We start from the raw sequence: 54,329 nt of genomic DNA on the forward strand, positions 1-54,329 counted from the left end.
GAGAACCCCCGTACCGTTTATTCGGTACGGGGGTTTTCTGCGTTTGGGCTACCGTATTCGGCATGAACTACAAGGTCCGTTCCATACACGCCGACGAGTGGCCGCGGGCCAAGGCTCTGCGGCTGGCCGCCCTTCGGGATCCCGTGGCGCATCTCGCCTTCCTGGAGAGCTACGAGGAAGCCGCGGCCCGCCCCGACTCCTTCTGGCAGGACCGTGCCGTGGGCAGCGCCGAAGGAGCGTCCGACGCGCAGCAGATCATCGCCGAGGGGCCGGACGGGGAGTGGGTCGGGACGCTGACCGTGCTGATCGAGGAGGCAGGGACGACCGACTGGGCCGGATTCCCCGTGGAGCGGAAGCAGGGGCATCTCGTCGGGGTCTTCGTACAGCCCGAGCACCGGGGCATCGGGCTCACCGAGGTGCTCTTCGACGCCGGCCTGGAGTGGGCGTGGGCGCAGGGCGCCGAGCGGGTGCGGCTCATCGTGCACGAGGAGAACAGCCGGGCGCAGCGGCTGTACCGGAAGGTGGGGTTCGAGCCGACCGGGGTCACCGTGCCGCTGTCGCAGGAGGCGGGCGGGGCCGAGCTGGAGTTCGCGATCGAGCCGGTCGAGGCCGAGTAGGGCTGCTACACGGGCAGTTCGTCGTGCGGCCAGCGGGCGCGGGCCTGCTCCCGGGAGCGCAGCAGGGCCAGGGTCGGCAGGCCCCGGTCCGCCCCGGTGGCCAGCAGCTCGGGGAGCTGGGGCAGCGGGGCGACGGCCGCGACGTCGTCCAGGACGAGCGTGAGTGGTGGGTCGAGGCGACCGGAGGATGACCGTTCGGCCATGTGCCGGCCGCGCTCGACCACGCTGGAGGCCAGGGCGGTCAGCAGCGGCATCGCGCCCGGGTTCGTGCGGGGATCCTCGATGGATTCACCCACCACATAAAGCGTGCCCCCCTCGTTCACGAAGGAATCCAATGCGAGCGCATCAGTTCGGTTCGGAGTGCACGCCTCGCGGATGTTCACCGTGAACAGGGCGGACAGTGCCCGGGTCGTCAACTGCTGAGCCATGTCCCGGCGTTCGGGGTGGGCGGTCAGCGCGGCTTCCAGTTCGCCGGCGGCGCCCGGGGCGGCCTTCGGGCTGGTGCGGAGGATGCGGACCGCGTCCTGCAGCTGGGTGCCCTGGGACCAGCGGTGGACGTGCCGGATCGTACGGCCGTCTATGGCGGCGGCGTGCAGGGCGCTGCGCAGGAGTGTCTCGGCGGTGTCCGCCACGGCCTGGTCGATCTTCGCGGTGGGCCGGACCGGGGCGAGGAGCGCGGCGGCTCTCGCCACCGCCGTCTGCTTGTCCTCGCAGCCCGTCGTCGGTGACCAGTGGAGGCGGGACGGGGTGTCGCAGAGGTGGGCGGGGTCGTAGAGGTGGACCGGGCCCAGTTTGGCCCGGGCGTCCTTGGTGTCCTGCCAGACCTGCGGGTTGGAGGTGATGACCAGGGCCGGGCCCTCGGCGTCGCGTACGGCCTGGATGGCGGTGGCGTGCCGGGTCTCCCTGGGTGCCACGAAGACCTTCTCCCAGCCGGGGAGCGGAGTCGGAGTCGGAGTCGGGGGCGCGGGGGCGGCGGGCTGCTGGACGGGCTCGGGTCTCGGTGCCGGGACCTCGTGCTGGACGGGTGTCTGAAGCGGTACCTGTAGCGGCACCGGCTCCGGAACGGGCTGCGGGACCGGCTCCGGCCGGGGCCGTGCCAGGCTTTCCTCCCGCCGTCGTGCCCTGACCGCACGCCACCGGGTCACCGTCCCCATCACGAACACGGTGAGCACGATCAGCACCATCAGCTGCCCGATGAACAGCCCCCAGAACAATCCGTATCCGGAGAGCTCCGCCTCCGGTGTCTCCGGCCAGGCGCCGGTGATGTCGTGCGGGGCGCCGAAGAGGTGGCGCAGGGCGAGCGGCGTGCGGGCGAAGGTGACGCCGGAGGGCCAGGCGCCGTGGGCGAACAGACCGGCCAGCCCGGTCGCCGTCCACACCATCGAGGTCAGGCCGAGCAGGAACGCGAGCAGGCCGAGCAGCAGCCCGTCGGGGATGCCGCCCGCTGTCTCCTGCCGTCGGTCGTCTGCGCGCACGCCGTCGCCCCCTTTACGCCACCGTCGACTCGGAGTCGCCGAGGTGTTGTTCCACGAAGGCCGCTGCCCGCTCCTCGGCCTCCAGCTCGGCGGCGCGCAGGGCGTCGTCGTGCTGGTGGTCGATGGAGGACTCGGTCATCGCGCGGTCGGTGAAGACCAGCGGCCGCTCGGTCTCCGTGACCAGGTGTTTGACCACCTGGACATTGCCGTTGACGTCCCAGACGGCGATGCCCGGGGTGAGGCTGGGGATGATCTCCACCGCCCATCTGGGCAGCCCGAGCACCCGGCCGGTGGCCCTCGCCTCGTCCGCCTTCTGGGCGTAGATCGTCCTGGTCGAGGCCATCTTCAGGATGGCCGCGGCCTCCTTGGCCGCCGCCCCGTCCACGACGTCGGACAAGTGGTGGACGACCGCCACGAAGGACAGACCCAGCCGCCGCCCGAACTTCAGCAGCCGCTGGAAGAGCTGGGCCACGAAGGGGCTGTTGATGATGTGCCAGGCCTCCTCGACCAGGAAGATGCGCTTCTTCCGGTCGGGGCGGATCCAGGTGTGCTCCAGCCAGACGCCGACGATCGCCATGAGGATCGGCATCGCGATGGAGTTGCGGTCGATGTGGGACAGGTCGAAGACGATCAGCGGCGCGTCCAGGTCGATGCCGACGGTCGTCGGGCCGTCGAACATGCCGCGCAGGTCACCGTCGACCAGTCGGTCCAGGACGAGGGCGACATCGAGTCCCCAGGCGCGTACATCGTCTATGTCCACGTTCATCGCCTCGGCCGACTCCGGCTCGGGGTGCCGTAGCTGCTCGACGATGTCGGTCAGGACCGGCTGGCGGTCCACGATGGTCTCGTTGACGTAGGCGTGGGCGACCTTGAGCGCGAAGCCGGAGCGCTCGTCCAGGCCGTGGCCCATCGCGACCTCGATGATGGTCCGCAGCAGCGCGAGCTGCCCGGTCGTCGTGATCGCCGGGTCGAGCGGGTTGAGGCGGATGCCCTGGTCGAGCGCCGCCATCGGGTCCAGCCGGATGGGAGTTATCCCCAGCTCCTGCGCGATGAGGTTCCACTCGCCGGCGCCGTCCTCGCCCTGCGCGTCCAGCACGACGACCTGGCGGTCGCGGAAGCGCAGCTGGCGCAGGACGTACGTCTTCTCCAGCGCCGACTTGCCGTTGCCGGACTCGCCGAGGACGAGCCAGTGCGGCGCGGGGAGCTGCTGGCCGTACAGCTGGAAGGGGTCGTAGATGTACCCCTTCCCGGAGTAGACCTCGCGGCCGATGATCACGCCCGAGTCGCCGAGGCCGGGCGCGGCGGTCGGCAGGTAGACGGCCTGCGCCTGGCCGGTCGAGGTGCGCACGGGCGGGCGGGTCGTCTCGACCTTGCCGAAGAGGAACGAGGTGAAGGCGTCGGTGAGGATGGACATCGGATCCCGCATGCGGCGGCCCTACCTTCGAATGCCGGTGGCGAACGGGAGCGTGTTCACAAAGGCGCGGTGGTGCTCGCGGTCGCACCACTCCAGCTTCAGGTACGACTTGCCGGCCGAGGCCCGGATGGTCCGCTTGTCGCGGGCCAGGGCTTCGGGGTTGCGGGAGGAGACGGTGATGTAGCCGACCAGGTTCACCCCGGCCGCGCCGCTCGCCAGATCCTCTCCCCGCTGGTCGAGGCGAGTGTGGGCGGCGACGTCGCGGGGGTCGATGGTCCGGTTCATCTTGGCGGCGCGGGACGCCTCCGCCTCGTCGTTGGTCTTCTCCGTCAGCATGCGCTCGATGGCGATCTCGGTGGGTTCGAGGTCCATCGTGACGGCGACCGTACGGATGACGTCCGGGGTGTGGACCAGCAGCGGGGCGAGGAAGTTCACGCCGACCGGGGTCATCGGCCACTCCTTCACCCAGGCCGTGGCGTGGCACCAGGGGGCGCGGGTGGAGGACTCGCGGGTCTTGGCCTGGAGGTAGGTGGGCTCCATGGCGTCGAGCTCGGCCGGCCAGGCGTTGCGCTTGGTCATCGCCTGGATGTGGTCGATCGGGTGGTCCGGGTCGTACATGGAGTGGATCAGCGAAGCCAGCCGCCCCTGACCGAGCGGCTGCCGTACGCGGATGTCGGCCTCCTGCAGCCGTGAGCAGATGTCGGTGAGCTCACGGGCCATGACGACGGCGAGCCCGGCGTCCTTGTCGACCTTGCGGCCGTGCTGCGGTCGCGCGGCCCGCGCCATGGCGTGCGCCTCGGCGGCCAGTTCGCGCGTGTAGTGCATGCACGCGACGAGGTAGGCGCGGTGCTGCTCGCTGCTGGTGGACACCATCGACTGCAACTGGTCGTACGACTGCTGGAGCCACGGCAGTGACTTCTCGTCCCCGCGTACGGCGACGTCCTTGGCGTGGGCGTCGGGGTCGGCGGGGAGGGTGCGGGCGAGCATCTGGATCCGCGTGACGAAGCCGTCGCCGTTGGCCACGTGCTTGAGGAGCGTGCCGAAGCGGTCGACGAGGGCTTCCTGGTCCTCGGAGTCGCGCAGGCCGACGCCCGGTCCCTCGATCTCGATGGCGGCGGTGACGGTTCTGCGGTCCGCGTGCAGCAGTACGGCGATCTCGTCGGGCCCGAACGGGGCGGCGAGCCAGGTGATCCGGCCGATGCCGGGCGGCGGGCCGATCTCCACCTCGCGCCCGTCGATCCTGATGCCGGCCTCCATCACCGCCGAGCGGTAGACGGTGCCCCGGCGCACGGTGCGCTTGAAGCTGCGGTTGATCTCGAACCACTTGTAGAACGTCCGGCGCTTGTACGGCACGTAGACGGCGGCCAGCGCGAGCAGCGGGAAGCCCATGAGCAGCACGATGCGCAGGGAGAGGACGGGGACGAGGAGCCCGCACATCATGCCGAGGAACGCGCCGCCGATGATCAACGCGATCTCGCCGGTCTCCCGATTGCGGCCGACGATCGCGTTCGGCCGGGCGCGGCCGATCAGATATGTACGGCGGGGCGTGACCGGATGGGACACGTGGGACTCGGTCGTCAACGCCCTTCACCTCCCGTGCGGTTGGTACTGCTGTTGCGGGTGTTGCTGGCGTGAGGCGTGTTCACCGCGCTGCTGCCGGAGCGGGGCACGGGTGCGGCGGAGGGGACAGATCCGCCGCCTCCGTTCGCGGTGCGGGAGCTGTGCGCGGCGACTCCGCCGGCCGCCTGGTTGGCGGGGCGGGCGCCTCCGGCGGACTGGCCGCTGTCGGCCCGGGTGCTGTGGGTCTTGATGCCCTGGGCGACGAGGGTCGCGGGGGAGCTCATGACGGCCGCGGCCTTGCTCTCGGCGCCCTGCATGATGCGGTTGCTGCGGGAGCCGGCGATCTCGTCGCCGAAGCCCGGGACGAAGCGGTAGATCATCGCCGAGGCGAAGATGGCGAGCAGGATGATGGCGAGGCCGGAGACGACGGCGGAGAAGGCGTCGGGGCCGTCATCGGCGGAGAGTGCTCCGGCGAGGCCGAGGACGATCACGATGACCGGCTTCACGAGGATGACGGCGATCATGATGCCCGCCCAGCGGCGGACGTGGCCCCACAGGTTCTTGTCGACCAGGCCCGCGTAGACGACGGTGCCGAGCAGGGCGCCGACGTACAGCAGGGCGGCGCGGATGACGAGCTCCAGCCAGAGGACTCCGGCGGCGAGGATGCTGACGAGGGAGACGACGATCAGCATGATCGGTCCGCCGCCGATGTCCTCGCCCTTCTCCAGGGCGCCGGAGAAGGTGCCGAAGAAGGTGTCGGTCTGGTCGCCGGTGGTCTTCGCGAGGACCTCGGAGATGCCGTCGGTGGCGGAGACGACGGTGTAGAGGATCAGGGGGGTGAAGGCGGACGCGAGGACGGTGAGCCAGAGGAACCCGATCGCTTCGCTGATGGCGGTGGTCATGGGCACGCCGCGCACGGCTCGCTTGGCGACCGCCAGCAGCCACAGCAGGAGGGTGAGGATGGTCGAGGCCGCGAACACGACGGCGTACTGCTGGAGGAACTTGGGGTTCGTGAAGTCGACGTTCGCGGTGTCCTTGACGGCCTCGCTGAGCTTGCCGACGGTCCATGCGGCGGCGTCGGCGCAGCCCCTGGCCAGGGAGGAGAGGGGGTCGAGGGTGGAGGTGGGATCGAGCGTCTTGCTGGGGCCGCTCCCGTCGTCCGAGTCGCTTTCGCAGAACTCCCTCGCCTGACCCGACAGCAGGTCGCAGTTGTCGGCGGAGGGGGTGGGAGACGGTGTGGGCGCGGCCGCGGCGCGGGACGCCAGCAGCACGACGGTGGTCTGTACGGCGGCGACCGCGGCGGCGGCCTTGAGCGCGACACGCGGCTTACCGGGCATAGGTGAAGCCTCCGTACTCCTCGACGGCCTTGGCCATCTCGTCGGCGCTGGACGCCTTGTCATCGCTGGGAACGGGGGCGGGCCCGTCCTTCTGGGAGTAGCTGTCGACCTTCCATCCGCCGTCCGCCCAACGCAACTGGAACGTCAGGGTGAACCAGTCGCTGGTGACGGGCGTGGTCGAGCGTTCCCCAGCGGTGCCGAACACTCCGGTGCACCAGACCTCGACCGTGGCCGCGGTGTCCGAGCGGCTGGTGACCTTGGTGCCGATCGGCATGGTGCGAGAGACGTAGGTGTTGCCACCCGTGGCGTTGCCGTTCTCGTCGAGACCGAGATTGGTCAGGAACTCCTTGGAGTACGTGGCGTCGAACTTCGTCTCCAGTTCGGTCTGCTTCTCCGCCAGGAAGACCTGCCGCACGATCTCGGCACGCCGGTCGGGCTTGAGCATGTCGGCCGAGACCAGCGTCACCGCATAGTTCGCCGCCGCGCTCTGCGCTCCCTGCTCGTCCTGAGCGAACCCTGACGGGATCCCCTCCGCAGAGGACTCCACCGGCCGCTCCCCGCTCGCCGCCGTGGCCCCCGCCTGGGGCTTGTTCCCCGGGTCCGGGTCGGATGATGAATCGTCTCCTCCGCGGTTCGCGAAAGCGATGGCCGCGATGAGGAGGACCACGACGCCGACCACCGTGACCAGGCTCCGGGACGACGAGCGGCCGGCTCGTCGTGGGGTGCCGTACGTGTCGCCGCCGCCCTCGGGCAGCCGTGTGCGGGTCTGCCCCGTGCCTCCGTAACCGCCGGAGGCCTCCCGCTCGTCTCCGAGACTCATGCCGCGTACGCCCCCTCACCGTCGTACCCCAGGCCGTGGAGGCCGTTGGAGTACGACGGTAGCCGTGCTGGTTCCCGCGCGGGCGCGGTGTGGTGACTCGACATCAGGGAAACGCAACCTCAGCCGGTGGGCACGACAGGGGGGTGGGAGGGGAGGGGTGATCGTGGCTACACGGCCATGCCGTACACGATGGTGAAGAGCGTGCCGAGGGAGCCGATGATGAAGACTCCCGTCAGGCCCGCGATGATGAGGCCCTTGCCCTGCTCGGCGCTGAAGGTGTCCCGGAGGGCGGTGGCGCCGATGCGCTGTTTGGCCGCCCCCCAGATGGCGATGCCGAGGCACAGCAGGATGGCCACCGCCATCACCACCTCGATCATCACCTTGGCTTCGTTGCCCAGGCTGCCGAAGGGGCCCCAGTCCGGAGCGATCCCCCCGATGATGGTGTTGATGTCTCCCTCGTCGGCCGCAAAGAGCATGTAAGTCACCGCCCCTGGTGGGTAGTTCCGTATCCCCTGCGTGGGCGCAGAGGTCAGGCCTCATTCTCGCTGACGATGACGCCGTCGTATGTCGACTTGGCGTCATTGATTGGCGGGTTTCGTACGAATACCTTGTGAGGAGTCGTATCGTCACTCTGTGTATCACGGCTGGTCACGCCGGGCAATGAAGTGGGAGCGGAACCTGCTGTGTGGTTCCGTCGTTGACCCCTCTTGCGTCTACTCGACCAATTCGTAAGCTTCCTGACGGCCGGTCGGGTGATGGGCCGGGGAGATGTTCCCCGGGTGAAGGCTATCCCTGGGCAGGACCCGGCTAGTCGCCCCCGCCCCCTCCGCCGCCGCCGTCTCCTCCCCCGCTTCCGCCGTCGCCCCCGCTGTCCCCGCCGTCTCCGCCGTCCGAGCCCCAGCCGTCGCTGCCGCCGGGCTCGTTGTCGTCGCGGCTCCAGCCGAGGTTGCTGAACCAGGGGCGGTCCCATGCCGCGTCGTGGGCGAAGGGCTCGCCCCCGTAGGGCCGGCGGCGCTCCGAGCGGAACCGGGCCGAGCCGGTCGTGTCCCCGAGTCCGAAGGTGACGGCGAAGGCGTGCGCCATGACGGCGTCCAGCGGGTCGGCGCTCTCGTGGTGGACCGGGGAGAGGGGCACCAGGAGGGTGTGCGGGTCGGGGGTCCGCCCGCGCGGGGGGCGGCTCAGCAGGGCGACGCGCCGCTCGTCGCGCAGCAGCCAGGAGGCGGTCGCGTTCTCCCGGCGCAGCGCCCAGTGCTGTCCGGGCAGCCGCAGTTCCACGTAGTTCTTGGACTTGCGGAGCTTCCTCCTGAGAACCGGTTCCGCGGTGACCGTGCCGACGGTCACGCGCAGGCCCTCGGAGGGGTCGGTGGTCTTCGCGCTGAAGCCGTGGGGGGCCCGGACGCGTACGACGGGCGCGTGCGGGCCCCATGCGTCCACGCGGACCAGCTTCCGGTCCACGGCGACGGCGATCGGTCCGGCCGGTCCCGGCGCGTACCGCCGCGCGATCCACAGGGGTACGCCCTCGGCCCGGGCCCGGTCCGCCAGCGCCGCCACCTGCTCGGGCCCGCCGCACAGCCGTACCGCCAGCTCGCCCAGCTCGCGGGCGAAGGGGGCGGCCTGACGGAGCTTCAGCGGGGTGCAGGTGCCGGTGAGCCGGGTGACGGGGACGGCCCCGGGGCCGTCCGGCAGCCGGTTCAGCGGGCGTTCGGTCCCGCCGCCGCCGAGCCAGTGCCCGCGCCGGTAGGCGTCGGCCATGGCGGCGAGGTTCAGCTCGCCGAGCGGTGTGGTCCGGCCGCCCCGGCGCAGGGCCGCTTCGGTCAGTGCCACGGTCCGCGCCAGCGGATTCCATGACTGCTCGTCGTAGAGCACCTGGTTCATGCCGTCCCCCGTTCCTCGCTGCCGCGCGGCGCCGGTCTGCCCCGCCTACGGAGGGACTGCCGACCGGGCGCGTTCAGTTCCCGGCGTCGCCGTCAGCGGGGCCTGAGGCCGTGCAGGAGGGTGTGGACGAGGTCCTCCAGGCCGGCCAGGGCCGCCTCGGGCGTGAGCATGCCGCCGGCGGCGAAGGCGGCGAGGCCGTGCAGGCTCGCGCCGGCGATGAGGGTGAGCTGGGCGGGGTCGCCCTCGATGAGCTCGCCCCGCCGCTGGGCGTCGGCCAGGACCCGCTCCAGGGTGCCGACCGAGCGGTCGATCGCCGACGCCATCTGCTCGGAGGCGTCGGGGTCGTGCTTGCGGGCGTACATCAGCTCCAGCAGCTCGGCGTTGTCGAGGGCGAAGCGCAGGTAGGCGCGGGCCAGGGAGGTGATCCGCGGTTCGAGGGGGAGGGCGGGGTCGTCGGCGGCCCGGAGGGTCTGCTCGAGGCGGTCGTAGCCGGCGAGGGCGAGCGCGTTGAGCAGGGCCTGCTTGTCCTTGAAGTGGCGGCCGGGCGCGGCATGGCTGACGCCGGCCTCGCGGGCCAGTTCGCGCAGGGAGAGCGCGGTGACGCCCTTGGTCCGCAGGGTGCGCTCGGCACCGGCGAGCAGGGTGGAGCGCAGGTCTCCGTGGTGGTAGGGGCGGCTTTCGGGCATGGGCCCATCGTAGCCGGATGTTGTCACCGTCATCTTTGTTGGCGTCGCCATCATTGTTGTCATTGACAGCATTGTTGGCGGCGTCTACATTCGAGGGTATGACCCAGACGCAGCAGTGGAACGTGACCGACCTGCCCGATCTCAGCGGCCGTACGGCCGTCGTCACCGGTGCCAACAGCGGCATCGGCCTCACCGCCGCCCGGGCGCTGGCCGGGGCGGGCGCGCATGTCGTCCTCGCCGTACGGGACCCCGAGCGCGGCCGGGCCGCCGCCGCGACCGTGTCCGGCAGCACCGAGGTGCGGCGGCTCGATCTGGCCGATCTGGCGTCCGTGCGGGAGTTCGCCGCGGACTGGGCGGGCCCGCTGCACATGCTGATCAACAACGCGGGCGTGATGATGATCCCGCGACAGCGGACCAAGGACGGCTTCGAGATGCAGTTCGGCACCAACCATCTCGGGCACTTCGCCCTGACGAACCTCCTCCTGCCGTACCTCACCGACCGCGTCGTCACCGTCTCCTCCGCCGCCCACCGCTGGGGCGACGAGGCGATCCACTTCGACGACCAGAACAGCGACGCGGCCTACGACCCCCGGGGCGCCTACGGTCAGTCCAAGCTGGCGAACCTGCTGTTCACGCTGGAGCTGCAGCGCCGGCTGACCGAGTCCGGCTCCCGCGTCCGCGCCCTGGCGGCCCACCCCGGGTACTCGGCCACCAACCTGCAGAGCCACGCCGCGAGCCGGGTGGCCCGGGTGGGGATGCGGTTCTCCAACAGGTTCCTGGCCCAGAGCGACCGTGCGGGCGCCCTGCCGACCCTGTACGCGGCCACCCAGGACCTGCCCGGCGCCTCCTACGTCGGCCCCGACGGCTGGGCCGAGTGGCGCGGCGGCCCCACCCTGGTGAGCCGGTCCCGGGCGGCGAGCGACCCGGCGACGGCCCGGCGGCTGTGGACGGTCTCCGAGGAACTCACCGGGGTGGTCTGTCCGTTGGAGGTGCAGATGGCCTGAGTCCTGGGGAGGTGGTCGAGCGATGCCGCGTCTGCTCGCCGTGTTCGGGCACCCTGACGACGAGTCACTGTTCGCGGGCGGAGTCCTGGCCGCGAACGCCGCGGCGGGCTCTCCTACGGCGGTGGTGACGGCGACCTGGGCCGAGCACACCCACCGGGGCGCCGAACTCGCCGAAGCGCTGCGCCTCCTCGGCACCCCCGAGAAGCCCCGGATGCTCGGTTACGCCGACTCCCGGGTGCCCGGGTCCGCCCCCGGCAGCCTCCGGCTGTGCGACGCACCGCTGGACGAGGCGGTCGGCCGGCTCGTCGCCCACCTGCGGGAGTTCCGCCCGGACATCGTCCTCACCCATGACGCGTACGGCGGCATCACCGGCCACGAGGACCATGTGCACACCCACCGCCTGACCGTGCTGGCCGTCCAGGCCGCGGGACTCGAGCGGCTGTACCCGGAGGCCGGCGCCCCCTGGCGGCCGCGGGCCCTGTATCTGGCCACCCATCCGCACTCGGCGGTCGGGGTGCTGGGCGACTTCGCCGAGGCCGGCAAGGGCATGCGGACGGTGCCGGACGAGTGGGTCACGACCACCGTCGACGTCCGCCCCTGGCTGGAGCGGAAGTGGGCGGCCGTACAGGCCCACCGCAGCGAGGCCGAGCGAGGGGCCGCACCGGGCCTGCTCGCCGCACTCCCGCGGGAGGCCCGGGAAGCCGTCCTCGGCACGGAGTGGTTCATCCGCCAGGAGCTCATGACCGGCGCGCGCACCGGCGAGACGGCACTGACCGAATAGAGACGGCACAGGACCACTCAGGACGGCAGCGAGTCGCGCAGGGCCTTCGCGGTGGTGGCCGGGTCGTAGCCCTCGGCGACGCCTTGGACCAGGATGATGTTGCCCTCGATGTGCCGGGCGCGCAACGGGGCGATCTCCTGATAGGCGGGCGAGTCCCACCACTGCCGTGCCTCGGCCATCCCCGGGAAGCCGATCATCACGACGTCCCCGGCCCAGTCGCCCTCCACCGTCTCGTGCCGCTGCCCGTGGACGAGGAAGCGGCCGCCGTACGGCTCGAAGGTGGCGCTGATGCGCTCGATGTACTCGGCGATCTCCGGGTGCGGGGTGATCTTCCGGAGATGGGCGATGGCGTACGCGGTCATGGCGGGCGTCCTTCCGGTCGGGCGGTCGGGCTCCTTACGTCCGTGATCGTGTCAGCCGGGTGTGGCCGGGGTCGATGACCTGTCAGGTAATGCGCCGGGGAGGGCTGTCCGGGCGGGCTGCCCGGGTGGGCCCTGGTTGCGCCGGAATTCCCGTGGGAAGCTCCTAGACTGACGCGGGCGGACTCCCGGCGGGCGAGGGGCGGTTGACGGTGCGTAAGGCATGGATCGTGGCGGGTGCCGCTCTCGCGGCGGGGCTCAGCTTCGTGATGCTGCTCGTCGTCGGGGTGTACATCGTCGCCGGGAACCTCGCCAACGGCATCGGCGGCGGGGCCAAGGCGCTCGCCAAGGGCGCGGTGCCCGCCGCCTACCAGGCGCTCGTGCAGAAGTGGGGCAACCTGTGCCCCGCCATCAACCCGGCGCTGCTCGCCGCCCAGCTCTACCAGGAGAGCGGCTTCAACCCCAGGGCGCAGAGCCCGGCCGCCGCGCAGGGGATAGCTCAGTTCATCCCCGGGACCTGGGCCACGCACGGCATCGACGGCGACGGCGACGGCGACCGGGACGTCTGGGACCCGCGGGACGCGATCCCGTCGGCCGCGTCCTACGACTGCGAACTCGCCTCTTACGTCAAGGACGTGCCGGGCGACGCGACGAAGAACATGCTCGCCGCCTACAACGCCGGGGCGTACGCGGTCATCAAGTACGGGGGAGTGCCGCCGTACCGCGAGACCCAGAACTACGTGAAGACCATCACGACCCTCCAGGACAGCTTCGCCGCGCCCGTCGGACGGGTCGACCCCTCCAAGCAGGCCGCGGGCGCCATCTCCTACGCGCAGAAGAAGCTCGGGACGCTCTATCTGTGGGGCGGGGACGGCACTCTGGAGGACGGCGGCCGGTTCGACTGCTCCGGTCTGACCAAGGCCGCGTACGAAAGTGTCGGGATCTCGCTGCCCCGCGTGGCCAACGATCAGTACAACGCGGGACCGCATCCGGCCAGGGACGAGCTGCTCCCCGGGGACCTGGTGTTCTTCTCCGACGACCTCACCAACTCGCGGGCCATCCGCCATGTGGGGATTTATGTCGGCGGCGGGTACATGATCGACGCCCCGAGAACAGGTGCTGTGATCCGGTTCGACCCGATCGACACCCCCGACTACTTCGGGGCCACCCGGGTCACCGAAGATGGCGCGAAAGCGCTCCCCACCCAGGTGTAGACGCAGCGTGAACCCACCCCCTGAGCTGCGGTGATGTGTCTCTCTTCGATAACGTCTGAGTGATCATTCAGTGGAGCGTGGAACGTATCAACAGGAGCCGTGCGTTCCTGATGACGTAGCGGGAGAGACGACGAAGGGGCCGCAGCACCATGGCTGGACTCGCAGCATCCGGGTCGAACCCCGACGTCGACCTGCTTTATGACATCAATGGCCTGGCCAAGGACGCGCCGGGCTGGTTCGACCGGGTCATGGCGAACGTCGGCGAGTACGGGCTGCTCATCGCCATGGTGCTGCTGGTGCTGTGGTGCTGGTGGTCCGTGCGCAGGCGCGGCGGGGAGGACGCCGCCCCGTCCGTCGCCGCGCTGGTGTGGGCGCCGCTCGCGGCCGGGATCGCGGTGCTGGTGAACGTCCCGATACGGGGCTTCGTCGAACGGCCCCGGCCCTTCCTCGACCACCAGGGCCTGGAGGTCCTGGTCTCCGGGAAGACGGACTTCTCCTTCGTGAGCGACCACGCGACCATCACCATGGCCATGGGGGTCGGGCTCTTCGTCGCCAACCGCCGGTTCGGGCTGTTCGGCCTCGGGCTCGCGCTGCTCGAAGGTTTCTGCCGGGTCTACATGGGCGTGCACTATCCGACCGACGTCATCGGCGGGTTCGCGCTCGGCACGGCCGTGACGCTGCTGCTGTCCCCGGTCGCCTCGGCGCTGCTGACCCCGGTGACCAAGGCGATCGAGCGGTCGCCCCGGGCCGGATGGCTGATCCGCTCCCGCAAGGAGTCGTCCTACGGCGGCCAGGACGCCGTCCTCCCGGGGGCGCGCGAGAGCGCCGACGCCGCGGAGCGGGACCTGGCCGCCTGAGGCCGCCGCCTCACAGCGCCTGGGGGTAGGTGAAGAAGCCCTCCGGGTCGTACCGCCCCTTCAGCCGGGCCAGGCGGGGGGCCGCGTCCCCGTAGTACGCCGTGCGCCAGTTCTTCAGGTCCGGGTCCGGGTAGTTCTGGTAGGCCGCGCCCGACGCGTACGGCCGCATCGCGGTGTGCGCCTCGGTGAGCCAGGACCGGGCCGTGGCACCGCCGGTGCCCGCCCGCCAGGCGGCGATGTACTGGGCGAGCATCCGGGAGCGGCGGTGGACGAACGCCGTGGCGGTGGGCGGGACGCGGTTGACCGCGCCGCCGAGGGCCGTGAGGGCGACGCTGCCGGAGCCGCCCCGGACCGACTTCATCCCGGCGAGCAGGGCCTGGATGCCGGCCGGGGAGAGCGAGCGGTCGAAGAAGTCGGACTTCGCGGCGTACGTCTCACGGTTCAGGGCGCCCTGCGGGGAGCGGCCCGGAGTGGTGCCGGGGAGGTGGCACTGGGCGTCGGTGGCGAAGGAGGAGCAGCCTGCGTACACCTCCATCGACTCCTCGTAGGAGCGGCGGCGCAGGGAGACGCTGGTGGCGGAGGCGCCGACGCGGTCGGCCAGGCGGTCGACCGCGTTCTGGAGTTCGCCGTGGGTGCCGAGGGAGAAGGCGGCGACGGAGACGGTCGGGGTGCCTCCGGTGGCGTTCGCCAGATGGAAGGACGACCAGATCTCGTCGGGCTGGGCGGGGCCCCACTCCTGCCAGGCCTTCAGCACGGCGGCGGCCCTCGACCACGGCCAGGACAGGTACGCGGTGACGGCCTGGGGCGCGGGGTGGGTCTTGAACTGGAGTTCCGTGACGATCCCGAAGTTTCCGTTGCCGGCGCCCCGCAGGGCCCAGAAGAGGTCCTTGTTCGTGGTGGCGTCGGCGGTGAGCTGCTTGCCGTCCGCGGTGACGAGCGTGGCGCGGGTGAGGCTGTCGCAGGTCAGGCCGTACGCGCGGGAGACGACGCCGTGGCCGCCGCCGAGGGTGAGGCCGGAGATGCCGACGGTGGGGCAGGAGCCGGCGGGGAGGGTGACGCCCTGGGCGGCGAGGGCTCGGTAGACGTCGATGAGCTTGGCGCCGGCGCCGATCACGGCGGTGCCGGCGGAGGTGCGGATCCTGTCGAGCCGGGAGACGTCTATGACCAGGCGGCCGTTGCCGGAGGACCAGCCGGCGTAGGAGTGGCCGCCGTTGCGGATCGCCGTGCGGAGGTTGTGGGCGTGGGCGTAGGCGAGGGCGGTGCGGATGTCGGCCTGGTGGGCGACGTAGGCGATGGCTGCGGGCTTCAGGGTGTCGAAGCGGGTGTTGTAGAGCTGGCGGGCGGTGGTCCAGGTGCGGTCGCCGGGGCGGATGAGGGTGCCGTCAAGGTCCCTGGCGAGGGCGGACCAGGTGGGGGTGGTGGCGGTGGCGGTGGTGCGCAGCGGGGGGCGGGTGCCGGTGTTCGTCTTCGTGCCGGTGCCTGTGCAGGCGGCGGTTGCTGTTGCTGTGAGAGCGGCTGCGCCGCCGGCGATGAAGGTGCGCCGTTCCATGTCGCCTCCCGGGGTTACGTGGAACGAGACGGGGTGGTGGGGGTGGGGGTTCCATGCCGGGCGCGGCGCCGGGTGTTTCTCGCCCCCGCCGCCCCTACCCGTCCCTCCCTGGGGGCTGCGCCCCCAGACCCCCGCTGTCGGCCCTGAAGGGGCCTCGTCCTCAAACGCCGGACGGGCTGGTAGCGCCGGGCGGTGTTCAGCCGGCTGTATGGGCCTCTGCGTCTCTTCTGGCCTGGCTTCTGGCTCTTCTTGCCGGGCCTTTCCAGCCGCAGGTGCACTGGGCCGTGCAGAACGGGCCCTGTTCGATCGTGGCTGTGCGGTGGGTCGGGGGCGGGGGCGCGGGCGGGGCTTGGTCGTGTGCCACGGGGACAACCGTACCGAGGGGAGGTAAAGGGTTTCTATGGGCGTCGGGGTGCGTTACGGGGGGCTCCTGGTCGTCGTTATGACGACGACGAGGAGCCCGTGACGGACGTACCCGCTGGGGGGTAGGCAGGCGATGGCGGAGCGGCGGTTCAGGCGGAGCGGAGCCGTGGTCGTGGCGGGGGTCGTGGCCTGTGCGGGGGGTTGTGGGACCGCCCCTGACGACGGGCGGGGCGGGGAGCCCGCGGCAGCCGTGCGGCGAGCCGCCTCCGCGCTGGTCGACGCCCGGAGCTCCAAGGCCCGTACGTCCATGGAGATGGCCACCGGCGGGACCCGGGTCACCATCCGCGGCGAGGGCGTCTACGACTTCCGCCGCCAGGTCGGGCGGCTCAAGGTGCTGCTCCCGCAGGATCCCGCCGGGGACCCCGCCCACCGCCCCATCACCGAACTCCTCGCGCCCGGCGCCCTCTTCATGAAGAACCGCGGCGCCGGCGTGCCCGCCGACAAGTGGGTCCGGGTGGAGACCGCTTCCATGACGGACGGAAATCTGGTCACCGGCGGGGCCACCGACCCCTTCGCCGCCGCCGAACTCCTCCTCGGCGTGCAGTCCGTCACCCTCGTCGGCCAGGAGCGGCTCGGCGGGGCCGAGGTCACCCACTACCGCGGTACCGCCGACCTGCGGCGCGCCGCCGACCTCGCCTCCGACGGATCCCGGGGTGCGCTCGCCGCCGCGGCGAAAGGGTTCGCCACCGCCCGGGTGCCGTTCGACGTGTACCTGGACGACCAGGGGCGCATCCGGAAGATCCGGCACCGGTTCAGCTTCGTCAACGGGCAGCAAAAGAACGCCGTCGCCGTGGCCTCGACGACCCTGCTCTTCGACTTCGGCGTACCCGTCGACGTACGGCTTCCTGCCCGCGACGACATCTACGCCGGGCGCATCGCCGAGGAGTGAGGATCCCCGACGGTCGTCAAGGACTAGCCCGTCCGTGCCATGCGCGGTGTGTAGGCCGCTCCCTACTCTAGGAAGTCGGTAACGGCAGAGAAGAGGTGATGCGCGTGGCTCCGGTCGGCGGTACGGCAGTTCAGGACCACGTGGCCCTCGCCGAGATCGAGTTGTGCGGGGAGCTCATCATCGCGGCCTCGGCCGCCGAGGACCGGCTCAGCCTGGAGAGCATCGACGAGGTGCTCCGGGTCGCGGAGGAGCGGGACGCCCGTCGGTCCGGCTCCTCCGACCGATGATTTTCGGCCTCAGGTGCGCAGCAGACGGCCGATCGCCTTCGTCGCCTCTTCCACCTTCGCGTCGATCTCCTCGCCGCCCTTCACGGCCGCGTCCGCGACGCAGTGGCGCAGGTGCTCCTCCAGCAGCTGGAGGGCGAAGGACTGCAGCGCCTTCGTCGACGCCGACACCTGGGTGAGTATGTCGATGCAGTAGACGTCCTCGTCGACCATCCGCTGCAGGCCCCGGATCTGGCCCTCGATCCGGCGCAGACGCTTGAGGTGCTCGTCCTTCTGCTTGTGGTAGCCGTGCGTGGCGTGCTCCTGCTCGGAGGGCGCCGTGGCGCCGGCCTCGGTCGTCGTCATGGCGTCCTCCAGACATATACCCCTACTGGGTATATCGTACCGAACTTTGCTGGGTATAGGGCCCTTGGTACGCCCCCGTGCTGATCTCTGTGCCTGATGGGCGACACTGGGGGACGGCCCATTAGCCGTGGCCGGATGATGCGCCTAGCATCAGCCTGACCGAAACCGAAGCACCCCGAGGACCCCACGTGCGCTTTCGTCTGACCCCCAGGGAGACGAGCTTCTACGACATGTTCGCCGCGTCCGCGGACAACATCGTCACGGGCTCCAAACTCCTCATGGAACTGCTCGGGGCGGACACCGCCGGCCGGGCCGAGATCGCAGAGCGTATGCGGGCCGCGGAACACGCCGGTGACGATGCCACGCACGCGATCTTCCACCAGCTGAACTCCTCGTTCATCACGCCCTTCGACCGCGAGGACATCTACAACCTCGCGTCGTCCCTCGACGACATCATGGACTTCATGGAGGAGGCCGTCGACCTGGTCGTCCTCTACAACGTCGAGGAACTGCCCAAGGGCGTCGAGCAGCAGATCGAGGTGCTGGCCCGGGCCGCCGAGCTCACCGCCGAGGCCATGCCGAACCTGCGGACCATGGACAACCTCACCGAGTACTGGATCGAGGTCAACCGGCTGGAGAACCAGGCCGACCAGATCCACCGCAAGCTGCTCGCCATGCTCTTCAACGGCAAGTACGAGGCCATCGAGGTGCTCAAGCTCAAGCAGATCGTGGATGTCCTGGAGGAAGCGGCCGACGCGTTCGAGCACGTGGCGAACACGGTGGAGACGATCGCCGTGAAGGAGTCCTGAGGCCTCCATGGAGACCTTCGCTCTGGTCGTGACCATCGGGGTCGCGCTCTTCTTCACGTACACCAACGGCTTCCACGACTCGGCGAACGCCATCGCCACCTCCGTCTCCACCCGGGCGCTCACTCCCCGGGCCGCGCTGCTCATGGCCGCGGTGATGAACCTCGGCGGCGCCTTCCTGGGGTCGGGTGTCGCCAAGACCGTCAGTGAGGGCCTGATCGAGACGCCCAAGGGCTCGACGGGGATGGGGATCCTCTTCGCGGCCCTGGTCGGCGCCATCACCTGGAACCTCATCACCTGGTACTTCGGCCTGCCGTCCTCCTCCTCGCACGCCCTGTTCGGCGGCATGGTCGGGGCCGCGCTGGCCGGCGGAACCACCGTGTACTGGAACGGGGTGCTGGAGAAGGTCGTCATCCCGATGTTCATCTCGCCGCTGGTGGGGCTCGGGATCGGCTACCTGGTCATGACCGCGATCATGTGGATGTTCCGGCGGTCCAATCCGCACAAGGCCAAGCGCGGGTTCCGGATCGCGCAGACGGTGTCCGCGGCCGGCATGGCCCTCGGCCACGGTCTGCAGGACGCGCAGAAGACCATGGGCATCGTGGTGATGGCCCTGGTCATCGCCGATGTCGAGGACTACGGCGATCCGATCCCGGTGTGGGTGAAGATCGCTTGCGCGGTGATGCTGTCGCTCGGCACGTACGCCGGTGGCTGGCGGATCATGCGCACCCTGGGCCGGAAGATCATCGAGCTGGACCCGCCGCAGGGCTTCGCGGCCGAGACCACCGGTGCGGCGATCATGTTCACCACGGCGTTCCTGTTCAAGGCGCCGATCTCGACCACCCACGTCATCACCTCCGCCATCATGGGCGTCGGCGCGACGAAGCGGCTGAACGCCGTGCGCTGGGGGGTCGCCAAGAACATCGTCCTCGGCTGGTTCATCACCATGCCGGCCGCGGCGACGGTGGCCGCGGCGGCGTTCGGAATCGTGCACCTGGCGTTCCTGTAGCGGAGCGCGCGGGCGAGCCGACGTACTGAAGAAACGAATCAGCAGACCGGTTCACGGGTCTGCCGCCGCGGGACATGACACGGGCCCGCCCCCCGGGAGCCGGGGGGCGGGCCCTTATCTGCCTCGCGGTGGCACCGCCATGCAGCACCGCGAGGGGTCTTGCGGGCTCCGGCCTAGCCGAAGCGGCCCGAGATGTAGTCCTCGGTGGCCTGGACGGACGGGTTGGAGAAGATCCGCTCCGTGTCGTCGATCTCGATCAGCTTGCCGGGCTGGCCCACGGCCGCCAGGTTGAAGAAGGCGGTGCGGTCCGAGACGCGGGCCGCCTGCTGCATGTTGTGGGTCACGATGACGATCGTGAACCGTTCCTTCAGCTCGCCGATCAGGTCCTCGATCGCCAGCGTGGAGATCGGGTCCAGGGCCGAGCAGGGCTCGTCCATCAGCAGGACGTTCGGCTCGACCGCGATGGCGCGGGCGATGCACAGACGCTGCTGCTGACCACCGGACAGGCCCGAGCCGGGCTTGTTCAGGCGGTCCTTGACCTCGTTCCAGAGGTTGGCGCCGCGCAGGGACTTCTCGACGACGTCGTCGAGCTGGGACTTCTTGTACGAGCCGTTCAGCTTCAGGCCGGCCGCGACGTTGTCGTAGACGGACATCGTCGGGAACGGGTTCGGGCGCTGGAAGACCATGCCGACCTCGCGCCGCACGGAGACCGGGTCGACCCCGGGGCCGTAGAGGTTCTCGTCGTCGAGCATGACCTTGCCCTCGACCCGGCCGCCGGAGGTGACCTCGTGCATGCGGTTGAGGGTGCGCAGGAAGGTGGACTTGCCGCAGCCGGAGGGGCCGATGAAGGCGGTCACGGAGCGGGGCTCGACGGTCATCGAGATGTCTTCGATGGCACGGAAGGAGCCGTAGTAGGCGCTGAGGCCGCTTACGTCGATTCGCTTGGCCATGGGTATCACTGCTTCTTTCAGGAAAGTCTTGCGATCGGTCGCTGTCTGGCCGCCGCGCGGCGGGGAGCCGCGCACAGATGCATCAGCGACCGGTCTTCGGGGCCTTCCAGCGGGCGATGCCGCGGGCCGCCAGGTTCAGGATCATCACGATGGCGATCAGGGTGAGAGCCGCCGCCCAGGCGCGGTCGTACGCCGCTTCCGAGCCCGCGCTGTTCGCGTACTGCTGGTAGATGTACAGCGGCAGCGACGCCTGCGCCCCTTCGAAGGGGTTGTTGTTGATGAACGGGTTGCCGAACACCAGCAGCAGAACCGGGGCGGTCTCACCTGCGATACGGGCCACCGCCAGCATCACACCGGTGGTGATACCGCCGATGGCCGTCGGCAGGACCACCTTCAGGATGGTGCGCCACTTGGGCACGCCCAGAGCCAAGGATGCCTCACGCAGCTCGTTCGGGACGAGCTTGAGCATCTCCTCGGTGGAGCGGACCACGACCGGCATCATCAGGATCGCCAGCGCCAGGGCGCCCGCGAAGCCGGAGAAGCTCATCTCGAAGATCAGCAGGAGGCTGAGGATGAAGAGACCGGCGACGATCGACGGGATACCGGTCATCACGTCGACGAAGAAGGTGACGGCGCGGGCGAGGTGGCCGCGGCCGTACTCGACCAGGTAGATCGCGGTGAGCACACCGACCGGCGCGGCGATCAGGGTGGCGATGCCGACCTGCTCCAAGGTGCCGATGATGGCGTGGTAGATGCCGCCGCCGGGCTCGGTGTCCGCGACGACGCCCATCGAGTGGGTCAGGAAGTAGACGTCGAAGACCTTGATGCCGCGCTGCACGGTCGACCAGACCAGGGAGACCAGCGGCACGACGGCGATCACGAAGGCGACCCAGACCAGCGAGGTCGCGATGCGGTCCCGGGCCTGGCGCCTGCCCTCGACGCGGGCGGCGAGGACGTACGTACCGAAGACGAACAGCAGCGCGGCGATCAGGCCCCACTGGATCCTGCTGTCGAAGCCGGCGGCCAGGCACAGGCCGATGGAGACCGCGAGGGAGCCGACCGCGATGGCCACGGGGGACCACTTCGGCAGACGGGCGCCCTGGAGGGAGCTGGGGTGCTTGACGACGGTGCTCATGCGTTGGCCCCCGAGTACTCCTTGCGGCGAGCGATGATCCATCGGGCCGCGCCGTTGACCAGCAGGGTGATGACGAACAGGACCAGACCGGAGGCGATCAGCGCGTCCCGGCCGAACTCGTTGGCCTCGCCGAACTTGCTGGCGATGTTCTGGGCGAAGGTGCCGCCGCCCGGGTTGAGCAGGCTGCCGTGGATGAGGAAGTCCGGGGAGAGCACGGTGGCGACGGCCATCGTCTCGCCGAGCGCGCGGCCGAGGCCGAGCATCGAGGCGGAGATCACGCCGGAGCGGCCGAAGGGCAGCACCGCCATGCGGATGACCTCCCAGCGCGTGGCGCCGAGGGCCAGGGCGGCCTCTTCGTGCATCTGCGGGACCTGGCGGAAGACCTCACGGCTCACGTTGGTGATGATCGGCAGGATCATGATCGCGAGCAGGATGCCGACCGTGAGCATCGAGCGGGCGGGCCCGCCCTCCCAGTCGAAGATGCCGGTCCAGCCGAAGTAGTCGTCCAGCCAGCCGAACAGGCCGTCCATGTGCGGTACGAGGATCAGGGCGCCCCACAGGCCGTACACGATGGACGGCACCGCGGCGAGCAGGTCGATCACGTAGGCGATCGGACCGCTCAGCTTGCGCGGGGCGTAGTGGGTGAGGAACAGCGCGATGGCGACGGCGATCGGGACCGCGATGACCATGGCGATGATCGACGAGACGATCGTGCCGTAGGCCAGGACCGCGATGCCGAAGAACGGCTCGGTGCCGGTGGTGTTCCACTCGAAGGTCGTGAGGAAGTTGCCCTCGTCCTTGCTGATGGCGACGGCGGCCCGCCAGGTGAGGAAGACCGCGATGGCGGCCATGATCACCAGCAGGAAGATGCCGGAGCCACGGGCGAGACCGAGGAAGATCCGGTCTCCGGGACGGGTGGCGCCGCGGGCGTTGCGCTTCTGCTCGGCCACGGTCGGCTGGGGTGGTGAGGGTGCTTGAGTGTTCTTGGTGGTTATGTCCATCGGGTTCTCCGGTCTGCGGCGCCCTGCGTGGTGGAGGGCTCCTGGCGGCGGTGCACCGGACGGTGCGGCCCGGCCCCGGTGGGGGACCGGACCGCACGCTCAGGTCAGCTCAGGCCCGCGACGGTCTCGCGCACCTTGGCGATGATGTCGTCAGGCATGGGGGCGTAGTCGTTCTCGGCGAGGATCTTCTGGCCGTCCTCGCTGGCCATGTAGCCGAGGAACGCCTTGACGGTGGGCAGGGTCTCCGCCTTGTTGCCCTTGTCGCAGACGATCTCGTACGTCACCAGGGTGATCGGGTAGGCGCCGTCGGCCTTGGTGGCGTAGTTGAGCTCCAGGGCCAGGTCCTTGCCGGTGCCGACGACCTTGGCGTCCGCGATGGCGGCGGTGGCGGTGTCGACGGAGGCCTTGACCGGCTCGGCGGCGCCCGTGTCGATGGCGACGACGGAGGTGTCCTTGGCGTAGGAGAGCTCCATGTAGCTGATCGCGCCGGCGGTCTGCTTGACCTGCTGGGCGACACCGGAGGAGCCGGACGCGGACTGGCCGCCGGGGGCGGTCCAGGCCTTGCCGCCCTCGAACTTCCAGTTCTCCGGGGTGGCGGCGGTCAGGTACTTGGTGAAGTTGTCCGTGGTGCCGGACTCGTCCGAGCGGTGGAACGCCTGGATCTTGAGGTCGGGCAGCTCGGCGTCGGGGTTGAGCTTGGCGATCGCCGGGTCGTTCCAGTTCTTGATCTTGTCGCTGAAGATCTTCGCCAGGGTCGGCGCGTCCAGGACGAGGTTGTCGACACCCTCGACGTTGTACGCGAGGGCGATCGGGCCGCCGACCATCGGGAGGTCGATGCCCTGGCCGCCGGAGCAGACCTCCTTGGAGGCGGTGACCTCTTCGGGCTTCAGCGCCGAGTCGGAGCCGGCGAAGGCGACCGTGCCCTGCGTGAACGCGGTGATGCCGGCGCCCGAGCCGCCGCCCTTGTAGTTGATCTGGACACCCTTGCAGGCCGCGGTGAACTGCTTGACCCAGGCGTCGATCGCGTTCTTCTGGGCGGACGAGCCGTCGGCCAGCAGCTGGCCCTTGGCGTCGTCACACTTGATGTTGCCGGCCTGCGTGCTCGTGGTGGAGTCGCTGCTGCCGCTGTCACCGGTGTCGTCCGAGCCGCACGCCGTGAGGGCCAGGGCGCCGGAGACGGCGAGAGCACCGAGAGCGAGGGCCCGCCGGTTCATGCGCTGAAGCTTCACTTGAGGGAGTTCCTTCCAGGAGCCGCCGTCCTGAATTCCGGCGGCGTGCGAAGTCGGTGAGATGCGGGCGCCTGGTCGAGCCACGCGCCACACCGCGTAAGGCTGAAATTAGGCAGAAGAGGTGAAGGCGCCGATGGCCGTACATGAACGAGGGGTGAACCCCTGGGGACGGTGCGGTGAGGTCACGGAACGCTTACGTCGAGGACACAGGGTGATCCCGACCCGGGCCTCGATTCGTCACTTTACGCAATCGGGTGACTACCCATGGTCCGGAGTGGCCCGGCGTGTGCGGACGGACCCACATTCGGCCCACTCACCGGCGCCGGCCCCGCTCGGCCGGGCTGACCAGTTCGTCCATCAGCTCCCGGTCCCGGGGCTGGGTGAGCCGGTGGCGGGCCGCCTCGGGGCGCAGCCAGACGATGCGGTCGACCTCGGTGCTGGGCACGAAGGTGCCGGGGCCGGCCTCGGCCGCCCAGTAGCGGACCACCTTGGGGCGGCCGTTGGCCATATAGGTCGCCGTGGAGAGCTCGCGGCCGGCCGTGGCCCGGTAGCCGGTCTCCTCCTCGACCTCCCGCAGGGCCGCGGCGAGCGGTTCCTCGCCGCGCTTCAGCTTGCCCTTGGGGTGGGACCAGTCGTCGTACTTCGGCCGGTGGACCAGGCACACCTCGAGTGCGCCGTCGACCGGGGAGCGGCGCCACAGCACGCAGCCGGCCGCCCGGACCGGGGAGTCGTTCGTCGCCGTCACCGGAGCGCGGCCTCCTTCCTGTGCTCGGTACCGGTCAGGGAGCGCTGACCTTCTGCAGCTGCCAGGACCCCCAGCACTGCTGGAAGGCGAAGCGGGCCGCCTCCACCTCGTGCCGCTGGTCGGCGTGCAGCACCCCGAGGGCGTACGCCGTGGCCGGGGCGATCCGGGGGGTGCGGGCCGCCGCGGCCGCCGCAGCCGCCGCCTCGGAGGCGTCCCGGTGGCGGTCCAGGGCCTGGCCCGCGGTGAGCAGGCGCATGTCCACGGGGGCGCCCTCGCCGAGGAGGCACTCGCGGGCGTAGCGGTGCAGGCGGAGCAGGAGGCGGACCTGGTGCCAGGGGGCGTCCTGGGGGTGCGGGGCGGGGTCCGGGGAGAGGCCGTGGACGAGGGCCTCGGCGTTGTACGGGTTGCCCGCGGTGACCAGGGGCAGGGCGCCGACCGCGTCGGTGAGGCGTTCCTCGGCCGCGGTGGCGAGGGGGTGCAGGTCGGCGGCGGGGGCGGTGGGGGCGAGGGGGACCTCGCTCGCCAGTACGGCGATGTGGTCGGCGACCGCGTGGAAGCGGCTGGAGCCGAGCGCCTGGAGGGCGGTGCTGTGGGCTCTGGTCCGGGCGAGGGTGAGCTGGCGCTCCAGCAGGGCGCCCGCCTTGGCCGCGCCCACGGTCAGATTGCCGCGCTCCCCGGCGGGCGCCGCCGCCCGGCCGCCCGCCGGGTCGGGGGCACCGGCCGGGCTGCTCACGGCGCCGTCGGTCGCCTGGGCCGGGAGGACCGTCGCCCCGGACAGGCGGTGCAGCGCCAGCAGCAGGCGCTCCAGACGGGCCGCGTAGGCGTGCTCCATGGCCAGGGTGCCCGACAGCCAGGCCAGTTCCGGGCGGATGCGTTCCGACCAGTCGGGGTCCAGAAAGGTGCGGAAGGTGTGCAGGCTGCCGCTGATGCGGCGGGCCGAGCGGCGCAGCGCGCGGGCCGCGTCCACCGACTCCGCCGAACCGTTTTCCCCGGGCCGGGACCGCGCCCGCCCCGGGGTTCCTCCGTCGCCGCCGGTCTCCCGGTGCAGCCGCAGCGCGCGGAGGAACTCCATGGCCTGGGTACGCAGGTATGCCTCGAGTGCCTCCCCGGTCACCGGCACGGCCGTGGCTTTCGTCGGGTCAAGGTGTTGCTGTGCCACGCCGGCGCCTCCGGGCGTCAATGAGCATCTCCTGGACGTTCCGCAGGGGCTGGCCTTCCGCGTCGGTCGCGTGCCGGGTCCACTCGCCGTCGGGGCCGAGGTGCCAGGAGGCCGTGGCGTCGGACATGCCGGTCTCCAGCAACCGGTTGAGGGCCGCCCGGTGGGCCGGGTCGGTGACCCTGACCAGTGCCTCGATGCGGCGGTCGAGGTTGCGGTGCATCATGTCGGCGCTGCCGATCCACATCTCGGGCTCGCCGCCGTTGCCGAAGGCGAAGACCCGGGAGTGCTCCAGGAAGCGGCCGAGGATCGAGCGGACCCGGATGTTCTCCGACAGGCCCGCCACACCCGGGCGCACCGCGCAGATGCCGCGCACCCAGACGTCGACCGGCACGCCCGTCTGGGACGCCCGGTACAGGGCGTCGATGAGGGCCTCGTCGACCATCGAGTTGACCTTGATCCGGATGAACGCCGGGCGGCCCGCGCGATGGTGCTGGACCTCCTTGTTGATCCGGGAGATCAGGCCGTCGCGCAGGGACTTGGGGGCCACCAGCAGGCGGCGGTAGGTCTCCCGGCGCGAGTAGCCGGACAGGCGGTTGAAGAGGTCCGAGAGGTCCGCGCCGACCTGCGGGTCCGCGGTCAGCAGGCCCAGGTCCTCGTAGAGCCTCGCCGTCTTCGGGTGGTAGTTGCCGGTGCCGACGTGGCTGTAGCGCCGTAGCGTGTCGCCCTCCTGACGGACCACCAGGGAGAGCTTGCAGTGGGTCTTCAGGCCGACCAGGCCGTAGACCACATGGCAGCCGGCCTCCTCCAGACGCTTCGCCCACTTGATGTTGGCGTGCTCGTCGAAGCGGGCCTTGATCTCGACCAGGACGAGCACCTGCTTGCCGGCCTCGGCCGCGTCGATGAGCGCGTTGACTATCGGGGAGTCGCCCGAAGTCCGGTACAGGGTCTGCTTGATGGCGAGGACGTCCGGGTCCTCGGCGGCCTGCTCCAGGAACGCCTGCACGGAGGTGGAGAAGGAGTCGTAGGGGTGGTGCAGCAGCACGTCCCGGCTGCGCAGCGCGGCGAAGATGTCGGGGGCGGTCGCCGACTCGACCTCGGCGAGATCGCGGTGGGTGCCGGCGACGAACTTCGGGTACTTCAGCTCGGAGCGGTCGAGGGAGGCGAGCCGGAACAGTCCGGTCAGGTCCAGCGGGCCGGGCAGCGGGTACACCTCGGCCTCGCTGATCTTCAGCTCGCGCACGAGCAGGTCCAGGACCTCGCGGTCGATGGACTCCTCGACCTCCAGGCGCACCGGCGGCCCGAAGCGGCGCCGCATGAGCTCCTTCTCCAGGGCCTTGAGGAGGTTCTCGGCGTCGTCCTCCTCGACCTCCAGGTCCTCGTTGCGGGTGACGCGGAAGGCGTGGTGCTCCAGGACCTCCATGCCCGGGAAGAGCTCTTCCAGGTGCGCGGCGATGACGTCCTCGATGGGGACGAAGCGGCCGGGGCTGGACTCCAGGAAGCGGGAGAGCAGCGGCGGCACCTTGACGCGGGCGAAGTGGCGGTGCCCGCTGACCGGGTTGCGCACCACGACGGCCAGATTCAGGGAGAGGCCGGAGATGTAGGGGAAGGGGTGGGCCGGGTCGACGGCGAGGGGGGTCAGCACGGGGAAGATCTGGTGCCGGAAGAGGGTGAACAGACGGGCCTGTTCCTTCTCCGTCAGCTCGTTCCAGCGGACCAGGTGGATGCCCTCCTCCGCGAGCGCGGGGGCGACGTCCTCGTGGAAGCAGGCGGCGTGCCGGGCCATCAGCTCCCGGGAGCGGGCCCAGATCATCTCCAGCACCTGGGTGGGCTGGAGCCCGGAGGCGGACCGGGTGGCGACACCGGTGTGGATGCGGCGCTTCAGGCCGGCCACCCGGACCATGAAGAACTCGTCGAGGTTGCTGGCGAAGATCGCCAGGAAGTTCGCCCGCTCCAGCAGGGGCGTGGTGGGGTCCTCGGCGAGTTCGAGCACCCGCTCGTTGAACGCCAGCCAGCTGCGCTCCCGGTCGAGGAAGCGCCCCTGGGGCAGGGGGGCGCCGTCGGTCGGCGCCTCCTCGTAGGCGTCGAGGTCGGCGTCGATGTCGGGTTCGAGGTCGGAGACCGAACCGGCCACGGTGCGCGAGCGGTGGGCGGCGATGGAACCGACGGAGGGCTGCGCGTGCTGGACCTGTGCCTGGGCGTTCTGCTGACTCATGGCCCCATTCTTCCGCGTTCCCAGGGGTACGGGCGCGTCGGAGGACGCGGGCGGGAGTGTGGCGGCGAGACGTCGGGCGTCCCCGTTCCCCGCGGCTCCCTCGGGAGGCGGCGAAGGCTCTGGCACGGCGGGCTTCATTCGCCGAGCGTCGCAAGCCCGTCTGAACCAATGGTTACGGAGACATGGCGTGCGGGATATCGGGCGGCGGCTCCCGGACGTCCGCATGCCGGGACCGGACGTCCCTCCCCCCGTAGGAGGGACGTCCGGTCCTGGGGATCAGGTGGTCCGGCGGCGCAGGGCCACGAAGGCGGCGGCGACGGCCCCGGCCGCGACGGCGAGCAGGATGCCGCTCTCGACGTACTGGATCGGCCAGAAGTGGGACGACGGGTGCAGCGTCACCTCGGTCCGGGTGTGGGACACCTGGAAGGCCGAGCGGGGCAGCTCCGGGCCCTCCTCGGCGCGGGTGACCGCGGGCCACAGGTCGGCGCGGTGGCGCTCCAGGAGGTTGTGCAGGAGCAGGGAGGCCGCGCAGGCCGCCCCGGCCGCGGGCAGCGCCCGTCCGAGGAGCGTCCCGGCGAGCGCGCCGAGGGCGAGGCCGGCCAGGACGTACGCGACGGCGGTGGGGCCGGTGCCGGCGAAGACGTCCGGCTGGTACCAGTCCCCGACCAGGTTCGGGTCGTCCTCCCCACGGGCCCACGCCGTCAGCGCGACCAGGGCCGTCGTGCCGGCGGTGAGCAGTACGGCCGGTACGGCGAGCTTGGCGGTCAGCCATTGCACCGGCGTGACCGACTGGGTCCAGGCGAGGCGCGCGGTGCCGTTCTCCAGCTCGCGGCCGATGAGCGACCCGCCCGCCCAGGCGGCGACCGGGACCGTCAGCCAGACCAGGCAGGCGGTGACGAAGGCGATGCCGTTCGCGTACGTCTCGTCCGCGGTGATCGCGTCGACCGCGGCGCAGGACATCAGTCCGCCGGTGGGCGGCGTGCCGCAGGGGCTGCTGCCGCGCTGGGCCTCCTCCGCGAGGGCGGCCAGCCACACCAGGAACGCGGTGGCCGCGAGCAGGACGAGGCCCCACAGGAGCAGCGCGGTGCGGTGCAGTCGCAGCATCGCCCATGGCAGCCCGGTGGGCCGGGGGGCGGTGGTGGTGGTGAGGGCGGTCATGCGGGGGCTCCGGTGGGGTGTGGGGCCGTGAGCGGGCCGGGGCCCCGCAGGGCGGGCGTGGTGCGGTGCGGTCGCAGGACGGCCCGCGGCGGGCGGCCGGGCCGGGGGGCGGCGGCGGTGGTGAGGGCGGTCATGGCGGGGCTCCGATAGGGAGCGTGGTCGCGAGCAGGGACGAGGCCCCACACGGCCGGGGCGGTGCGGTGCAGTCGGAGCACGGTTCGCGGCGACCCGCCGGGCCGGAGGGCGGTCATGCGAGGGCTCCCGTGCGGCGCTTCAGCAGTGCGAAGGAGGCCCATACGGCGACGGCCGCGACGGCGAGGACGATGCCGGTCTCCACGAGGTGCAGGGGCCAGAAGTGGTCGGTGGGGTGGTAGTAGGCGTAGAAGCCGGTGATGTCGCGCTCGGAGAGGCAGCCGGGCGACCCCGTGCAGTCCGGGATGGGGACGTGGGCGCCGTTGCGGGTGAGGGCGCCGCCCTCGACGATCAGGCCCACGGTCTCGGGATAGTCGTCCGTGGCGGTCGCCAGCTCCGGCGGCCACAGGTGCGGGCGCAGTGCGCTCAGCCGGTCGGAGAGCGCCAGGACGGCCAGGGCCGCGACCGCGAGGGCGGGCAGGGCGCGCGGCAGGAGCAGGCCGACGAGGGCGCCGATCGCCAGGCCCAGCAGGGCGTAGGCGGTGGCGGCGGTGCCGTTGGCCAGGTAGACGCTGTGCCAGGTGCGCCAGCCCATCATCCGGTGCAGGCTCTCGCCCGAGGAGACCCACACCAGCCGGTGCACCAGGGTGAGCGTCAGCATGCCGGCGGTGAGCAGGGCGGCCGGAACCGCGAGCTTGGCGGCCAGCCAGCGCCCGGGGGAGACGGACTGGACCCAGGCCCACTGGGCGGTGCCGTTCTCCAGTTCGCGGCCGACGAGCGCGCCGCCCGCCCAGGCGGCGACGATCAGCGGCATGAGCCCGAGCAGGTTCCCGCCGACGGCGAGGATGTCGTCGTACCGGGCGAAGGCGGGGCCGGTGAGGTCGCAACCCAGGCTCGGCTCCCCGGAGCCGCAGCCCGCGTCCCGGTACTCGGCCCAGGCGGCGTCGGCGCCCGGGCCGTACGCCCACAGCAGCGCGCCCGCGGCCACCGCCACCAGCATCAGCCAGAACAGCAGCGCCGACCGGTGCACCCGGAGCAGTGCCCGGACCAGCCCGCGGGAACCGCGGGAGCGGGGGGCGGTGGCGGTCGCCCGCACGGTCACGGCGGTCATACGGCCGCCCCTTGGGTGTCGCGGAAGGTGAGGGCCGGGGCGTCGGGGGAGCGCAGGTGGGCCAGTACCAGCTCCTCCAGGGTCGGCTCGGTGGGCTGCCAGGCCGGGGCGACCGGGCCCTCGGGCCGGATCAGCGCGGTGAGCTGGCGGCCCGTGGTGCGGGACTCGACGACGGTGTGCGGGGCGAGAGATTCCCCGGCGCGGCCGGTGACCAGGGTGTGCGCGGCGAGTACGTCCTCCAGGGGGCCGGCGAGGCGGATCCGGCCGGCGCCGAGCAGCAGGAGATGGTCGCAGGAGCCCTCCAGCTCCGCCACCACGTGCGAGGACATGACCACCGTGGTGCCGTGCTCGGCGGCGTCCGCCATCAGGGTGCCGGTCAGCTGGTGCCGGGCCAGCGGGTCGAGGTCGGCCATCGGCTCGTCCAGGAGCAGCAGGTCGGGGCGCTTGCCGAGGGCCAGGGCGAGGGCGACCCGGGTGCGCTGGCCGCCGGAGAGGGTGCGGATCTTGGCGCCCGGGTCCAGGTCGCCCTCGGCGACGATCCGCTCGGCGACGGCGCGGTCCCAGCGGCGGGGGTTCAGCTCGTGGCCGAGCCGCAGGGTGGCGGCGACGGTGAGGTGGGGGTGCAGGGGCTTGTCCTGGGCGACGAGGGCGAGGCGCTCCCGGGCCGCGGCCGGGGTGGTGCCGAGCACGGTGACGGTGCCCTCGCTGGGCCGGAGCAGCCCGGCGGCCAGGGCGAGCAGGGTGGACTTGCCGGCGCCGTTCGGGCCGACGAGGGCGCACACGCGGCCGGCGGGGAGCCGGAAGTCGAGCTGTTCCAGGCCGGTGGTCCGCCCCGCAGGGCGCAGTCGCCGACGGAACCTCTTGCTCAGTCCCGCCGCCTCTATGGCGATCTCGCTCACGCCTCGTCCCCCTTGAAGTGTTCTTCCAGTACGGCGGTGAAAAGTGCCGCCACGTCGTCGTGCTCCAGGCCCGCCGCGCGGGCCCGCGCCGCCCAGTCCGTCAGTTCGGTGTGCAGCGGGGAGTCGGCGGGCGCGGCGCCCAGCGACTTCTTCACGAAGGTGCCGAGGCCGCGGCGGGCCTCGACCAGGCCCTCGCGCTCCAGCTCGCGGTAGGCCTTCAGCACCGTGTTCGGGTTGATGGCCGTCGCCTCCACCACCTCCCGCGCCGTGGGGAGCTTGTCGCCGGGTGCCAGCAGGCCCAGGCGCAGGGCCTGCTTGGTCTGCTGGACGATCTGCAGGTAGGTGGCGACGCCGCTGCGCCGGTCGATGCGGTACTCGACCATCCGTTCCACCACCCTTTCACTAATTGAGTAGTGAAAGGGTGGTGGAACGGGGTCGGAAAGTCAAGCGTGATTCCGTGAACCGGACCGGCGGCCTCGTCCGATGAGGAGACGTGAGCGAAACGAGAAGCGACGGGGATCTGCTGCGCGCCGTCGCGGCGGACGGGGACCGGCGCGCCTTCGAGGAGCTGTACCGGCGGTTCGCGCCCTGGCTGACCGCCCGGCTGCGCGGCCGGTGCGCCGACCCCGGGATCGTCGACGACGTCGTGCAGGAGACGTTTCTCGCGGTGTGGCGGGGGACCGCCGTCTACCGGGAGGACGGGGACGTCGCGGGGTGGCTGTGGCGGATCGGGTCGCGGCGGCTGGTCGACGCGCTGCGCGGCGACGGGGCGCGGGGGCGGCTGCGGCAGGTGCTGGCCCGGCTCAGGCACCGCGAGGAGGCGTCCGCCGAGGACCGCGTGCTCGCGGGGGTGGAGCACGGGGATCTGGCGGGCGCCCTGGTACGGCTCTCGCCGGAGCTGCGCGCGGTGCTCCAGGCCACGGTCGTCGACGGGCTGACCACCCGTGAGGCGGCCGTGCTGCTCGGGATTCCGCCCGGGACCGTCAAGACGCGGGCCATGCGCGCCCGTAAGCAACTGCGGGAGGCGCTGGCATGACCTGGCACGTATCCGAAGAGGACCTGCGGGCCTACGCGCGCGCCGAGTTGGCGGCGCCGCTGCTCTGGTCCGCCGACACCCACCTGGCCGCCTGCGCGCACTGCCGGGCGGTGCTCGCCGAGGTGAGCGGCCCCGTCGACGCGGGCTGGGAGCGGCTCGACGCCGAACTCGACGCGCCCCGGCCGGGACTGCTGGAAGGGCTGCTGGTGCGGGTCGGTGTCGCCGACCACACCGCGCGGCTGCTGGCGGCGACGCCCGTGCTGCGCCGGTCCTGGCTGGCGTCGGTGGTGTTCCTGCTGGTGACGACGGTCGGGGTGGTGCACTCGGCGGGTTCGCCGACGCTGTTCCTCGCCCTGGCGCCGCTGCTGCCGCTGGCGGGGGTCGCGCTGAGCTACGGACCCGCACTGGACCCGACGTACGAGATGGCGGTCGTCGCCCCCGTGCACGGCTTCAAGCTGCTGATGATCCGGACGCTCGCCGTGCTCACCACCGGACTCGGCCTCAACGGCCTGGCCACGCTCGCCCTGCCCGGGTACGGGCTGCGCGCCCTGGCCTGGCTGCTGCCCGCGCTCGCCCTCACCGCCACCGGACTCGCGCTGACCCCGCGCCTCGGGCCGGTCCTCGCGCCGTCCCTGGTCGCCGGGGCGTGGGTGGCCCTGATCGCCGCCGCCGACGCGAGCGGCGACGCGCCCCTGATCCCCTTCACCGCCGCCGGTCAGGCCACCGCCGCCGCGGTCGCCGCCCTCGCGGCGGGCCTTCTCTGCCTCGTACGTGACCGATTCGACGTCTTCCCCAGGAGCGCCGCCGTATGACCTCCACTGTCTCCGCCTCCGGGCTCAGCCTCCACTACGGCGGCACCCGCGCCCTCGACGACGTGTCGCTGCGGCTGTCGCCGGGCGTGACCGGGCTGCTCGGGCCCAACGGCGCCGGAAAAACCACCCTGTTGCGGGTGCTGGCGACCGCCGTACCGGCCCGGCGCGGGGAGTTCACCGTGCTCGGCCACGACCCCGGCACGACCCGTGGCCGCCAGGAGGTCAGGCGGACGCTCGGTTACCTGCCCCAGACACCCGGCTTCCACCCCGACTTCACCGCCTTCGAGTTCGTCGACTACGTGGCGATCCTCAAGGAGATCAACCACCGTGCCGACCGCCACCGCGAGGTGCGCCGGGTGCTGGACGAGGTCGGCCTCGGCGACGTGCGCGGCAAGCGCATCAGGAAGCTCTCCGGCGGCATGCGGCAGCGGGTCGCGCTCGCCGCCGCCCTCGTCGGTGACCCCGGGTTCCTGGTCCTGGACGAGCCCACCGTCGGTCTCGACCCCGAACAGCGCATGCGGTTCCGGGAGTTGATTGCCCGGGCGGGCGAGGGGCGGACCGTGCTGCTGTCCACCCACCAGACCGAGGACGTGGCGATGCTCTGCCACCGCGTCCTGGTGATGGCCGGCGGCCGTATCCACTTCGACGGCACCCCCGCCGAACTCACCGCGCGGGCGGCCGGCCGGGTGTGGAGCAGTGCCGAGCGGGCCCCGGACGCGAAGGCGGGCTGGCGCACCGGCATCGGCACCTTCCGCAACGTGGGCGACCCGCCACCCGGCGCGGACCTCCTCGAACCCACCCTGGAGGACGGCTACCTGCTCACGCTCGACGGCCAGGGCCTGGCGGTGACGGCATGAGCACCCTGGTCCAGCCGGCGCCCGCCGCCGTGCGCACCGAGCCCCGCGACTCCTGGGCGTCCGTGGCCGCACTCGCCCGCTTCGAGGCGCGCCGACTCCTGCTGGCGCCCCCGGTCCTGGTCGCCTTCGCGGTGTACTTCGCCTGGATCGTGTGGCACACCCTCGACTCCTACGACGGTTTCCCCGCGCTCCAGGACGCCGACCGCGACACCCAGAGCACGCCCCTGCTCGTCGCGCTCGCGATCCTGGTGAGCGTGAATCTGGCGGTGCTGCGGTCCCGGCGCCGGGACACCGACCGGCACTTCGACGTGCTGGTCGTCCCGACCTGGCGCCGTACGGTCGCCCACGTCCTGTCCGTCGTACCGGCCGCGCTGCTGACCGGGGTGTGCGTGGCCGTGCAGTTCGGCTGGGAGGCGCTCAAGCCGGGCGCCGTCGGACACGGTTCACCGGGCGAGCTGCTGGTCGGGCCGCTGACGGTGCTGCTGTTCGGGGCGGTCGGGGTGCTGCTGGCCCGGGTGCTGAAGTCGGCGTACGTGGGCCCGCTGCTGGTCGTGTTCCTCCTCTTCTTCCTCGTGCTCGGCGTGGCCCCCGGCGGCAGCGACTCCGGGACGCGCTGGCTGACCCCGGTGGTCGGCGAGTACAGCGGCGAGACCCTTCCCTCCGACCTGCTGGGCCGCCCGGCCGCCTGGCACGCCCTGTACCTGCTGGGGCTCGGCCTCACGGTCGGTGTCCTCGCGGTGCTGGCCGGGGGCGGCCGCCGTCTGAAGAGCGTCTACGGCGCCCTCGGCGGGGCGCTGGCCCTGACCCTGGTCGGCGCGGTCGCCCAGTCCGGCGGCACCCCGGCCGCGCTGACCGCGGCCCGCGAGAAGGCGACCGTCGATCCGGAGCAGACCTGTGTGCGGCGCGGCGGGTCGACGTACTGCGCGTATCCGGAGTGGGAGCCGCGGGTCGGGACCTGGGCGCAGGTGGTGGACGAGGTCTCCGGTCTCGCCGGCGGCACCGCGCACGACCAGGAACTCCTCGTGCGGCAGCGCGTCGAGGCGCGCTACGGCCTGTCGGGCGACGGCACCCTGCCGCCGTCCGGCACCGCGCACGAGGTCACGGTCGGCACCCGGTGGGGCGGCGCCCGGGTCCCGGAGTTCTCCTCGGCCGTGGCCGCCGTGCTGGTGACGGGGAGCGAACGGGCGGGCAGTGAGGTGTGCGACGGGCGGATCGTCACCGTCATGTGGCTCGCCCTCGGCTGGCAGGACGAACCCGTGGACGCGCTGCGCAAGGTCCGCCTCGACGACAGCGTCTCCGGTTCGGCGATCGTGCTCCAGCCGACGGAACCGCTGTCCATGTCGGCGGCGCAGACCGATGTCGTACGCACCCTGCTGACCCGCCCGCGCGGCGAGGTCACGGCGCTGGTGAAGGAGCACTGGACCCAGCTGACGGCACCCGGAGTGACCACCGCGCGGGCGGCCGAACTGCTCGGGGTGCGGGGGATCACGGAGAAGGACGGGTGCGAGGAGTGATCCGGTACACCGGGCGCACGGTGCCCTGGCGGGCGCTCGGCGCCGGGGCCGCCGCGGGACTGCTGCTCGCCGGGTCGGCGCGGCTGTTCGCCGACGGGTTCAGCCCCTGGCTCGCCCTCAACGCCCTGCGCGCCGCGGCCCTCACCTTCGCCCTCGGCCTGGCCTTCCTCCTGGACGACCCGGCCCGCCGCACCACGGCCACGGTCCCGGTACGGCGGCTCGCCCGGCAGGCCCTGCGCGTGGCGTGGGCCGCCCCCTTCGCGGCGCTGTACTGGACGGCGGCGGTCCTGCTGGTCCCGGCCGACCTGCGGCCCCCGGTCGGCGCGGTCACCGTGGAGGCGGCCGCCGCCTGCGCCCTCGCGCTGGCGGGCGCGGCGGCGGCACTCCGCCGCACCGACGAACCGGAGCCCGGCACCGGCGTCGCCGCCGCCCTCCTCACGCTGGCCGTACTGACCGCGCTGCTCGACCCCTGGCACCTCTTCGCCCCACCGGAAGACCCCCACTGGACCACGGCCCACGAACGCTGGGCCATGATCCTGACGGCGGCCGCACTGGCCTGGGCCACATGGTCAAGAGAGCCGACGACGAGCCTGCGCAGGTAGGCCGCACTTCCGACTGCCGCCCGCACCAACTCCCCCAGGGGCGCGGGGAACTGCGCGACCGGCCACAACCGACCTGCACCCGCCCGACAACCTCTCGTACGAACCCGGCGCCCCGACTCCGCCCGCACCAACTCCCCCAGGGGCGCGGGGAACTGCGCGACCGGCCACAACCCACCCGCACCCGCCCGACCGCACCCCCGCCCCACCCCCTCCCGCGCTACGTCTCCGTCCGGTACATCAGATCCGTCTCGTACGTCACGAACCCCATCCCCTCGTACACGGACACCGCCGCCTTGTTGTCCGCGTCCACATACAGCATCGCGTCCCGCACCCCCCGCCCCGCCAGATACCGCAACCCGATCGCCGTGAGGGCCTTCCCCAGCCCACCCCCCTGCGCCCCCGGCCGCACACCGAGGACATACACCTCACCGAGCCCCTCCTCGGCGTGCACCTTGGTCCAGTGGTAGCCGATCAGCTCACCGCCCCGCTCCGCCAGAAAGAACCCCGCGGGATCGAACCACGGCTCGGCCATCCGGTCGTCGAGATCACGCTGCGTGAGAGACCCCTGCTCGGGATGGTGGGCGAACGCGGCGGCGTTCACCGCGAGCCACGCCGAGTCGTCCTGCCCGGGCACAAAGGCCCGTACCGTCACATCCGCGGGCAATCCCGGCTCGGGCATATCCAGCTCCGCCAAGGGCCGCCGCATCTGCCGCAGTTCACGGAACAACGTCAGCCCCAGCACCTGCGCCAGATGCCGGGCCGCCGAGTGCCCCCCGTGCGCCCACACCCGCAGCCGCTTCCCGGAGGCGGCGAGGAGGGCCGAGCCCAGCGCCCGCCCGTGGCCGTGCCCGCGGTGCGCGGGGTGGACGACCAGTTCGGCGGCCGGCGCCTCCACCGGATCGGTGTCCTCCAGTTGGGCGTACCCCACGAGTTCGGAGTCGACCGTGAGCAGCAGGTGCGAGACGCCCTCGCGCTCCCCGCCGCGCAGTTGCAGCCGTCCCTGTTCGGACACCGCCTGCTGGCCGTCCCGCGAGGCGGCCTCGGCGAGCAGGGCGAGCACCTCCTCGGTCAGGTCGGGGGAGAGTGCGGAATAGGTCTCGATGGAGCGGCCCCCACCGGGCCGTGCGGTGTCGTCGCTGGTCATGCGTACGAGGGTAAGCCGAGGCGGCCCGGACCGACGGCAAAAGGGAAACCAGGATGTAACCCGGAACCTCCTACCGCGCTACGCGCGTTGACTCTAGGCTGCGCCCCGGGCGTCCACCGCCCTGTCATGACCTCTTCCGCTTGATACGACGCACATTCATACGACTCACAAGGGGGGCGTATGCCAGCCATGTCCACGCAGCCGGAGCACCGCCGCAGACGCCGGACGCACCTCATCCTCACCGCGGCGGCGGGCCTCGCCACCGCGGGGGCCCTGGCCGCCGCCCTGCCGGCGACGGCCACCGCGGAGGAGGGCGACCGCAAGGGCGGCCACTCGAGCCGCTACCAGGACGTCCAGCTGCTGTCCTTCAACGACCTGCACGGCAACCTGGAGCCGCCGTCCGGCTCCTCCGGCCGGGTCACCCACCTCAAGGAGGACGGCACCACCGAGACCATCAACGCGGGCGGTGTCGAGTACCTCGCCACCCACCTGCGCCAGGCCCGCCAGGGCAACGCGTACTCCGTCACCGCGGCCGGCGGCGACATGGTCGGCGCCTCCCCGCTGATCTCGGGCCTGTTCCACGACGAGCCCACCATCGAGGCGCTGAACAAGCTCGACCTGGACGTCACCAGCGTCGGCAACCACGAGTTCGACGAGGGCCCCGCGGAGCTCAAGCGCCTGCAGTACGGCGGCTGCCACGAGACGGCCGGCTGCTACGTCGAGGGCGAGGAGTTCGAGGGCGCCGACTTCCCCTACCTCGCGGCGAACGTCCTGAACGAGAAGTCCGGCAAGCCGCTGCTCAAGCCGTACTGGGTCTGGAAGAAGAAGGACGTCAGGATCGGCTTCATCGGCGTGACCCTGGAGGACACCCCGGGTGTCGTCTCCGCGGAGGGCGTCAAGGGCCTGAAGTTCAAGGACGAGGTCGAGACGATCAACAAGTACGCCCGCGAGCTGCAGCGCCAGGGCGTCAGGTCGATCGTCGCGCTGATCCACGAGGGCGGGGCCCCGGCCTCGGCGGCGTACAACTACGACTGCGACTCGCCGGGCGCCGGTGACGGCATATCCGGCCCCATCGTCGACATCGCCAAGAACGTCACCCCGCAGGTCGACGCGCTGGTCACCGGCCACACCCACGCGGCCTACGCCTGCACGATCAACGACCCGTCGGGCAAGCCGCGCACGGTCACCTCGGCCGCCTCCTTCGGCCGGCTCTACACGGACACGACGCTGACGTACGACCGCTGGACGGGTGACATCGCCCGTACGGCCGTGAAGGCGACGAACCACGTGGTCACCCGGGACGTCGCCAAGGCGACCGACATGACCGACCTGATCACCAAGTGGAACACCCTCGCGGCGCCCGTGGGCAACCGCCCCATCGGCTACATCTCCGCCGACGTCCCGAGCACCGGCACCGAGTCCCCGATGGGCGACCTCATCGCGGACGCGCAGCTCGCCCACGGCAAGCAGCTGGACCCCGGGACCGACCTGGCGCTGATGAACCCGGGCGGGGTGCGGGCCGGACTGACCTACGCGGCCAAGGGCAGCGAGGGCGACGGCGTGGTGACCTACGCCGAGGGCTTCACCGTCCAGCCGTTCTCCAACACGGTGAACCTCCAGGACTTCTCCGGCACGCAGCTGATCCAGGTGCTCAAGGAGCAGGTCAGCGGCTCGAACGCGAGCGCGCCGAAGATCCTGCAGCCGTCGGCGAACCTGACGTACACGCTGGACATGACGAAGACCGGTGCCGACCGTGTGGTGACGGACTCCATCCGGCTGAACGGCGCGGCGATCGACCCGGCCGCCACCTACCGCGTCGCGACCAACAGCTTCCTCGCGGGCGGCGGCGACGGCTTCACCACGCTGGGCCTCGGCACCAACGACCTCGTCGGCGCCGACGACCTGACGGCCCTGGAGCAGTACCTGACGGCCAACTCCTCGGCGACGAACCCGATCGCGCCGCCGGTGGCGAACCGCATCACGATCGTGAGCTGACTCGCTCATCGGGCCGCCACGAGGCGGGGTCCGGAGATCTCCTCTCCGGGCCCCGCCTCGGCCATGTCCGGCTTACGGCATCTCCGGCGGAGGCGTCGGTGCCCCCGGCAGCTTCACCGTTGCTGCCGTGCCGCCGCCCTCCGCGCGGGCCAGCGTCACTTCACCGCCCGCCTCCTGGACCGTACGGGCCACGATGGACAGGCCCAGGCCCGAGCCGGGCAGAGCCCGCGCACCCGGAGAGCGCCAGAAGCGGTCGAAAACGTAGGGGAGTTCCTCGGCCGGAATGCCCGGGCCGTGGTCGCGGACCGTGAGGACCCCGTCGGCGAGCCGGACCTCGATGGTGCCGCCCTCGGGGCTGAACTTGACCGCGTTGTCCAGGATGTTGACCACCGCGCGCTCCAGCGCGGTCGGCTCCGCGCGGACGTACCAGGGCTGGAGGTCGGCCCTGATCGTCAGCTCCGGGCCGCGGAGCCGTGCCCGGCGCAGGGCGGACTCGATTGTGTCCGCCAGCGGCACCACCTGGACACGCTCGCCCCGCTGGCCCTCCGAGCGGGACAGTTCCTGGAGGTCGCCGATCAGGGCGGCCAGTTCCGTCATCTGCGCCTTCACCGAGGCGAGCAGGGCCTTGCGGTCCTCCGGGGGGATCGGACGGCCGGTCTCCTCGCTGCGGGTGAGGAGTTCGATGTTGGTGCGGAGGGAGGTGAGGGGGGTGCGCAGTTCATGGCCGGCGTCCGCGATCAGCTGCTGCTGGAGCTCGCGGGAGCTGGCCAGGGACGAGGTCATCGAGTTGAAGGAGCGGGAGAGGCGGGCGATCTCGTCCTCGCTGTCCTCGTCGGTGGGGATGCGGACGTTCAGATCCTCGGTGCGGGCCACGTGTTCGACGGCCTCGGTGAGCTTGTCGACGGGGCGCAGGCCCGCGCGGGCGACTGCCAGACCGGCGGCGCCGGCGCCCAGTACTCCGATGCCGGAGACGAGGAGCAGGATGAGGGCAAGGTCGTTGAGGGTGGACTCCGTGCTCTTGAGCGGGGTCGCCACGACCAGGGCGGCCGGGCCCTGGCTGGTGGTCAGGGGGACCGTCAGGACGCGTACGGCATCACCGTTCTCATCGGTGCCGTTGTGGAAGACGCCCTTGTCACCGCCGTTCTCGATCACCTTCTTGTCGGTGCCGGAGACATCGACCTTGCGGCCGGCGAACGTGTTGACGCAGACGGTTCCGTCTTCCTTGACCACCTGGAAGTAGGTGGTGCCGAAGCCGCTCGCCTCCTCGGGGCAGACCGCGAGGACGTTGTTGATCTGGTTGGCGATCCGTTCCGGTGGCTGGACCATCTGCGCCAGGTCCTTGTCCACCTGCTCGTACAGCTTCCCCTGCACGATGAACCAGCAGGTGACCGAGACCGCCGCCACCCCGAACGCCACCGCCGCCGCCACCAGCAGCGCCAGCCGGGACCGGATCGGCAGCGCCCGGAAGCGCCGCGGCACCCCTCTCACTCCGCGCCGCCCTGCCGCAGGACGTACCCCACGCCCCTCACCGTGTGCACGAGCCGCGGTTCGCCGCCCGCCTCGGTCTTGCGCCGCAGGTACATGACGTACACGTCCAGCGAGTTCGACGACGGCTCGAAGTCGAAGCCCCACACCGCCTTCAGGATCTGCTCCCGCGTCAGCACCTGGCGCGGGTGTGCCATGAACATCTCCAGCAGGGTGAACTCCGTGCGGGTCAGCTCCACCGGCCGCCCGCCCCGCGTCACCTCCCGCGTCGCCAGGTCCATGCGCAGGTCGGCGAAGCTGAGGGCGTCGTCCGCCTGCACCGCGGCCGCCCCGGCCGCCGCCGCGTACGAGCTGCGCCGCAGCAGCGCCCGCACGCGGGCGAACAGCTCGTCCAGCTCGAACGGCTTGACCAGGTAGTCGTCGGCGCCCGCGTCGAGCCCGGTGACCCGGTCGCCGACCGTGTCCCGGGCCGTCAGCATGAGGATCGGCGTGGTGTCGCCCGCCCCCCGGATGCGGCGCGCGGCGGTCAGGCCGTCCATGCGGGGCATCTGGATGTCGAGGACGACGAGGTCGGGACGGTATGCCGCCGCCTTCTCCAGGGCGTCCGCGCCGTCGACGGCCACCTCCGTGGCGTACCCCTCGAAGGCGAGGCTGCGCTGGAGGGCTTCGCGCACCGCGGGCTCGTCGTCGACGATCAGGATGCGCTGGGGGTCACGGTCGCCATCGGCGGGGCTCATGGGCTCGGGTTCCTCGGGTGCGGAAGGACGGGGTCGACGCTTTCAGCCTCGCATGTTCGGGGCGGGGGCGTTGAGGGGCGGAAATCCGTCAGGCGGGGGCCGTCGTGAAGCGCGCCGGGTCGGTGTCGGCAGCCGCGTGGGAGACCTGCCCGATCATGACGCACCCCTCAGTTCTGGGACCCCGACCGCAGCTTCGCGAGGTCGGACTTGACGGTGTCGATCGGGATGGCGAAGCCGAGGCCGACGCTGCCGGCGTCGGAGGAGGCCGAAGCAGACGAGTACATCGCGGAGTTGATGCCGATGATGTCGCCGTTCATGTCGATCAGCGCGCCGCCGGAGTTGCCGGGGTTCAGCGAGGCGTCGGTCTGGAGTGCCTTGTACGTCGTCGTGGACGAGCCGGTGTCGCCGTTGAACTCCTGGCCGCCGAACTCGAACGGCCAGCCCCCGCCACCCTGCTGCTGTTGCTGCTGACCCTCGTCCGTGGAGACGGTGACATCGCGGTCGAGGGCCGAGACGATGCCGCTGGTCACGGTGCCGGTCAGGCCCTCGGGCGAGCCGATCGCCACGACGGTGTCGCCGACCTGGACGCGGTCGGAGTCGCCGAGACTCGCCGCCTGCAGTCCCGAGGCGTCCGCCAGCTTGATCAGCGCGAGGTCCTTGCTGCTGTCGGTGCCGACGACCTCGGCGGTGTACTCCTTGCCGTCGCTGGTCGTCACCTTGATCGAGGAGGCGCCGGAGATGACGTGGTTGTTGGTGATGATCTCGCCGTCACCGGTGATGATCACGCCGGAGCCGGTGGACTGGCCGGAGTTCGAGGTGGCGCTGATCTCGACGATGCTGGGGCTGACCGCCTCGGCGACGGCCGCGATGTCGCCCTTCTTGGCGGCGGGCACCACGCTGGTGGTCGTGGCGCCGGCGGCGACGGTGTCGGTGCCGGTCAGCTCCTGGACGGCGTACGCGCTGCCACCGCCCACGGCCGCGGCGACCAGGGCGACGGTGGCGAGGAGAGCGAGGGGACCGCGGGCCCGCTTCCTGCGCGGAGCGTCCTCGGCCCGGGTCGTCGGCGGGTATGTCGGCGGAGGCGGCCATTCCGGATTCACGGGGGCCGAAGCGTGCTGCTCGTACGCGCCGTCGCGGCGGAAGCTCTCGGTCATGTCCCTGAGCTTGGCGTCCGACGATGAGAGCTCCCTGAGCGCTCCCTGAGAAGCCCGACAGAACCTCGTATGCCCGATGTAAAGACCTACGCGCGGCCGCGGGAACCCGCCCGCGAGGGCACAGGACCTACACGCAGCCGCAGGACCGCCGCACCACGAGCCGCGACGGGAACACCTTCAGCCGCTCCCGCCGGGAACCGGCGACCCGCAGGCCGTCGTCCAGGACGAGGTCGACCGCGGCCCGGGCCATGGCGGACCGGTCGCTCGCGACCGTGGTCAGCGGCGGATCCGCCAGATCCGCCTCCTTGATGTCGTCGAAGCCGGCCACGGCCAGCTCGCCCGGCACCTCGATGCGCAGCTCCCGGGCGGCCCGCAGCACACCCAGCGCCTGGTCGTCGGTGGAGCAGAAGATCGCCGGCGGACGCCGGGGCCCGGCGAGGATCTCCAGCGCTATCCGGTACGCGTCGTACCGGTTGTACGGCGCCTCGAAGAGCCGTCCCTCGGTCGGGAGACCGGCCTCCTCCATCGCGTGCTTCCAGCCCTCGACGTGGTCGGAGACCGGGTCGCCGACCGAGGGGGTGTCGGCCGTGCCGCCCATACAGGCGACGTACTCGTAGCCGTGCTCCAGCAGATGCCTGACGGCGAGCTGGGCGCCGCCGAGGTCGTCCGTGACGACGGCGACGTCGTCGATCGCCTCGGGGCGCTCGTGGAGCAGCACCACCCGGGCGTCCCAGGCGTCGATCTCCGCGGCGGCCAGGTCGTTCAGCGCGTGGCTGACCAGGATCAGACCGGAGACCCGCATCCCCAGGAAGGCCCGCAGGTAGTGGACCTCGCGCTCGCCGACGTAGTCGGTGTTGCCGACGAGGACCATCTTCCCGCGCTCGGAGGCGGCCTGCTCGACCGCGTGCGCCATCTCCCCGAAGAAGGGCTGGCGCGCGTCCGGGATGATCAGGCCTATGAGGTCCGTGCGCCGCGAGGCCATGGCCTGGGCGACCCGGTCGGGCCGGTACCCCAGCTCCTTGATCGCGGCGAGGACACGCTCGCGCGTGGCCGGGGCAACCGGCCGGGGTCCGTTGTTGATGACATAGCTGACGACGGCAGTGGAGGTCCCTGCCAGCCGCGCCACATCATCCCTGGTTACCTTGGCCACGCGCGGAGTCTACGCGGATGGACCCGCTCTGGGCAGGGCGTGAAGGAGCCCGGCTGCACCCCGCCCGAGCGCTGTCCGGGATCGCTAGGCGTCGGCACTGATCTCGACACCGTCCAGGACGGTCGTCTCGTCCGCATCCTCCGCCTTTTGCGGCGCCGCCTTGGTCCGCGCCTCCTCGGGGGCACGCTCGCCCTTCTCGGGCGTAACGAATCGATAACCCACGTTCCGGACCGTGCCGATCAGCGACTCGTGCTCGGGGCCGAGCTTGGCGCGCAGGCGCCGTACGTGCACGTCGACCGTGCGGGTGCCGCCGAAGTAGTCGTAGCCCCAGACCTCCTGGAGCAGCTGCGCGCGGGTGAACACGCGGCCCGGGTGCTGGGCGAGGTACTTGAGGAGCTCGAACTCCTTGAAGGTGAGGTCGAGGACCCGGCCCTTGAGCTTCGCGGAGTAGGTCGCCTCGTCGACGGAGAGGTCGCCGTTGCGGATCTCCATGGGGGAGTCGTCGTTGACGATCTGCTGGCGGCCCATGGCCAGCCGCAGCCGCGCCTCGACCTCCGCCGGTCCCGCGGTGTCCAGGAGCACGTCGTCGATGCCCCAGTCGGCGGTGACGGCGGCGAGACCGCCCTCGGTGACGACGAGGATGAGCGGACAGCCGGGCCCGGTGGAGCGCAGCAGCTGGCACAGGCTGCGCACCTGCGGCAGATCACGGCGGCCGTCGATCAGGATGACGTCGGCGCCCGGGGTGTCGACGAGGGCGGGGCCCTCGGCCGGGGCCACTCGCACGTTGTGCAGGAGCAGGCCGAGAGCCGGGAGCACCTCCGTCGACGGCTGGAGGGCATTGGTCAGGAGCAGCAGAGAACTCATACGTCTGGTTCCTCCTCGGTCCCTGCGAGGACGTTTGCGGCACAGCGGTACAGCTCTGCGTCCCGAAGGCTCCGTACACCTGCGGTTTCCCGCGTCGTATACAACGCTTCCGAAAGCACAAAAGGACCCGGGGGCTTCGCTGCCCGAGTCCTCTGCCCAGCACAATAGCCCACATGAGGACTGGTCCGGCAGGTCATGTGGCGCGTTCGACGGCTGTTCCGAACTCTGAGACGAACAGACGCATCCCTATGCGGACGTTTCTGCGCACCGAAGACGGCGTGGCCATCGATTCCGTATACGAACCGGGTCGGGCCGTATACAACACCGGAACGTCATCTTCCGGTGGTCCGGTGTTCGTGGTCGCGCACGGTTTCACGGGCGATGTGGAGCGCCCCCACGTGCGCCGGGTGGCGACCGCGTTCGCGCAGTACGGGGCCGTGGTCACGTTCTCCTTCCGGGGTCACGGCCGCTCGGGCGGGCGGTCGACGGTGGGGGACAAGGAGGTGCTCGACCTGGCGGCCGCGGTGGCGTGGGCACGGGAGCTCGGGCACGCGCGCGTGGTGACGGTGGGCTTCTCCATGGGCGGGTCCGTGGTGCTGCGGCACGGGGCGCTGTACGGACCGCAGGGCCCGATGCGCGAGGGGCGCACGGAAGCGCGGACGGACGCGGTGGTTTCCGTCAGTGCCCCCGCCCGCTGGTACTACCGCGGTACGGCCCCTATGCGGCGCCTGCACTGGCTGGTAACCCGCCCCGAGGGCCGTCTGGTGGGCCGCTACGGACTGCGCACCCGCATCCACCACCGGGACTGGAGCCCGGTGCCGCTCTCCCCGGTGGAGTCGGTGCCGGGGATCGCCCCGGCCCCGCTGCTGATCGTGCACGGCGACCGCGACGGCTACTTCCCGGTCGACCATCCGCGGATGCTGGCCGAGGCCGCCGGTGACCACGGCGAACTCTGGCTGGAGCCCGGCATGGGCCACGCCGAGCACGCGGCCGCCGACGAACTGCTGGCCCGCATCGGTCGCTGGGCCGTCGGCCGGGCGGGCTAGCCTGGCCCTGTCGGCAGGTGCGGATACCTGTCGGCGGCCGAGGAACAGAGGAACGGGATGGCAAAGGTCACGGTGCGCTACTGGGCCGCCGCGAAGGCCGCGGCCGGGGTCGCACAGGAGCCGTACGACGCGGCCACGCTCGCCGACGCGCTCGCCGCGGTGCGGGCGCGACACCCCGGGGAGCTCTCGCGCGTCCTGCTGCGGTGCTCCTTCCTCATCGACGGTGACCCCGTGGGCACCCGCGAGCATGAGACGGTACGGCTGGCCGACGGCGGCACGGTCGAGGTGCTCCCGCCGTTCGCAGGAGGATGAGCGATGACCAACCAGCCGTACCAGGGCGATCAGCCGTACCGGGGCGAGCAGCAGTACCAGGGCGAGCAGCAGTACCCCGGTGAACAGGCGTACCAAGGCGAGCAGCCCTACGAGGGCGAGCAGCCGTATCAGGGCGGCTACGACGCCTACGACCCGTACGCGCAGCAGCAGGCGCAGGCCCCGCAGGGGTGGCAGGGGTACGAGGACCCGCAGGCCGTCCAGCAGTACACCCAGCAGTGGCAGGGGCAGACCTGGGAGACGCAGGTCCAGGCCCCGGTGTCCGCGGCGGAGACGGCGTACCTGCCCCAGCAGGGGCACGAGCCCTACGCGGCCCCGCTGCCCCCGGAGGCCCCCGCCCCGGAACCGGCCCCGGCCCCGGCCGCCGCGGCCGACGGATCGGGCTACGGTCCGGCCACCATCGGCGGCAACGCCCGTATCACCGACGCCCAGCGGGCGCGCCTGGAGGGCCGCTCGCCGATCATCGAGCCCGGCATGCAGCCCGCGGCGCTGACGGCCCTGCTGGGACTGCTCCTGGCGGGCACCGCCGCGATCGGCACCTACGCCCTCCTCGTCCCGCTGGTCGTCCTCCAGGCCGTCACCGCGGCCGGCTGGTTCCGGCTGAACGGCATGTGGCCGGCCCGCCAGGGAATCGCGCTGGCCTTCGCCGGCGCCCTCACGGCGGACGTGGCGTTGCTGGCCGCGGACCGCGCGCCCTCGGCGATCCTCGGCACCCTCGGCGTCTGGGTACTGCTGGCCCTGGTCCTCCAGCTCCGCTCCCATGCCGACCCGGACGAGCGGATGTACGGCCTGATGGCGTCGGTCGCCTCGGCGGCCCTGGCCATCGTGGCGGCCGGGTATCTGGCCGCGGCGGCGGACGCGGTGACCGTGGGCGCGGCGGCGGTGGCGGTCGCGCTACTGGCCCGGGCCCTTCCGCTGCCCACCCCGGCCTCCGTCGTCGTCTCCCTGCTCGCCGCGGCGGGGGCGGGCATCGCGGTCGGCGGGCTGACGGACGTGGGCGCCGGGGGCGCGCTGCTCGGCGCCGCGGCGGGCGGCTGCGCGCTGATCGGCCACCGGGTGGCGAGCTACGACTACCCGTCGAGGTTCGTCCACTTCACCGCGGGCGTGGCGCTGCCGCTGGCGGCCGCGGCCCCGGCGGTCTACGTGCTGGGACGGGCGCTCGGATAGGGCGTCGGACCGGGACAGGCGAGCGCATGTGCCTGTCACAGGTGATCGACAATCCCGCGGGCCGCGAACTTCGCGGGGTTACTCTCGCCCAGGGCGGCCACCCGGTCGTCGTGACCGCCTGGGTGGGGGAAACCGACAATGCGCGCACTGCGGATACTGCTGATCGTCGTCGTCGTGCTCGGCGGCCTTTTCGTGCTGGCCGACCGGCTGGCCGTCGGATTCGCGGAGGACGAGGTCGCCGAGAAGCTGAAGAACACGGAGAACCTCGCCACCACCCCTGACGTGTCCATCAAGGGCTTCCCCTTCCTGACCCAGGTGGCCGGCGGTGAACTGGACGACGTCGAGGTGGGCATGGAGGACTACGAGGCCACCTCGGAGACCGGCGAGACCATCCGCATCGACGACCTCCGGGCGAACATGAAGAACGTGCGGTTCTCCGGCGACTACAGTTCCGCCACCGCGGCCACCGCCACCGGCACCGCCTCCATCAGCTATGCCGAGCTGCTCAGGACGGCCCGCTCCGAGCCCACCGAGGTCGGCCCGGGGGTCACCGCCCGGGTCGTCGGCCTCTCCGACGGCGGCAAGGGCCGGATCAAGGTCGCCGTCGAGGCCACCGTCCTCGGGGTGAAGCTGCCCCGCCCGGTCCAGGTGCTCAGCTCGGTGACCGCCGAGGGCGACACGGTCAAGGTGCACGCGGACTCGCTGCCCTCCTTCGGCGGCGTCGACATCGCCGAGTCCCGCGCGCGGGACATCACCGACTTCGAGCAGCGGATAGACGGCCTGCCGGGCGGCATCCGGCTGGACAAGGTCGAGGCGGCGAAGGACGGCGTGGAGATCACGGTGCAGGGTTCGAACGTCCGGCTCGCGGGGTAATACGCCCCTTGGTGAACGCCCGGTGTCCGAAGGGCGAGACGGCGCCGTCCGTACCGTAGATGTGACGACGGATACAGGGGGACGGAAGCCGTACGGGGCGGGGCTCGGCCCCTCGCTCATCCCACATCCCGGACGATCGCGTCTCAACATGCGACACGCCGGTGACATGCGTGCCCGTCTCTCCCTACGATCGCAGCTATGAAGCGACAGGCGGATCTCACGAAGCGGCGGGCAGTAGACCTGTGCCGCGTCGCCGCCATGCTCTGTCGCCCCTTCTGAGCGAAGAGCACCGACTCCTCGCATCCCCCGCCGCCCTGCCCAGGGCATTCGTGCGCCGCCGTACCCGGAACGCGCACCCCTCTCACTTGCACGCCCCGCCGCAACTGCCCCGGAGGAGAACAAGCATGAGCCGCAGCGACGTCCTGGTCGACGCCGACTGGCTCCAGGAGCACCTGGACGACAGCAACATCGCGATCGTGGAGGTGGACGAGGACACGTCCGCCTACGAGAAGAACCACATCAAGAACGCGATCCGCATCGACTGGACCAAGGACCTGCAGGACCCGGTCCGCCGCGACTTCATCGACCAGGAGGGCTTCGAGAAGCTCCTGTCGGCGAAGGGCATCGCCAACGACACGCTGGTGATCCTCTACGGCGGCAACAACAACTGGTTCGCGTCGTACGCCTACTGGTACTTCAAGCTCTACGGCCACGAGAACGTCAAGCTCCTCGACGGCGGCCGCAAGAAGTGGGAGCTGGACGCCCGCGAGCTGGTCGACGGCACCGACGTGCCCGAGCGTCCGGCGACCCAGTACAAGGCCAAGGCGCAGGACACCTCCATCCGTGCCTTCCGGGACGACGTGGTCGCCGCGATCGGTGCGCAGAACCTGGTCGACGTGCGCTCGCCCGACGAGTTCTCCGGCAAGCTGCTCGCCCCGGCGCACCTGCCGCAGGAGCAGTCGCAGCGCCCGGGCCACGTCCCGTCCGCCCGCAACATCCCGTGGTCGAAGAACGCTAACGACGACGGCACCTTCAAGTCGGACGAGGAGCTCAAGGAGCTCTACGCCGAGGAGCAGGTGGACCTGGCCAAGGACACCATCGCCTACTGCCGGATCGGTGAGCGCTCGGCGCTGACCTGGTTCGTGCTGCACGAGCTGCTCGGCGTGGAGAACGTCAAGAACTACGACGGCTCCTGGACCGAGTACGGCTCCCTCGTCGGCGTGCCGATCGAGCTCGGCGCGAACAAGTAAGCCCCGACCTTCCAGACCCCTCAGGAGATTCGACATGTGCGGAGCGAAGGCCGGCGGCCCCGACGCCTCCACGATCAAGCCCGGTGAGACCACCATCCAGGGCCAGGTGACGAAGGACGGCGAGCCCATCGTCGGCTACGTCCGGCTGCTGGACTCGACCGGCGAGTTCACCGCGGAGGTCCCCACCTCCGCCACGGGCCAGTTCCGCTTCTACGCGGCCGAGGGCACGTGGACCGTGCGGGCGCTGGTGCCCGGCGGCACCGCGGACCGTACCGTCGTCGCCCAGCAGGGCGGCCTGGCCGAGGTCGCGATCGCGGTCTGAGGCACCTCAGAACGGCCGAAGGGCCGCACCCCCGGGTTGGACGCCGGGGTGCGGCCCTTCCGCCTGTCCGGACCTACCCTGGAGGCATGTACGCACGGCGGCGTCGTCTGTACTTCGCCCTGATGGGCAGCTGCATCGTGCTGTTCGTCCTGGCCTGGTCCGTCGTACGCCTGTGGTCGGTGCCGGTGGCGGTGGGCATGTGCGTGGTGGCCATGGTGATCCCGCCGCTGGCCGCGGTGATCGCCAACCGCCGGGGTCCCGACGACCGCTGGTGGGACGACCCCTCCGGTGACCCGAAGTCCGACGAGTGGTGGGACGAGCTGGACGGCAGGGACCGGCCGCGGCCTCAGTAGACGAGCGCCTGCGTCCCGTCCCCCAGCGCCTCCTGGACGAACACCTGCGCGCCCGCGATGCGTACGCCGTCCAGGACGTCCTTCTCGGTGATGTCCCGGCGTGCCGCGCACTGGGTGCACAGGGTCACCCGGCCGCCCGCCAGGAGCGAGTCGAGCAGGTCGGGCAGCGGGGCCGCGTGCGGCAGTTCGAACTCGGCGGCCCGGCCCGGGAGGGCGAACCACGCGGACTCCCCGGTCAGCCACAGGGAGACCTCGACTCCGCTGGCGACGGCCACTGCCGCCACCGTGAACGCCTGCGAGCAGCGCTCGGGGGCGTCCGCCCCGGCCGTCACCTTGATCACGAGCTTCTTCGCCATGACTGAATCGTAATCAAGTCCGCTACAACCAAGAGCTTTGGCCATGGGTCTCCTGTGAGCGCGCATACGGAATGCGTGCTTCACGTTCTGTGGGGGGACGTTGTGGAAGTACCCGAAGAGACGGTCCCTGAGCCGTCCCGGCCGCGCCGCCGAGGGCGTACGACGCTGCTGATCACCGGCGCGGCCCTGCTCGGCCTGGTGGCCGGCACCTGCGTCGGCTACGTCGTCCAGGCCGACCGCGACCCGACCCGGCTGCCCTCGCTCTCGCAGCCGGAGCTGGCGCAGGCCCGGGGCGAGGGCCCGGAGCCGCTGTCCGCCGCGCACGATCGCGCGGTGCGGACCGAGGGCGATCTGCGCAAACTGCTGCTGAAGAAGCCGGCCGGGGCGAAGAAGGCCCAGTGGCTCGCCGGCTCCGACGGCTGGATGTCCCTGGCCGGCTACTCCGACAGCTTCGACAAGCCGGGCATGGCGTTCCGGAACATGGCCTCCTCCTTCCGCCGGGTGGCCGTCACGGGCTGGGAGACCGGCTCGTACACCGTGGAGATCCGGCTGGTCCAGTACCGCCAGGAGGAGACGATGGCCGCCGCGGACGCCGTCGAGGACGGCAAGTACTGGGCGACCTTCGACGGCTCCGACTGGGAGAGCACCGAGTCCGAGGGCGACGAGAACACCGACAGCTGGACCGTCCCGGGCACCGAGGACGGCATGGCCTACGTCCACACCGCCCCGTGGACCGATCCGGGCTACCAGCCCCTGTACCAGGCAGAGGCCCACGCCTGGCGCGGCGACATAGCCGTCGAGATCTGGGTCTACAGTCCCAGCCGGATCACCAAGAAGACGATCCTGAACCTGGCCGAGCGCCAAATGGAGCGGCTGTGAACAACACACCGACGCAGCCCGGGTCCGAGGCCGGGTCGGAGACGGCGCCCGCGACCGAGGCTGGGACCGGGGCCGAGGCCGGGACCGGGGTCGAGGCTGGGAGCGCGGCCGGGGTCGAGACCGCGACCGTGCTCCCGACGGAGACCGAGACCGAGACCGAGACCCAGATCGGGTCCGGGTCCGGATCTGGGTCCGGGACAGGGACTGCGCCTGCACCCGCGACAGCGACCGGGGCGCTCACCGGCATGGTTGCACCCGCCGACCCGGCCGCGAGCGCGAGCGTGACCGAGGCCGTTGAGGGTGCGGGTGAAGGTGGTTCGGGTGCTGAAGGGGGTGGCGAGAAGGGCCGCCGACGTAAGCGGGTTGCCCGGGTCGGTGGGGTTCTGCTGCTGGTCGCGGGGCTGGTTGCCGGGGTCGGGCAGACCGTCGTGACCGTGCGGGGCGCTGACCGGGACGCGGGAGCGCCCGTGTGGGAGTTCCCGAAGGACGGTCCCGCTGACGCGGACGAGGCGGATCGGCCCTCCGGGCTTGCCGGGAGCCTTGTGCCGTACGGGACCTTCGGGTGGAGCCGAGGGCCCGATCTCGGGGAGTTCGGTTCCGACGTCTCGCTCGGCGGGGCCCAGGCCACCGCCCTGCGCAAGGAGTCCCTGCGCGGTCTGCCCCGTACCCAGCGCCGGCAGATGGAGGAACAGGTCGACAAGGCGCGGATCACCGGCATGGCGATGCGCAGCTACGTCCATCGGGAGGCCGGCAGCGTGTTCACCGCGAGCATCGTGCTGTCCGAGATGGAGAACCGGTCGACCGTCCGGGGCACCTCGACGTTCCAGAACGAGCTCCTCGACTCCCTGGGCGTCTTCCGGGACGGCCCGAAGATCAGGGGGTACAAGAACGCCCGCTGCTTCCTGACCCCGAAGGACGAGGACACGGAGCTGGACAGCCTGTACTGCTCCGCCTATCAGGGCAGCGTCCTGATCACCGTCATCGCGGACGGGGTCAGACCACTGAACAGCGACGGCGTGGCGCGCCTGCTGCGCGTCCAGCTCGACCGCATCGCCGAGCCGGGGAAGGCAGTATGAGCGTGCACGAAGACGAGGCGCCCGTGACGGTCCTGGACCCCGAGGAGCCCGACGCACCACCGCCCGCCCCCGCCCCGGCCCTGGATCCCGAGGCTCCCAGTGTGCCCAAGGACCGCCAGGTCCTGCGTGCCGTCCTGCGCTGGACCGCCGCCGTCACCGTCTTCGCGGCCGTCGGTGCCGCGTCCGCGTACTGCATCGCACGGATGGAGCGCACCGACGTACCGGGTCTCGCGACCGCCTCGGACGGGCGCTGGGACTACCCCACGCTCACCCGGCCGCCGCTGCCCTCGGGCAGCCCGGGTCCCTTCGCCGAGGACAACCCGGCCGGTACGCACCACGCCGACCTGCGCGCCCTGCTCCTGCCCGCGCCCGAGGGCGCCACGGAGGACAAGGCGCTGCGCGGCGACGACGGCTGGCTGGCCACGGAGGACTTCCTGGCGCAATTCCCCGACAAGGCGCACCGCAAGGAACTGGGACAGAAGCTCGTCGACCACGGACTGCGGCACATCGCGGCCCGCGGCTGGACCACCGAGGACGGCACCGAGACCCGCCTCTACCTGCTGCGCTTCGGCACCGCGGCGGTCGTGGACGAGCTGACCCCCGGCGGCATCGCCCCCTACGGCGGCCCGGCCTACCCGGTGCGCGGTGACGGCACCTCCGGCTTCGACGAGAAGTTCGCCGAGATCGAGAAGCCGCCGAACGTCACCCGGTACGCGTACGCGGAGACCAAGCCGTACGGCGCCCGGCAGGTCCGCCACGCCTACCTGACCGCCGGCGACGTCCTCGCGCTCGTCGTGCAGTCCCGCAAGGGCGAGGCTCTGGCCGTGCCCTTCCGGCAGACGGTCACCCTGCAGAGCCAGCTGTTGGCCTGACGGACCTCGCACAGTGGGCCGGGCCCCGGCCGCGTAAGCTGGGGCCCGGCCTTTGTGCAACCGCCCTGTAGCTCACCAAGGAGCGTCCCGTGATCCTCTTCTTCGAGATCCTGCTGGTTCTGGTCGCCATCGGCGTCCTCGGCTTCGCCGGACTGACCGTGAAGAAGCTGTACCAGGGCCAGCGCTGACCCACGTCTAGGAACTGCCAACCATGATCGAGATCCCGTCCGACCTCCACAAGGACCTCGTCCCGCTCGCCTTCCTGCTCGGCAACTGGGCCGGCGCGGGCGTGCACGACTTCCCCGGCTCCGAGAAGTGCAACTTCGGACAGGAGGTCACCTTCACGCACGACGGCAGGGACTTCCTGGAGTACCAGTCCCACACCTGGGTCCTGGACAACGACGGGAACAAGGTCAGGCCCCTGGAGTCCGAGCACGGCTTCTGGCGGATCGACGCCGACCGCAAGGTCGAGGTGACGATGACCCGGGACGACGGCGTCATCGAGATCTGGTACGGCGAGCTGGCCGACAAGAAGCCCCAGATCGACCTCGTCACCGACGCGGTGGCCCGGACGGCCGCCTCCGCCCCTTACACCGGCGGCAAGCGTCTGTACGGCTACGTCAAGAGCGACCTGATGTGGGTCGGCGAGAAGCAGACCCCCGAGGTCGAGCTGCGCCCCTACATGTCGGCGCACCTGAAGAAGGTCGTCACCCCCGAGGACGTCGAGCGCTGGGCCAAGGCCCTCCCGGACGACATGCCCGACGACGGGATCGCATTCTTCAAGTAGGCCTTTCCCGAGATGGCCCTAGACTCGTCGGTGTGGTGAGCACCGACTGGAAGAGCGACCTCAGGCAGCGCGGCTACCGGCTGACGCCGCAGCGGCAACTCGTGCTCGAAGCCGTGGACACCCTTGAGCACGCGACCCCCGACGACATCCTCGTGGAAGTGAGGAAGACGGCGTCGGGGGTCAACATTTCCACGGTGTACCGGACCCTCGAGCTCCTGGAGGAGCTCGGTCTCGTCAGCCACGCCCATCTCGGGCACGGTGCGCCGACGTACCACCTCGCCGACCGGCACCACCACCTCCACCTGGTGTGCCGCGACTGCACCGACGTGATCGAGGCGGACGTGTCCGTGGCGGCCGACTTCACGGCCAAGCTCCGGGACACCTTCGGCTTCGAGACCGACATGAAGCACTTCGCGATCTTCGGGCGGTGCAAGGACTGCTCCCGCAAGAGCTCGCTGAAGAATTCAACTACCGAGTCGTAGGCTTGCGCTTATGAAGAGCCCCCTGCTGACCCTGCCCGGCGCCGTCCCCGCCGAGGGCGTGGACGAAGGTGTCGCCGCCCACTACGGCGAGCTGTTCCGTGAGCAGCGCGCCCTCGCCGACGGCGCCGGTTTCGTCGACCTCTCGCACCGC

At 71.4% G+C, this 54,329-nt stretch carries 59 protein-coding genes (1 of these 59 running past the window's edge); 29 read left to right on the top strand and 30 right to left on the bottom strand.

The genetic code is table 11. The annotated features are described in order from the left end of the window. The first annotated feature begins 62 nt into the window (after positions 1–62). Positions 63–617, top strand: a complete 555-nt coding sequence (locus M8H82_RS07910; protein ID WP_250071769.1) for a GNAT family N-acetyltransferase — start codon at positions 63–65, stop codon at positions 615–617. A 5-nt stretch (positions 618–622) separates the two neighbouring features. On the opposite strand, the gene M8H82_RS07915 is transcribed toward M8H82_RS07910, so the two are convergent. The 8 genes from M8H82_RS07915 to M8H82_RS07950 form a co-directional block, all read right to left on the bottom strand. Next, positions 623–2,092 (bottom strand): type IV secretory system conjugative DNA transfer family protein, encoded by a 1,470-nt coding sequence (locus M8H82_RS07915; RefSeq protein WP_250071770.1) that lies wholly within the window; start codon positions 2,090–2,092, stop codon positions 623–625. 13 nt (positions 2,093–2,105) lie between these two features. Next, positions 2,106–3,518 carry an ATP-binding protein gene (locus M8H82_RS07920; RefSeq protein ID WP_250071771.1) on the bottom strand — a complete coding sequence of 471 codons (1,413 nt, stop codon included), beginning with the start codon at positions 3,516–3,518 and terminating at the stop codon, positions 2,106–2,108. A gap of 9 nt (positions 3,519–3,527) precedes the next feature. After that, on the bottom strand, positions 3,528–5,087 hold the full coding sequence (locus tag M8H82_RS07925; RefSeq protein ID WP_250071772.1) for an SCO6880 family protein: 1,560 nt from the start codon (positions 5,085–5,087) through the stop codon (positions 3,528–3,530). Then, positions 5,084–6,403, bottom strand: a complete 1,320-nt coding sequence (locus M8H82_RS07930; RefSeq protein ID WP_250071773.1) for a hypothetical protein — start codon at positions 6,401–6,403, stop codon at positions 5,084–5,086. Before M8H82_RS07930 ends, M8H82_RS07925 begins: the two co-directional genes overlap by 4 nt. After that, positions 6,393–7,223 carry a hypothetical protein gene (locus M8H82_RS07935; RefSeq protein WP_250071774.1) on the bottom strand — a complete coding sequence of 277 codons (831 nt, stop codon included), beginning with the start codon at positions 7,221–7,223 and terminating at the stop codon, positions 6,393–6,395. Before M8H82_RS07935 ends, M8H82_RS07930 begins: the two co-directional genes overlap by 11 nt. Before the next feature lie 167 nt (positions 7,224–7,390). Beyond that, a complete protein-coding gene (locus tag M8H82_RS07940) occupies positions 7,391–7,699 on the bottom strand; it encodes a hypothetical protein (RefSeq protein ID WP_019526682.1) in 309 nt (102 codons plus the stop codon). A gap of 331 nt (positions 7,700–8,030) precedes the next feature. Continuing rightward, positions 8,031–9,098, bottom strand: a complete 1,068-nt coding sequence (locus M8H82_RS07945; RefSeq protein ID WP_250071775.1) for a hypothetical protein — start codon at positions 9,096–9,098, stop codon at positions 8,031–8,033. 92 nt (positions 9,099–9,190) lie between these two features. Then, a complete protein-coding gene (locus tag M8H82_RS07950; RefSeq protein ID WP_250071776.1) occupies positions 9,191–9,784 on the bottom strand; it encodes a TetR/AcrR family transcriptional regulator in 594 nt (197 codons plus the stop codon). A 98-nt stretch (positions 9,785–9,882) separates the two neighbouring features. Between M8H82_RS07950 and M8H82_RS07955 the strand changes: the two genes are divergently transcribed. Together M8H82_RS07955 and M8H82_RS07960 are read left to right on the top strand one after the other, a co-directional pair. After that, positions 9,883–10,788: an oxidoreductase gene (locus M8H82_RS07955; protein ID WP_250071777.1), complete on the top strand. Its 906-nt coding sequence runs from the start codon at positions 9,883–9,885 to the stop codon at positions 10,786–10,788. Positions 10,789–10,810: 22 nt separating this feature from the next. Continuing rightward, a complete protein-coding gene (locus tag M8H82_RS07960) occupies positions 10,811–11,569 on the top strand; it encodes a PIG-L deacetylase family protein (RefSeq protein WP_250071778.1) in 759 nt (252 codons plus the stop codon). A gap of 17 nt (positions 11,570–11,586) precedes the next feature. Here the strand turns inward: M8H82_RS07960 and M8H82_RS07965 are convergent, their stop codons facing one another. Beyond that, complete coding sequence (locus M8H82_RS07965; RefSeq protein WP_250071779.1) at positions 11,587–11,931, bottom strand: DUF1330 domain-containing protein; 345 nt, start codon at positions 11,929–11,931, stop codon at positions 11,587–11,589. A gap of 266 nt (positions 11,932–12,197) precedes the next feature. Here M8H82_RS07965 and M8H82_RS07970 point away from each other — a divergent pair, with 266 nt between their 5' ends. Continuing rightward, positions 12,198–13,142, top strand: coding sequence for an NlpC/P60 family protein (locus M8H82_RS07970; RefSeq protein WP_374211636.1), 945 nt, complete (start codon positions 12,198–12,200; stop codon positions 13,140–13,142). A gap of 149 nt (positions 13,143–13,291) precedes the next feature. Beyond that, the gene (locus tag M8H82_RS07975; RefSeq protein ID WP_250071781.1) at positions 13,292–13,999 is read left to right on the top strand and encodes a phosphatase PAP2 family protein; all 708 of its coding nucleotides are present in this window, start codon (positions 13,292–13,294) and stop codon (positions 13,997–13,999) included. Between the two features lie 10 nt (positions 14,000–14,009). On the opposite strand, the gene M8H82_RS07980 is transcribed toward M8H82_RS07975, so the two are convergent. Continuing rightward, a complete protein-coding gene (locus M8H82_RS07980) occupies positions 14,010–15,548 on the bottom strand; it encodes an FAD-binding oxidoreductase (protein WP_250071782.1) in 1,539 nt (512 codons plus the stop codon). A 496-nt stretch (positions 15,549–16,044) separates the two neighbouring features. On the opposite strand from M8H82_RS07980, the gene M8H82_RS07985 reads away from it, so the two are divergent. Together M8H82_RS07985 and M8H82_RS07990 are read left to right on the top strand one after the other, a co-directional pair. Further along, positions 16,045–16,860 carry a hypothetical protein gene (locus tag M8H82_RS07985; RefSeq protein WP_250071783.1) on the top strand — a complete coding sequence of 272 codons (816 nt, stop codon included), beginning with the start codon at positions 16,045–16,047 and terminating at the stop codon, positions 16,858–16,860. A 98-nt stretch (positions 16,861–16,958) separates the two neighbouring features. Then, positions 16,959–17,147: a hypothetical protein gene (locus tag M8H82_RS07990; protein ID WP_250071784.1), complete on the top strand. Its 189-nt coding sequence runs from the start codon at positions 16,959–16,961 to the stop codon at positions 17,145–17,147. A 9-nt stretch (positions 17,148–17,156) separates the two neighbouring features. On the opposite strand, the gene M8H82_RS07995 is transcribed toward M8H82_RS07990, so the two are convergent. Beyond that, the gene (locus M8H82_RS07995; protein ID WP_250071785.1) at positions 17,157–17,489 is read right to left on the bottom strand and encodes a metal-sensitive transcriptional regulator; all 333 of its coding nucleotides are present in this window, start codon (positions 17,487–17,489) and stop codon (positions 17,157–17,159) included. Between the two features lie 188 nt (positions 17,490–17,677). On the opposite strand from M8H82_RS07995, the gene M8H82_RS08000 reads away from it, so the two are divergent. Together M8H82_RS08000 and M8H82_RS08005 are read left to right on the top strand one after the other, a co-directional pair. After that, a complete protein-coding gene (locus M8H82_RS08000) occupies positions 17,678–18,298 on the top strand; it encodes a DUF47 domain-containing protein (protein WP_030043659.1) in 621 nt (206 codons plus the stop codon). Between the two features lie 7 nt (positions 18,299–18,305). Further along, the gene (locus tag M8H82_RS08005; protein ID WP_250071786.1) at positions 18,306–19,304 is read left to right on the top strand and encodes an inorganic phosphate transporter; all 999 of its coding nucleotides are present in this window, start codon (positions 18,306–18,308) and stop codon (positions 19,302–19,304) included. Between the two features lie 173 nt (positions 19,305–19,477). Here M8H82_RS08005 and pstB read toward each other — a convergent pair whose 3' ends face one another. The 12 genes from pstB to M8H82_RS08065 all read right to left on the bottom strand — a co-directional run bounded on the left by pstB (position 19,478) and on the right by M8H82_RS08065 (position 31,418). Then, the gene (gene pstB, locus M8H82_RS08010) at positions 19,478–20,254 is read right to left on the bottom strand and encodes a phosphate ABC transporter ATP-binding protein PstB (protein ID WP_250071787.1); all 777 of its coding nucleotides are present in this window, start codon (positions 20,252–20,254) and stop codon (positions 19,478–19,480) included. A gap of 82 nt (positions 20,255–20,336) precedes the next feature. Continuing rightward, a complete protein-coding gene (pstA, locus tag M8H82_RS08015; RefSeq protein WP_250071788.1) occupies positions 20,337–21,389 on the bottom strand; it encodes a phosphate ABC transporter permease PstA in 1,053 nt (350 codons plus the stop codon). Further along, positions 21,386–22,390 (bottom strand): phosphate ABC transporter permease subunit PstC, encoded by a 1,005-nt coding sequence (gene pstC / locus M8H82_RS08020; protein WP_250071789.1) that lies wholly within the window; start codon positions 22,388–22,390, stop codon positions 21,386–21,388. Before pstC ends, pstA begins: the two co-directional genes overlap by 4 nt. A 104-nt stretch (positions 22,391–22,494) precedes the next feature. Then, positions 22,495–23,619, bottom strand: a complete 1,125-nt coding sequence (pstS, locus tag M8H82_RS08025) for a phosphate ABC transporter substrate-binding protein PstS (protein WP_250071790.1) — start codon at positions 23,617–23,619, stop codon at positions 22,495–22,497. A 313-nt stretch (positions 23,620–23,932) separates the two neighbouring features. After that, a complete protein-coding gene (locus M8H82_RS08030) occupies positions 23,933–24,364 on the bottom strand; it encodes an NUDIX hydrolase (RefSeq protein WP_250071791.1) in 432 nt (143 codons plus the stop codon). Between the two features lie 34 nt (positions 24,365–24,398). Then, complete coding sequence (locus tag M8H82_RS08035) at positions 24,399–25,523, bottom strand: CHAD domain-containing protein (protein ID WP_250071792.1); 1,125 nt, start codon at positions 25,521–25,523, stop codon at positions 24,399–24,401. Next, positions 25,504–27,735, bottom strand: coding sequence for an RNA degradosome polyphosphate kinase (locus tag M8H82_RS08040; protein ID WP_250071793.1), 2,232 nt, complete (start codon positions 27,733–27,735; stop codon positions 25,504–25,506). The genes M8H82_RS08035 and M8H82_RS08040 overlap by 20 nt, the downstream gene beginning before the upstream one ends. A 276-nt stretch (positions 27,736–28,011) precedes the next feature. Further along, entirely contained in the window at positions 28,012–28,893 is an 882-nt protein-coding gene (locus M8H82_RS08045) for a hypothetical protein (protein WP_284048661.1), read from the bottom strand. Then, complete coding sequence (locus M8H82_RS08050; protein ID WP_284048662.1) at positions 28,890–29,027, bottom strand: hypothetical protein; 138 nt, start codon at positions 29,025–29,027, stop codon at positions 28,890–28,892. The genes M8H82_RS08045 and M8H82_RS08050 overlap by 4 nt, the downstream gene beginning before the upstream one ends. Positions 29,028–29,140: 113 nt before the next feature. Further along, the gene (locus M8H82_RS08055) at positions 29,141–30,136 is read right to left on the bottom strand and encodes an ABC transporter permease (protein ID WP_250071794.1); all 996 of its coding nucleotides are present in this window, start codon (positions 30,134–30,136) and stop codon (positions 29,141–29,143) included. Next, a complete protein-coding gene (locus M8H82_RS08060) occupies positions 30,133–31,035 on the bottom strand; it encodes an ABC transporter ATP-binding protein (protein WP_250071795.1) in 903 nt (300 codons plus the stop codon). Before M8H82_RS08060 ends, M8H82_RS08055 begins: the two co-directional genes overlap by 4 nt. After that, complete coding sequence (locus M8H82_RS08065) at positions 31,032–31,418, bottom strand: GntR family transcriptional regulator (protein ID WP_250071796.1); 387 nt, start codon at positions 31,416–31,418, stop codon at positions 31,032–31,034. Before M8H82_RS08065 ends, M8H82_RS08060 begins: the two co-directional genes overlap by 4 nt. Positions 31,419–31,528: 110 nt before the next feature. Between M8H82_RS08065 and M8H82_RS08070 the strand changes: the two genes are divergently transcribed. The 5 genes from M8H82_RS08070 to M8H82_RS08090 are packed head-to-tail and all read left to right on the top strand — an operon-like array spanning position 31,529 to position 35,856. Then, positions 31,529–32,071: an RNA polymerase sigma factor gene (locus M8H82_RS08070; protein WP_250071797.1), complete on the top strand. Its 543-nt coding sequence runs from the start codon at positions 31,529–31,531 to the stop codon at positions 32,069–32,071. Next, on the top strand, positions 32,068–32,883 hold the full coding sequence (locus M8H82_RS08075; protein ID WP_250071798.1) for a zf-HC2 domain-containing protein: 816 nt from the start codon (positions 32,068–32,070) through the stop codon (positions 32,881–32,883). The genes M8H82_RS08070 and M8H82_RS08075 overlap by 4 nt, the downstream gene beginning before the upstream one ends. Beyond that, complete coding sequence (locus M8H82_RS08080; protein WP_250071799.1) at positions 32,880–33,740, top strand: ABC transporter ATP-binding protein; 861 nt, start codon at positions 32,880–32,882, stop codon at positions 33,738–33,740. Before M8H82_RS08075 ends, M8H82_RS08080 begins: the two co-directional genes overlap by 4 nt. Continuing rightward, positions 33,737–35,254 carry an ABC transporter permease gene (locus M8H82_RS08085; protein WP_250071800.1) on the top strand — a complete coding sequence of 506 codons (1,518 nt, stop codon included), beginning with the start codon at positions 33,737–33,739 and terminating at the stop codon, positions 35,252–35,254. Before M8H82_RS08080 ends, M8H82_RS08085 begins: the two co-directional genes overlap by 4 nt. Continuing rightward, on the top strand, positions 35,251–35,856 hold the full coding sequence (locus M8H82_RS08090; protein ID WP_308293236.1) for an ABC transporter: 606 nt from the start codon (positions 35,251–35,253) through the stop codon (positions 35,854–35,856). Before M8H82_RS08085 ends, M8H82_RS08090 begins: the two co-directional genes overlap by 4 nt. 217 nt (positions 35,857–36,073) lie before the next feature. Here M8H82_RS08090 and mshD read toward each other — a convergent pair whose 3' ends face one another. Then, positions 36,074–37,000, bottom strand: coding sequence for a mycothiol synthase (gene mshD, locus M8H82_RS08095; RefSeq protein ID WP_250071802.1), 927 nt, complete (start codon positions 36,998–37,000; stop codon positions 36,074–36,076). Between the two features lie 180 nt (positions 37,001–37,180). On the opposite strand from mshD, the gene M8H82_RS08100 reads away from it, so the two are divergent. Then, entirely contained in the window at positions 37,181–38,995 is a 1,815-nt protein-coding gene (locus M8H82_RS08100) for a bifunctional UDP-sugar hydrolase/5'-nucleotidase (RefSeq protein ID WP_250071803.1), read from the top strand. 72 nt (positions 38,996–39,067) lie between these two features. Here the strand turns inward: M8H82_RS08100 and M8H82_RS08105 are convergent, their stop codons facing one another. From M8H82_RS08105 to M8H82_RS08125, 5 genes are all read right to left on the bottom strand, one after another. Beyond that, positions 39,068–40,483, bottom strand: coding sequence for a HAMP domain-containing sensor histidine kinase (locus tag M8H82_RS08105; protein ID WP_250071804.1), 1,416 nt, complete (start codon positions 40,481–40,483; stop codon positions 39,068–39,070). Further along, a complete protein-coding gene (locus M8H82_RS08110) occupies positions 40,480–41,217 on the bottom strand; it encodes a response regulator transcription factor (protein ID WP_250071805.1) in 738 nt (245 codons plus the stop codon). Before M8H82_RS08110 ends, M8H82_RS08105 begins: the two co-directional genes overlap by 4 nt. 167 nt (positions 41,218–41,384) lie before the next feature. Then, complete coding sequence (locus M8H82_RS08115; protein ID WP_250071806.1) at positions 41,385–42,371, bottom strand: S1C family serine protease; 987 nt, start codon at positions 42,369–42,371, stop codon at positions 41,385–41,387. Between the two features lie 127 nt (positions 42,372–42,498). Beyond that, a complete protein-coding gene (locus tag M8H82_RS08120) occupies positions 42,499–43,521 on the bottom strand; it encodes a LacI family DNA-binding transcriptional regulator (protein WP_250071807.1) in 1,023 nt (340 codons plus the stop codon). An 84-nt stretch (positions 43,522–43,605) separates the two neighbouring features. Next, a complete protein-coding gene (locus M8H82_RS08125) occupies positions 43,606–44,385 on the bottom strand; it encodes a response regulator transcription factor (protein WP_250071808.1) in 780 nt (259 codons plus the stop codon). 173 nt (positions 44,386–44,558) lie between these two features. Between M8H82_RS08125 and M8H82_RS08130 the strand changes: the two genes are divergently transcribed. The 8 genes from M8H82_RS08130 to M8H82_RS08160 all read left to right on the top strand — a co-directional run bounded on the left by M8H82_RS08130 (position 44,559) and on the right by M8H82_RS08160 (position 49,726). Next, on the top strand, positions 44,559–45,431 hold the full coding sequence (locus M8H82_RS08130; RefSeq protein WP_250071809.1) for an alpha/beta hydrolase: 873 nt from the start codon (positions 44,559–44,561) through the stop codon (positions 45,429–45,431). Between the two features lie 57 nt (positions 45,432–45,488). Next, positions 45,489–45,743 (top strand): MoaD/ThiS family protein, encoded by a 255-nt coding sequence (locus M8H82_RS08135; RefSeq protein ID WP_250071810.1) that lies wholly within the window; start codon positions 45,489–45,491, stop codon positions 45,741–45,743. A 3-nt stretch (positions 45,744–45,746) separates the two neighbouring features. Next, positions 45,747–46,928 (top strand): hypothetical protein, encoded by a 1,182-nt coding sequence (locus M8H82_RS08140; protein WP_250071811.1) that lies wholly within the window; start codon positions 45,747–45,749, stop codon positions 46,926–46,928. 138 nt (positions 46,929–47,066) lie between these two features. Continuing rightward, a complete protein-coding gene (locus M8H82_RS08145) occupies positions 47,067–47,801 on the top strand; it encodes a DUF2993 domain-containing protein (protein WP_250071812.1) in 735 nt (244 codons plus the stop codon). 198 nt (positions 47,802–47,999) lie between these two features. Continuing rightward, entirely contained in the window at positions 48,000–48,080 is an 81-nt protein-coding gene (locus M8H82_RS36740; RefSeq protein WP_350751515.1) for an Ms5788A family Cys-rich leader peptide, read from the top strand. A gap of 125 nt (positions 48,081–48,205) precedes the next feature. Further along, positions 48,206–49,051 carry a sulfurtransferase gene (locus tag M8H82_RS08150; RefSeq protein ID WP_250071813.1) on the top strand — a complete coding sequence of 282 codons (846 nt, stop codon included), beginning with the start codon at positions 48,206–48,208 and terminating at the stop codon, positions 49,049–49,051. A 34-nt stretch (positions 49,052–49,085) separates the two neighbouring features. Then, a complete protein-coding gene (locus M8H82_RS08155; RefSeq protein WP_015659522.1) occupies positions 49,086–49,373 on the top strand; it encodes a DUF1416 domain-containing protein in 288 nt (95 codons plus the stop codon). Between the two features lie 86 nt (positions 49,374–49,459). Beyond that, the gene (locus M8H82_RS08160) at positions 49,460–49,726 is read left to right on the top strand and encodes a DUF3099 domain-containing protein (RefSeq protein WP_250071814.1); all 267 of its coding nucleotides are present in this window, start codon (positions 49,460–49,462) and stop codon (positions 49,724–49,726) included. Here the strand turns inward: M8H82_RS08160 and M8H82_RS08165 are convergent. Next, positions 49,720–50,082 (bottom strand): DsrE family protein, encoded by a 363-nt coding sequence (locus M8H82_RS08165; protein ID WP_250071815.1) that lies wholly within the window; start codon positions 50,080–50,082, stop codon positions 49,720–49,722. The genes M8H82_RS08160 and M8H82_RS08165 overlap by 7 nt on opposite strands. A 102-nt stretch (positions 50,083–50,184) precedes the next feature. Here M8H82_RS08165 and M8H82_RS08170 point away from each other — a divergent pair, with 102 nt between their 5' ends. The 6 genes from M8H82_RS08170 to M8H82_RS08195 form a co-directional block, all read left to right on the top strand. After that, a complete protein-coding gene (locus M8H82_RS08170; RefSeq protein ID WP_250071816.1) occupies positions 50,185–50,961 on the top strand; it encodes a hypothetical protein in 777 nt (258 codons plus the stop codon). A 245-nt stretch (positions 50,962–51,206) separates the two neighbouring features. Beyond that, positions 51,207–52,037, top strand: a complete 831-nt coding sequence (locus M8H82_RS08175; protein WP_250071817.1) for a hypothetical protein — start codon at positions 51,207–51,209, stop codon at positions 52,035–52,037. Further along, complete coding sequence (locus M8H82_RS08180; RefSeq protein WP_250071818.1) at positions 52,034–52,909, top strand: hypothetical protein; 876 nt, start codon at positions 52,034–52,036, stop codon at positions 52,907–52,909. Before M8H82_RS08175 ends, M8H82_RS08180 begins: the two co-directional genes overlap by 4 nt. Positions 52,910–53,120: 211 nt before the next feature. Next, the gene (locus tag M8H82_RS08185; RefSeq protein ID WP_250071819.1) at positions 53,121–53,696 is read left to right on the top strand and encodes an FABP family protein; all 576 of its coding nucleotides are present in this window, start codon (positions 53,121–53,123) and stop codon (positions 53,694–53,696) included. Positions 53,697–53,728: 32 nt separating this feature from the next. Further along, positions 53,729–54,178: a transcriptional repressor gene (locus tag M8H82_RS08190; protein ID WP_250071820.1), complete on the top strand. Its 450-nt coding sequence runs from the start codon at positions 53,729–53,731 to the stop codon at positions 54,176–54,178. A 10-nt stretch (positions 54,179–54,188) separates the two neighbouring features. Then, positions 54,189–54,329, top strand: partial view of a folate-binding protein YgfZ gene (locus tag M8H82_RS08195; protein ID WP_250071821.1) — the 5' end (the start) only. Its footprint extends 825 nt past the window's final position; 141 of the gene's 966 nt are visible here — the first part of the coding sequence; its start codon is at positions 54,189–54,191; its stop codon lies off the right edge, out of view.

It is taken from the genome of Streptomyces sp. YS415, assembly GCF_023544665.1.
Lineage (GTDB): Bacteria > Actinomycetota > Actinomycetes > Streptomycetales > Streptomycetaceae > Streptomyces.

Excerpts from the sequence above, each read along its gene's own strand:
- M8H82_RS07910 (WP_250071769.1), top strand. The coding sequence starts at position 63 with ATGAACTACAAGGTCCGTTCCATACACGCCGACGAGTGGCCGCGGGCC.
- M8H82_RS07920 (WP_250071771.1), bottom strand. The coding sequence starts at position 3,518 with ATGCGGGATCCGATGTCCATCCTCACCGACGCCTTCACCTCGTTCCTC.
- M8H82_RS07930 (WP_250071773.1), bottom strand. The coding sequence starts at position 6,403 with ATGCCCGGTAAGCCGCGTGTCGCGCTCAAGGCCGCCGCCGCGGTCGCC.
- M8H82_RS07935 (WP_250071774.1), bottom strand. The coding sequence starts at position 7,223 with ATGAGTCTCGGAGACGAGCGGGAGGCCTCCGGCGGTTACGGAGGCACG.
- M8H82_RS07940 (WP_019526682.1), bottom strand. The coding sequence starts at position 7,699 with ATGCTCTTTGCGGCCGACGAGGGAGACATCAACACCATCATCGGGGGG.
- M8H82_RS07945 (WP_250071775.1), bottom strand. The coding sequence starts at position 9,098 with ATGAACCAGGTGCTCTACGACGAGCAGTCATGGAATCCGCTGGCGCGG.
- M8H82_RS07950 (WP_250071776.1), bottom strand. The coding sequence starts at position 9,784 with ATGCCCGAAAGCCGCCCCTACCACCACGGAGACCTGCGCTCCACCCTG.
- M8H82_RS07955 (WP_250071777.1), top strand. The coding sequence starts at position 9,883 with ATGACCCAGACGCAGCAGTGGAACGTGACCGACCTGCCCGATCTCAGC.
- M8H82_RS07960 (WP_250071778.1), top strand. The coding sequence starts at position 10,811 with ATGCCGCGTCTGCTCGCCGTGTTCGGGCACCCTGACGACGAGTCACTG.
- M8H82_RS07965 (WP_250071779.1), bottom strand. The coding sequence starts at position 11,931 with ATGACCGCGTACGCCATCGCCCATCTCCGGAAGATCACCCCGCACCCG.
- M8H82_RS07970 (WP_374211636.1), top strand. The coding sequence starts at position 12,198 with ATGCTGCTCGTCGTCGGGGTGTACATCGTCGCCGGGAACCTCGCCAAC.
- M8H82_RS07975 (WP_250071781.1), top strand. The coding sequence starts at position 13,292 with ATGGCTGGACTCGCAGCATCCGGGTCGAACCCCGACGTCGACCTGCTT.
- M8H82_RS07980 (WP_250071782.1), bottom strand. The coding sequence starts at position 15,548 with ATGGAACGGCGCACCTTCATCGCCGGCGGCGCAGCCGCTCTCACAGCA.
- M8H82_RS07985 (WP_250071783.1), top strand. The coding sequence starts at position 16,045 with ATGGCGGAGCGGCGGTTCAGGCGGAGCGGAGCCGTGGTCGTGGCGGGG.
- M8H82_RS07990 (WP_250071784.1), top strand. The coding sequence starts at position 16,959 with ATGCGCGTGGCTCCGGTCGGCGGTACGGCAGTTCAGGACCACGTGGCC.
- M8H82_RS07995 (WP_250071785.1), bottom strand. The coding sequence starts at position 17,489 with ATGACGACGACCGAGGCCGGCGCCACGGCGCCCTCCGAGCAGGAGCAC.
- M8H82_RS08005 (WP_250071786.1), top strand. The coding sequence starts at position 18,306 with ATGGAGACCTTCGCTCTGGTCGTGACCATCGGGGTCGCGCTCTTCTTC.
- pstB (WP_250071787.1), bottom strand. The coding sequence starts at position 20,254 with ATGGCCAAGCGAATCGACGTAAGCGGCCTCAGCGCCTACTACGGCTCC.
- pstA (WP_250071788.1), bottom strand. The coding sequence starts at position 21,389 with ATGAGCACCGTCGTCAAGCACCCCAGCTCCCTCCAGGGCGCCCGTCTG.
- pstC (WP_250071789.1), bottom strand. The coding sequence starts at position 22,390 with ATGGACATAACCACCAAGAACACTCAAGCACCCTCACCACCCCAGCCG.
- M8H82_RS08040 (WP_250071793.1), bottom strand. The coding sequence starts at position 27,735 with ATGAGTCAGCAGAACGCCCAGGCACAGGTCCAGCACGCGCAGCCCTCC.
- M8H82_RS08045 (WP_284048661.1), bottom strand. The coding sequence starts at position 28,893 with ATGACCGCCCTCACCACCACCACCGCCCCCCGGCCCACCGGGCTGCCA.
- M8H82_RS08050 (WP_284048662.1), bottom strand. The coding sequence starts at position 29,027 with ATGACCGCCCTCACCACCGCCGCCGCCCCCCGGCCCGGCCGCCCGCCG.
- M8H82_RS08055 (WP_250071794.1), bottom strand. The coding sequence starts at position 30,136 with ATGACCGCCGTGACCGTGCGGGCGACCGCCACCGCCCCCCGCTCCCGC.
- M8H82_RS08065 (WP_250071796.1), bottom strand. The coding sequence starts at position 31,418 with ATGGTCGAGTACCGCATCGACCGGCGCAGCGGCGTCGCCACCTACCTG.
- M8H82_RS08075 (WP_250071798.1), top strand. The coding sequence starts at position 32,068 with ATGACCTGGCACGTATCCGAAGAGGACCTGCGGGCCTACGCGCGCGCC.
- M8H82_RS08080 (WP_250071799.1), top strand. The coding sequence starts at position 32,880 with ATGACCTCCACTGTCTCCGCCTCCGGGCTCAGCCTCCACTACGGCGGC.
- M8H82_RS08085 (WP_250071800.1), top strand. The coding sequence starts at position 33,737 with ATGAGCACCCTGGTCCAGCCGGCGCCCGCCGCCGTGCGCACCGAGCCC.
- mshD (WP_250071802.1), bottom strand. The coding sequence starts at position 37,000 with ATGACCAGCGACGACACCGCACGGCCCGGTGGGGGCCGCTCCATCGAG.
- M8H82_RS08100 (WP_250071803.1), top strand. The coding sequence starts at position 37,181 with ATGCCAGCCATGTCCACGCAGCCGGAGCACCGCCGCAGACGCCGGACG.
- M8H82_RS08110 (WP_250071805.1), bottom strand. The coding sequence starts at position 41,217 with ATGAGCCCCGCCGATGGCGACCGTGACCCCCAGCGCATCCTGATCGTC.
- M8H82_RS08115 (WP_250071806.1), bottom strand. The coding sequence starts at position 42,371 with ATGACCGAGAGCTTCCGCCGCGACGGCGCGTACGAGCAGCACGCTTCG.
- M8H82_RS08125 (WP_250071808.1), bottom strand. The coding sequence starts at position 44,385 with ATGAGTTCTCTGCTGCTCCTGACCAATGCCCTCCAGCCGTCGACGGAG.
- M8H82_RS08130 (WP_250071809.1), top strand. The coding sequence starts at position 44,559 with ATGAGGACTGGTCCGGCAGGTCATGTGGCGCGTTCGACGGCTGTTCCG.
- M8H82_RS08135 (WP_250071810.1), top strand. The coding sequence starts at position 45,489 with ATGGCAAAGGTCACGGTGCGCTACTGGGCCGCCGCGAAGGCCGCGGCC.
- M8H82_RS08140 (WP_250071811.1), top strand. The coding sequence starts at position 45,747 with ATGACCAACCAGCCGTACCAGGGCGATCAGCCGTACCGGGGCGAGCAG.
- M8H82_RS08145 (WP_250071812.1), top strand. The coding sequence starts at position 47,067 with ATGCGCGCACTGCGGATACTGCTGATCGTCGTCGTCGTGCTCGGCGGC.
- M8H82_RS36740 (WP_350751515.1), top strand. The coding sequence starts at position 48,000 with ATGAAGCGACAGGCGGATCTCACGAAGCGGCGGGCAGTAGACCTGTGC.
- M8H82_RS08150 (WP_250071813.1), top strand. The coding sequence starts at position 48,206 with ATGAGCCGCAGCGACGTCCTGGTCGACGCCGACTGGCTCCAGGAGCAC.
- M8H82_RS08155 (WP_015659522.1), top strand. The coding sequence starts at position 49,086 with ATGTGCGGAGCGAAGGCCGGCGGCCCCGACGCCTCCACGATCAAGCCC.
- M8H82_RS08160 (WP_250071814.1), top strand. The coding sequence starts at position 49,460 with ATGTACGCACGGCGGCGTCGTCTGTACTTCGCCCTGATGGGCAGCTGC.
- M8H82_RS08165 (WP_250071815.1), bottom strand. The coding sequence starts at position 50,082 with ATGGCGAAGAAGCTCGTGATCAAGGTGACGGCCGGGGCGGACGCCCCC.
- M8H82_RS08175 (WP_250071817.1), top strand. The coding sequence starts at position 51,207 with ATGGTTGCACCCGCCGACCCGGCCGCGAGCGCGAGCGTGACCGAGGCC.
- M8H82_RS08180 (WP_250071818.1), top strand. The coding sequence starts at position 52,034 with ATGAGCGTGCACGAAGACGAGGCGCCCGTGACGGTCCTGGACCCCGAG.
- M8H82_RS08185 (WP_250071819.1), top strand. The coding sequence starts at position 53,121 with ATGATCGAGATCCCGTCCGACCTCCACAAGGACCTCGTCCCGCTCGCC.